This is a genomic window from Stenotrophomonas sp. SY1 (assembly GCF_021202945.1).
GTDB lineage: Bacteria > Pseudomonadota > Gammaproteobacteria > Xanthomonadales > Xanthomonadaceae > Stenotrophomonas.
Genome location: NZ_JAJOYR010000002.1, coordinates 291,777 through 349,447, shown reverse-complemented (window position 1 = coordinate 349,447; position 57,671 = coordinate 291,777). Strand labels below are relative to the sequence as shown.

Genomic DNA, 57,671 nt, shown 5'->3' with positions numbered 1-57,671 from the left:
ATCCGCAGGTCAGAGTTGCTCCGGGCAGCGCCGGTGGGTAGGGGGAGGTGACCGGGAGGTCGGCGAGGATTCCGTGCTGGGGCTTCCATCTTTCTGCTCTTCCTGAAGCGGCTCCCATTCCTACCCCTCTCACCTGCGGGAGAAGGGCGCCGATCAGAATGGTTGTCGCCCTTGGCGTTGCTGGTGGCTGATCTCTGGCTTCCGATCTCAGAACTTCCATTCCACGAAGGCCTTGCCACCATGGTCATCGATGCCGCCGCCGAGTTGGCCGGAGTAGGTCAGGCCCAGGCGCAGGTTGGTTCGCGGTGAGGCTTCCACGCCCAGTTCGGCTGCCAGCGCCTGGCGCGCCAGCGGCACGCCTTGGATGGTGAAGGCGCCGCCGCTGATGAAGCCCAGGTCCACGTTCGGGCTGCGGTCGCCAAACACATGCCGCCAACCGGCCATCGCGCGCAGCGTGATGTTGCCGCCGCCGCTGAGTTCGAACTGGCGCAGGCTGCGCATGCCCAGCGTGGCGAAGGTCAGGTCGTTGTCCTGGCTGCGCGCGGACAATGCGGCTTCACCGCCGTGTTCGCTGAAGCCATCGCTGTCCAACTGCACATAGGCCACGTTGAGGAACGGCTGCAGCACCATGTGCGCCATCTGCATGCGGTAGTTGGCTTCGGTGAACACCTGGCGGGTAGTGGCCTTGTAGTCGGCGCGCAGTTGGTCGCTGAAATGGGCGAAGTCCACCTGGCGCTTGATCTCGATGTCGTGCCAGGCGTAGGCCAGGCCGCCATGGAAGCCGAAGCCGTTGTCCCATTCACCGCCGGTGTACAGGGCCAGGTGCTTGTCGTCGCTGTCGGCCGAGGAGCGCCACCGGTTCACGTCGAAATCGGAGTTGCTGAAGCCGCCCAGCAGGCCGATGCGCCAGGCGTCGGACAGCGACCAGTCGGCACCGACGAACAGGCCGCTGATGTCGCGGCTCAACACCTGGGTGTCGCTGCCGTGGTCAAAGCGGCCCCACGACCCGAACGCATGCGCCCACACGCCGTCATCGACCGTTTCCTCATGCGGGCCAATGTTGGCGCCGCGCACGCGGTTACCGATGGCTTCGCGCACGAAGCGGCTGTCTTCCAGCTGGGCGCCCCGCAGCGAGGCGTAGATTTCGCCGGTCAGCTGGCCCAGCGCGTCGCAGACGGCGGCGTTGTCGAGCTGGTTGAGCAGGGCGGTATTCAGGTCGCCATCCTGTGCCAGTCCACCCGCACCGCCTGCAGCGGCGTTGGCGTTGGGCGTGCAGTCCACGTCGGTCAGTTGCCCGGTTTGCAGGACTTCCAGATAGGCGTGGTTGGCGTCGTAGGTGTCGGTCAGGGTCAGGAACGGCGATACCGCCAGCTCGCCCTGCGCAGTGAACTCGCCGCTGACGCCGCCGTCGGCGCTGAGCACGGTGTAGCGGGTGCCGGCCCGATACAGCGCGTCGTTGGTGCGTACCACCTGCAGCAATGCACCGTTGCCGAGCGTTGCCGCGCCGCTGGCGGCGATCAGGTCGGATGCGCTGGATGTCGGGTCTACTTCGACGATGTAGCGGGAGCCGGCTTCCTGTGTGTAGTCGCCGTTGATGGTGAGCGTGCCGATCGAGCTGCCCGGGCTGATGATGCCGCCACTGCGCACGACGGTGCTGCCCACGCTGCCGTTGCCGGCCAGGATGGCCGAGTAGTCCACGGTCACCGCCGAGTCGGCCAGGCTGCCGTCGACCTTCAGCATGCCGGAAGCCACCTGCGTGGCACCGGACAAGCTGCTGGTGCCGGTCAGGTGCAGGACGCCGCCACCGCCCTTGACCAACGCGCCGCTGCCGGTGAGTGCACCGGTCAGTGTCAGCGTGGTGGCGTCCGCGGTCAGGAAGGTGGCGCTGGTTTCCACGCTGACGGCACGTGCCGAGGTGATGTCGGCGGTACTGCGAAGCGCACCGAAGTCGAACGCCAGTGCACCAGTGCTGGCACCCAGTGCCTGGTCGGAGGCGATCTGCACCAGGCCGTTGCGGATGTAGGTGCCACCGCTGTAGGTGTTGTTGCCGTTGAGGACCAGCGTGCCGGCATCACTTTTGACCAGGCGTGCATCGCCGGCCAGTACCGCGTTGATGGTGGCCTGGTGTTCCGGGCCGCGGGTCAGGAATTCCCTGCGGCCCAACGTACTGGCGCCAACGCGCACAATGGCCTCGGGGCCGAGCAGGGTGATGGCGTCACCACCCACCACGTAGCCGCCGCTGGCGAACTGCATGCCGACGACTTCGATCCCGCCCAGGCTGCCGTCCACGGTCACATCCCCGGGCGCGCCGGTGAACACTGCAAAGCTGCCATCGGCGAAGGCTGCGTTGATGGTTCCGTCGGTGTTGGTCCAGTTGTTGTTGCCGGTGCTGTTCTGCCAGATGCCGTTGCCGCCATTGATCTGGCCATCGTCCTTGGGCCCGGCTGCGCCGTCCCAGAAGCTGAGCGTGACCTGCGTGCCCGTGGGCACCAGGACCAGGTTGACCTGCTGGCCCACGCTGGTCTGTACGGTGACGGTTCCGGACGAGGGGGGCAGGCTGCCCAGGGTCAGGCCACGGTCATCCAGCGTGCCTGCGTAGTCGATCACGCGGTAGATGCCCGGGTCGAATGCGCCGCCTGGAGCCTCGGTGACATTCAAGGTGCCGTCCAGTACGAGGTTGCCACCAACACTGAGCAGGTCGTTCAACGCGCCGCCGGGGACGCCGGCCTGGCCGAACAGGAATCGCATGGTGGCATCCGGCGACAAGGTCAGGTCGCCACCGATACGCAGTTGTCCGGGTACCGATTCGATTGCGCCAGGCACCAGCACACCGTCGTTGACCAGCACCGAACCGCCGACCACGCCACCGCCGCCGAGCAGGCCGCCGTTGTCTACCGTGGTAAGCGTGCTGGCAAGGCCCAGGCTGCCGTTGACCCACAACTCGCCCTGCACGTGGGTGTTGCCGGCAAATGCGCTGCTGTCACCGCTCAGGGTCTGCACGCCGGCAAGCACGTTGAAGTCGCCAGTGCCGGCCAGATTGCCGGCGAACGTATCGGCCGCAGCAGTGAGCGACAGCGACTGGCTGCCGAAGTTGACCGTGCCACTGCCGGCCAGGCGCTGGATCGACACCGGGCTGGTAGCCGCGGAGATATCGAAGATGCCATCAGCAACCACGCGGCTGGACTGGGCGATGCTGCCGGCGCCGCTCAACGCCAGCGTGCCGCCGGCGATGGTCGTCTCACCGGTGTACGTGTTCGCGCTGGTGAGGGCCAAGGTGCCTACATCGGCCTTGAGCAGATTGCCGGTGCCGGAGATCGCGCCGGTCTGCGTGGCCGTGCCGCCATCGGCAACCGAGGTGGTCAGCGTGTTGGCTGCCTGCAGATCAATCGTGTTGTTGATGTCGATGCCGTTGGCATAGATCAGTTTGGCATTGCCCTTGACCTGCACCGCGCTGGTGCCCAGTGCCAGCGCGTAGCCCAGTCCCAACGTGCCGCCATACAACTCGGTGGTGCCGGTGAAACCGCTGTTGTCGGTCGGTTGCGGCGACGGTGGGGGCGTGGGCAGCGGCACCGGTGTATGCGGCTGCAGCCAGGTAGTGCCGGCGTGGTTGGCAAGTACCCCATTGCCGACCAGCGGTGTGCTGAAGACGTACGCGGTGTTTGTGTGGTTGAGCACCACGGTTCCGGCACCCGGGCCGAACTGGATCATTCCCGCACGCAGTTCACCGCTGGCGGCGGCAGCCTGGCCAGCAGCAGCGCCGATGTTGAGCGTGCCATTGCCGGTTGCGGTTTCGCCGAGGAACAAGGTGCCCTGGCCTTCGTCGAACTGGAGCAGCCCGTAATAGCTGTACTGGTCGGTTGGCGTTGTTTCATAGACATTGCCGAGATAGGCGGTGCCCAGCGCTACCACGCCGCCATCGGCAATGGTCAGGCTGCCCGTGCCGGAGACGCCGACATGCAGGTGACCAACAGTCTGGTCCAGCAGATCATCCTGTACAGGGTAGATGTACTCAGAGGAGTCATCCGGGTCCACACCGTCATTGTCTATGTGTCGATTGCTGTACTCCGATGTCGCGCCAGCGACATACCAGATGGAGCCCGAGCCGGAGACCGTCGCTTGACCTGTACCGCCATCGAGCCCGATCTGCGCGGTGGGGGCAGTGACAAAGCCACCCGTCACCGGGTCGTGGAGAGACTGTTCGCCGACATAGGTAAGCAGCTTGCCGCCACTCAGTACGTTGGCGGTGCCGACGGCATCAAGCCCATTGCCGATATCCAATCCGCCACTGAAGTTCGCATTGCTGGCATAGCCTTCAGCGTTGACGCCCGAGACGGTAAGGGCACCATTGCCACCATCGGCGCCGATGACATCGGAGGTGCGGTAGCCAGGGGAAGGATAGACGCCGGTGTGCAGCTTGCCGCCGGCAAGGATGTTGACGTTGCCTACGCTGCCGCTGCCAGTTCCCAGGGTTAATGTTGAACCTGTCGGATAGCCGGATACCGGGTCTGATGCTCCATGCTGGGTTATCCAGCTCGCATCCTGCACGGTGACCGTACCGGTGCCGCCATCACTGCCAATGATGTGGTTTGCCTCGTTCCAGACAACTTTTCCCGAGGACAGAGGGTTGGACATGCTCTGTGCGTAGAGACTGTTGCCAAGCCCCTGGATGCTGACCGTGCCGCTGCTGCCGGCCCCCTTGCCGACGACAAAGCCGGACTGCTCCCCGCGGCTTTCGATGTTCAGGACGGTGCCTTGCTGCGGAACGCCGTTGTGCAGGTTGAAGGTCAGTACGCCTGTACCACCGTCAGCACCTACCGTTATGGGGGTCGAAGTGCCTGAACTCTGCACGTAGAACTGCGCCTGACGGTAGCTGTCAGCGAGGAGCGTGTTGACGGTCAGCAGGCCGTTGCTTCCGCTGCCATCGCCGATGGTCAACGAGTTCACATACAGATAGGTCTCGCTGAAGTTGGGCGAGACGGAGGGTTTGCCAATCGTCCAGACCGGCAGATTCGGCGTATTGCCGTTGATGAGGGCATCACCGATTTCCCCGGTGCTTTGACCATCGGCCCAGTTGTCCAGATCCGTGATTTCGTTGCTGACTCCGCCCACCCATGCGTTCTGTGCCTGCACCGCTGCCGGAGTCAACAGGAACGCCTGGGAGGCAAGTACCACACTGATGCTGTTGGCCAATCCCCACCGGCGCGGGCGTTTGCAATGCTGCGTGCTGGGCTTCGTCGAACGCACCATGTCTGCTCCTTGGGCGGTGCCCTATGGGAATCGTGTGGTTACTCCGAGCCGGTAGTGGAGGGGGGGCTCCGTGAATGAAGTGTCTATACACATGGATGAATACGTTGCGTCGCGAGCCGCATGCGCGTGCTCGGATCAACGATTTGCCGATGCGCTATGTCTGCATCAACCACAGTGGCAAGCCGTGGATCAGCCCTCTTGGGCGCAGGTGCAGGCATCAGGGGCAGGAGAGTGCACGCTGTAGATGCGGGGTGTAGAGCAATCCAGCGGGACGCTCGCCCTTGTGGAAGGCAGCGAAGATCAGGACGTCGTGGCGTTGGCCATCCTGGTCCAGGCACTCATCGCGTAGCCGGGCTTCAAAGAAAAAGCGTCCGTTGTCGATGAAGTTGAACAGCATGGCGCGGTTGCGTGCGAGTACGTGCGCAGTGATCTTGTCGATGTTGCGATAGATGAAGAAGTGATCGATCAGCGCATCGATGGTCGCCCAGTAAACGCGCCGATGTTCGCAGCCGGTCTCGCCGATGCCAGCGGTCACGGTGGCAACGCGATGTTTTGCATTGACATCCAGCGTGTAGAAGCCGATCAGCAACCCCTGGTCGAAGATGCCGATCATGTGGTTTCGATGCCCATCGAAGCCGTTTATGTAACCGCGCAGCGTGGTGTCGTCGATGGCCTGCGGCGAAAGGTTCAGGCCGGTACGCATGGCCGGAGCATTGATCCATTCCACGAAGCGCGGTGTGACATCGGCCTGGCGAAGGGTGCGCAACTGAAAACCGTTGCTGGTGATCTGCACCGGTACCGGTGGTGGTAGCGGTGCGGCAGTTGGACCACTCGAATACGCGGTGGTCATGGCAGGGAACGTCCAGCGCACATCAGACATGGAGGCTCCGGCAACCGCTTGCTGTGAAGATGCAGCGAGCATGCAGGGGCAGGGGGCATTGGCGATGTGATGATGAAGTCGCTTCGGGCGACGCTGGCCTAGTCAGACCAGCATGGCGCCAAATGTAGCTCCCCCGGGCAGAAGCGTTGGTTGCGGCCCGTGACCGAAATCGGTCGCGGGCCGTGGGCGGCTGCGTCAGCGCACGCCGTGCATCATCCGCTTCAACCATGGCGAAGCGAGCAGGGCGAGCACTGCACAGCCAAGCCCCAGCCACATCAGCAGCCAGAACAGATGTTCGTAACGGGCAGCAGCCTCGGCGATGTTCATCACTTCGCCTTCGGGAACATCGATCGCAGCGAGCTTGCCGAACAGCGCCGCCAATGCTTCGGAGAACGCGGTCGCCAGGAACCAGGTGCCCATCATCAGGCTGACCACGCGCGGTGCCGCCAGCTGGGTCACGGCGGAAAGGCCGACCGGCGACAGACACATCTCGCCGATCTCCAGAATCAGGTAAGCCAACACCAGCCACCACACGCTGGCCATCTGCCCGGTCGCGCCCACCTGCTGCGCGGCCAGCGCCAACGGCACGAACGAGAGTGCGCCGAACACCAGCCCGAAAGAGGATTTGACCGGCTTGGAAGGATCGAGCCGGCGCTTGTCCAGCCACGCCCACAAGGCGGCAAACAACGGTGCCAGCAACACCAGGAACAACGCGCCGAGGTAGGTCAGCGAGCCGGCGGTCTGCGGCAGCACCAGGCAATCGCGGACCAGCATCACCAGCATTGCGATCACGATGATGGCGAACAAGGTGCGCGGTGCTTTCGAAGCGGGATCACGGTCGGACAGGCGCGCGGCCAGCACGAAGCCCAGCGGCGCCAGCACCAGCGAGATGATCGACCACGGCAGCGGCGTGCCTTCGCGGATCACCAGCGACGGCACCAGGTCCTTGGTCAGCAGGCGATCGGTGAAGGTGACCCACGAACCGTAGGTCTGCTCGTACAGGGTGAAGAACACCAGCGCCATGAAGATCAGCACCATCAGCGCGATCATCTGCTGGCGTTGCACCGGCGTGCAGTGGGTGCCGGTGAACCAGGCAAACCACAGCAGCACGCCGCCGAGTACGACGATCATCAGCATCAATGCCAGGCTGATTTCACCGCCGAGTGCGAACGCGCCGTTGGCTGCCGCCCACATCAAGGCCGCCACCGGCAGCACGCCGACCACGGCCACGGCATAGATCAGCCCTTCGCGCGGCAGGCCGAGCACGCGTTCGCGCAGTGCGGTCGGTTGTGGCGGTTCGGCATGGCCGTGCAGGTACTTCTGGCCCCACAGGAACATGCCCAGACCAACCAGCATGCCGATGCCGGCGGCACCGAAACCGTACTTCCAGCCGTAGGCTTCGCCGAGGAAGCCGCATACCAGTGAGGCGAACAACGCCCCGAGGTTGATGCCGGCGTAGAACAGCGAGAAGCCCGAGTCGCGGCGCGGATCGTTTTCCGGATACAGCTTGCCGACGATGGTGGAGATGTTGGGTTTGAGGAAGCCCACGCCCATGATGATCAGTGACAGCGACAGATAGGTCACCGCCAGCGCGGTCTCGTCGCGGACTACTTCACCGGCAACCCGTTGCGCCTCGTGCCCCTCGAAGGCCATGCCCAGGTGGCCGAGCACCAGCAGCACTCCGCCGAACACCACTGCCTTGCGCATGCCCAGCCAACGGTCGGCCAGCATGCCGCCGAACACCGGGATGCAGTACACCAGTCCGCCATAGGCACCGAGCAGGTCCAGCCCGGCCTTGTCGCCGAACAGGTGGTACTTGGTCAGGTACAGCAACAGCAGCGCCTTCATCCCATAGAAGGAGAAGCGCTCCCACATCTCGGTGAAGAAGCAGACGTAGACACCCTTCGGGTGCCCCAGGAAATCGTTGGAGGAGGGGGCGGGAAGGGTGCTGGTGGACATCGGTGGCCGCGATGAGGTTAGCCGGCAAGTATAGGGGCGCCCCCGATGGGGCGGATGCCGCATTGCCGCATCGCGCGCAAACGGTGCCGTGGCTGTGCCGGATGCGGTCTCTGGTTGTGCCCGGTGCCGGCAGATGCGGCACCGTGACTGGACTTGCCGTTAAGCCGGCGTTAGCGTGGAGCGGTTTTTTGCCATCCTAGGGCTTTCCATGAACAACGCCGCGCCCGCGCAGCTCACCTTCCGCGCGGTGGCCCTTGCCATCGTGCTGGCGGTGGTGCTGTCCGCCGCCAATGCTTACCTGGGTCTGTTCGCAGGCCTGACCATCGCCACCGCCATCCCGGCTGCCGTGATTTCCATGGGCGTGCTGCGCCTGCTGGGCGGCGGCTCGATCCTGGAAAACAACATCGTCCAGACCGGCGCCTCGGCCGGCTCGTCGATTGCCGCCGGCGTCATCTTCACCATCCCCGCGCTGGTGATCATGGGCTACTGGCCGGACTTCAAATACTGGTGGGTGCTGGGCATCGCCGGTCTGGGCGGCCTGCTGGGCGTGCTGTTCTCGGTGCCGCTGCGCCGCTCGATGATCGTCGAAGACCCGCTTCCGTTCCCGGAAGGCAAGGCCGCGGCCGAAGTGCTCAAGGCCGGTGAGAACCCCGGCCCGGGCCTGAAGATCCTGGCCCTGTCGGCAGTGATCGGTGCGGTGGTCAAGGTGGCCGCAGCCAGCGGCATGCGCCTGATTCCCGATGCCTGGGCCCAGTCGGCCTATATCGGCAGCTCCAAGGTCACCGCCTTCATCGGCACCAACCTGTCGCCGGCCCTGCTGGGCGTGGGCTACATCGTCGGCCTGAACGTCGGCATCGTGGTGGTGTCCGGCGCGATCCTGTCCTGGCACATCGCCATCCCGCTGTACCAGGCGTTCTTCATGAACTCCGACCCGGCACTGGCCGCGCAGATCGCCAGCGCGTCCTCGGCCGAAGCCGCGTTCGCCATCTGGGGCGCCAAGATCCGTTACCTCGGTGTCGGCGCAATGCTGATCGGCGGTATCTGGACGCTGTTCTCGCTGCGCAAGTCGCTGCTCAACGGGGTCAAGAGCGGCTTTGCTGCGGCCCGCAAGAGCAGTGGCCCGGCGCTGGCCGAGACCGAGCGCGACCTGCCGATGAAGTGGATGCTGATCGCGCTGATCGCCTTCACCCTGCCGCTGCTGGGCCTGTACCAGGCCATCGTCGGCCAGTGGCACGTGTCGATCCCGATGACCATCATCATGATCGTCGCCGGCTTCCTGTTCGTGTCGGTGTCGGCCTACCTGGCCGGCCTGATCGGTTCGTCCAACAACCCGGTTTCGGGCATCACCATCTCCACCATCCTGTTCGCCTCGGCGGTGCTGGTGGTGCTGCTGGGCGAAGACGGCCTGACCAAGGTCGGTGTCGGCGGCGCGCCGCTGGGCGCGGTGGCCGCGATCATGATCGGCGCGGTGGTGTGCTGCGCCGCCGCAGTGGGCGGTGACAACCTGCAGGACCTCAAGGCCGGTTACATCGTTGGTGCCACCCCGTGGAAGCAGCAGCTGATGCTGGGCATCGGCGCGTTCTCCTGCGCCCTGATCATGGCGCCGGTACTGAATCTGCTGGCCCAGGCCTACGGCATCGGTGCGCCGACCGCCGAGCATCCGAACTCGCTGGCAGCGCCGCAGGCCAACCTGATGGCCTCGGTTGCCCGTGGCCTGTTCGGCGGCGAGCTGCCGTGGCTGTTCATCGGCATGGGCGCCGCTGTCGGTGCGCTGATCATCGCCATCGACGAATGGCTGAAAAAGACCGGCAAGCGCTTCCGCGTGCCGGTGCTGGCCGCCGCCATCGGTATCTACCTGCCGCTGGAGCTGATGGTGCCGATCTTCGTGGGTGGCCTGATTGCCCACCTGGTCGAGCGCTTCCACAAGGTCCGCGCCGATGACGAAGAAGGCCGCGACCGCGTGCACAAGCCGGGCGTGCTGTTCGCCGCCGGCCTGATCACCGGTGAAGCGCTGATGGGCATCGCCATCGCGATTCCGATCGTGATCACCGAGCGCGCCGACGTGCTGGCAGTGCCGGTGCAGCTGCCGGCCTCGCAGTGGATCGGCCTGGCCGTGCTGGCCCTGGTGGGCTGGCTGATCTACCGCGTCGGCAAGAAGGCTGGCGGCAAGATGTAATTGCCCGGCCATCGCCATGTTTTGACGACCATCCCCGCTCCGGCGGGGATGGCCGTTTGTGGGGGAGGGGAGGCCCGCATTTCGGTTGCAGGGGCGGCGGTCGTGTGGGAGCGGCGTAAGCCGCGAAGCTGACGCAGCCGGCCGTGGCAGGAAACAGCAGCAATTGCAGATGTTTCGACAGGTGGCTGGATCACCAGTCTCGCGGCTTGCGCCGCTCCTACACGGCAGCCTCTGCGAAGGGGGCCTGCCCTCTCCCCACCCGCTCTCCCGCAAGGGGAGCGGGGCTGGAACAGAGCGTGCGGCATTCCTTTGGGCCGGGAAGACCGCTCAAGCCCTTCTCCCTTTACGGGAGAGGGGTTGGGGAGAGGCCACCCCGGCCTTTGCCATCTTTGGCCGCAGGGCATGACCGATGGCCTTTGCACCCCACGCACCTGCGGCCCTACCATCGGCGCTTTGCCGTTTTCGCCGGAGATGTAGATGAAGCTTCGCCATGCCCTGTTGCCGTTGTGTCTGCTTGCCGCATTGCCTTCGCTGGCCAATGCACGCGGTTTTGAAGTCCGCGACATGGTGAAGCTGGACCGCGTGTCCGCGCCGCTGCTCACCGCCAATGGTGCGCAGGTGGTGTTCGCCAAGCGTGTGGTCGATGCCGACCTGAAGGCCAGCAGCAGCCTGTGGATCCGCGACCTGCGCACCCGCGACATGGCGCCGCCCAAGCGCCTCACGCCGGAAGGCTGGAACGTCAATTCCGCTTCGATCTCGGCCGACGGCCAGAGCGTGTATTTCCTCAGCGCCAAGAACGGCAGCCAGCAGCTGTACCTGATGCCGCTGGCCGGCGGTGCGCCGCAGCAATTGACCGATTTCGCCACCGATGTGGACAGCTACCGCGTCTCGCCGCAGGGCGAGCGCGTGGTGTTCAGCGCCGGCGTGTTCCAGGACTGCGGCTCGGACCTGGCCTGCACCAGCAAGCGTCTGGAAGCCGAAAAGGCCAAGAAGACCAGCGGCCAGGTGTTCGACAGCATGTTCGTGCGCCATTGGGACACCTGGGCTGACGGCCGCCGCAACACGCTGTTCGTGGCGCCGCTGCCGGCTGCCGGCGCTGGCGCAGTGAAGGGCGCCTCGGCGATCAGCGCCAGCCTGGCCGGCGATGCGCCGTCCAAGCCGTTTGGCGGCAACGAGGATTTCGTGTGGTCGCCGGACGGCAAGTCCGTGGTCGCCAGCATCCGCGTGCAGGGCAGCCAGGAATCGTGGTCGACCAACTTCGACCTGTACAAGCTCGATGCCGCCGGCAAGTCCGCCCCGGTCAACCTGACTGCGGGCAACCCGGCGTGGGATGCCGGCCCGGTGTTCAGCGCCGACGGCAAGACCCTGTTCTACCGCGCGATGAAGCGCCCGGGCTTCGAAGCTGACCGCTTCGGCCTGATGGCGCTGGACCTGGCCAGCGGCAAGGCCAATGAGATCGCGCCGCAGTGGGACCGCTCGGCCGATGGCATCACCTTGTCGGCTGATGGCCAGACCATCTACACCACCGCGCAGGACATGGGCGAACACCCGCTGTTCGCGGTCAACATCGCCAACGGCGAGCCGACCAAGCTGGTGGGCGAGGGCAGCATTTCTTCCTTCGACATCGCCGGCGACACGCTGGCGTTGAGCCGCAATTCGCTCAAGAGCGGCGACCAGGTGCTGACCGGCACCACCGCTGCCGGCGCACCGCTGCGTGCGATCACCCAGAGTGCGGCCGAGATGCTGCCGGAAGTGGACTTCGGTGACTTCGAGCAGTTCTCGTTCAAGGGCTGGAACAACGAGACGGTGCACGGTTACGTGGTCAAGCCGCACAACTACCAGGAAGGCAAGAAGTACCCGGTGGCGTTCCTGATCCACGGCGGCCCGCAGGGCAGCTTCGGCAACGGCTGGAGCTACCGCTGGAACCCGCAGACCTACGCGGGCCAGGGCTACGCGGTGGTGATGATCGATTTCCACGGCTCCACCGGCTACGGCCAGGCCTTCACTGACGCGATCAGCCAGCACTGGGGCGACCGCCCGCTGGAAGACCTGCAGAAGGGCTGGGCCGCTGCGCAGCAGCAGTACGGCTTCCTCAATGGCGAGAAGGCCTGTGCGCTGGGCGCCAGCTACGGCGGCTTCATGGTCAACTGGATCGCCGGCAACTGGAACGAGCCGTGGAAGTGCCTGGTGAACCACGACGGTGTGTTCGACCAGCGTGCGATGGGTTACGCCACCGAAGAACTGTGGTTCACCGAGTGGGAGCAGGGCGGCACGCCATACGAGGTCCCGCAGAACTACGAGAAGTTCAACCCGGTCAACCACGTCGCCAACTGGAAGAAGCCGATGCTGGTGGTGCAGGGCCAGCTGGATTACCGCATCCCCGTCGAGCAGGGCCTGGCCACGTTCACCGCGCTGCAGCGCAAGGGCATCGAGTCCAAGTTCCTGTACTTCCCGGACGAGAACCACTGGGTGCTCAAGCCGCACAACAGCGTGCAGTGGCATGACACGGTCAACGACTGGCTGAAGCAGCACATCGGTCAGTAATGGAAGCGAGGGCATGCGTTGGCATGCCCTCTTTTTCTGTCTGTTGGCGGTGGTTGGATAGAGCGAAAGCTCCCCTCATCCGCCCTTCGGGCACCTCGCTCCGCGCCCCTGCCCAGCGCAGCGCGCTGGTCGTTCGGCCTTGTACGAACCAATGGCTCGTAAGCAACAAGCCCTCACCCCGCTCGCGGGAGAAGGGAGTGATCAAGATGGCCGTAATCTCAAAAGCCCTTCTCCTGCACGCCTGGGGATGAAGCAATCAAGATGACTGCAATCTCAAAAGCCCCTCTCCCGCCTGCGGGAGAGGGGTTGGGGTGAGGGCAGGCTTTTCAGCACTCAAGCATCAAGGGGATAGACGATGATGGCAGCCGCCACAGGCGCACTCATCAGCAATGACATCATCGTGTTCGGCCTGATCGCCGCCACGCTGGGCGTTATTTTCTGGACATCGGGCAGCAGCAATCCGCTGCTGAAGAAGTTCTACAGCTTCGTGCCGGCACTGCTGCTGTGCTACTTCATTCCCGGCGTCTACAACACTGTCGGCCTGATCGATGGTGAAACCACCAAGCTCTACAACCCGATCGCCCGCGACGTGTTCCTGCCCGCCGCGCTGGTGCTGCTGACGCTGTCCATCGACCTGAAAGGCATCATCGGCCTGGGCTGGAAGATGCTGGCCATGTACGTGGCGGCGGTGCTGAGCATCATGCTCGGCGCGCTGGTGGCGTTCCAGGTGATGTCCTGGTTCCATCCGGAAACGGTGGCCGGCAATACCTGGGGCGGCATGGCTGCCTTGGCCGGCAGTTGGATCGGCGGCGGCGCGAACATGCTGGCGATGAAGGAAATCTTCGAGGTCGATGCCACCACGTTCGGCCAGTTCGCGGTGGTCGATGTCGGCGTGGGCTACGTGTGGATGGCGGTGCTGATCTTCTTCGCTTCGCGCGCACCTGCGTTGGACAAGCACAGCGGTGCCGACACCACGGCGCTGGACGAACTGCGCGACCGCGTGGCCAGCTACCAGGCCCAGCATGCACGGATCCCTGCGCTGGGTGATCTGATGGTGATGGGCGGCGTGGCCTTCGGTACGGTTGCATTGGCACATGGTTTGGCCGGCCCGTTGTCGGCCTGGTTTGGTGCCAACTTCAGTTGGTCCTCGTCGGTCAGCCTGGACAAGCCGTTCGTGTGGGTGGTGTTGCTGGCCACCTTCATCGGCCTGGGCCTGAGCTTCACCCGCGCGCGCAGCTTGGAAGGTGTGGGCGCATCAAAGTGGGGCTCGATGTTCCTGTACTTCCTGATCGCCTGCATCGGCATGCAGATGGATCTACTGGCGTTGCTGGAGAAGCCCTGGTTGTTCGCGCTGGGCGTGATCTGGATTGGCGTGCATATCGTGCTGCTGTGGTTTGTCGGCAAGCTGCTGCGCGTGCCGTTCTTCTATTTCGCCATTGCCTCGCAGAGCAATATCGGTGGCCCGGCTTCGGCCCCGGTACTCGCCACGGCCTTCCATCCGGCCTTGGCGCCGGTGGGCGTGCTGCTGGGTACGCTGGGTTATGCGGTGGGAACCGGTGCGGCTTACGTCGTCGGTATCGCATTGCGGGCGATGGCTGGGGCGGGTTGAGGTTCCCGGGAGGGGAGCTTGGTGCCTGGTGCTTCTCCCAGCCCGCGGAGCCCCGTAAACGGAGAGGGGCGTTGAAGCTTGCAGTTGCGGATGATCTTCCAGCGCGCTGCTACCTAAGTCCCTCTCCCCTGGCGGGAGAGGGGTTGGGGAGAGGGGGAATGCGCACCGCGCATGCATCCTCCGCAGGCTCGATCAGGTAAACCCAATCCGCCAAAACGACCTGCCACCCGCACCGGCATGCTAGGCTTCGCCACTCGACGCCACGTCACCAACGTGGCGTTTTTTTTTCTTCGATCGACAGGAACTGGCTATGCCGACCGAAAGCAACACCGCTCTGATCACCAATGACATCGTCGGCCTTGGCCTGATCGCCGCGACACTGGCATTGATCTTCTGGTTGGCCAGCGGGCCAACCCCGTTCTGGAAAAAGGTTTTCACCTGGGTGCCAGCGCTGCTGCTGTGCTACTTCATTCCGGCCATCTACAACACCACCGGCCTGATCGACGGCCACGGCACCAAGCTCTACAACCCGATCGCCCGTGACGTGCTGCTGCCGGCCGCTTTGGTGCTGCTGACGCTATCCATTGATCTGAAGGGCATCGCCCGTCTCGGGCCGAAGCTGCTGATCATGTTCGTCACCGGCACGGTGGGCATCGTGCTCGGTGCGGCGGTGTCCTTCCAGGTGATGAAGCTGATCCACCCGGAAACCGTTGCCGGCGACACCTGGGCCGGCATGGCCGCATTGGCGGGCAGCTGGATCGGCGGCGGCGCCAACATGGCCGCCATGCGCGAAACCTTCAACGTCGATGCCACCACCTTCGGCCAGTTCGCGGTGGTCGATGTGGCCTGCGCCAGCCTGTGGATGGCGGTGCTGCTGTGGCTGGCCGGGCGTTCGCAGATCATCGATGCCCGCAGCGGCGCCGATACCTCGGCCATCGACGACATGAAGCGTCGCATCGCCGAGTACGAAGCCAAGAGTGCGCGCAATCCGAGCCTGACCGATCTGATGGTGATCGTCGGCGTCGGCCTGGGCGTGGTTGGGCTGGCGCACGCATTGGCAGTGCCCTTGGCAGCGTGGTTCGGTGACAACGTTAGCTGGGCTGCCAAGGCTTCGTTGAACTCTTCGTTCGTGTGGGTGGTGATGCTGTCCACGCTTGCCGGGTTGCTGTTGAGCTTTACCCGGGCGCGCAATCTGGAAGCGGCGGGCGCGTCGAAGATCGGCACGTTGTTCCTGTATTTCCTGATCGCCTGCATCGGCATGCAGATGGACCTGCTGGCGCTGCTGGAGCGGCCGTGGCTGTTCGCGTTGGGCGCGATCTGGATGGGCGTGCATATCGGGCTGCTGTACGTGGTAAGCCGCATGCTGCGCACGCCGCTGTTCTTCTTTGCCATTGGTTCGCAGGGCAACATCGGCGCGGCTGCATCGGCACCCGTGGTGGCCGCCGCGTTCCATCCGACGTTGGCACCGGTGGGCGTGCTGCTCGGCACGGTGGGTTACGCCACCGGCACCGTGATCGCCTACATGACCGGCCTGATGCTGAAGTGGATGGCCGGGGCCTGATCGGCTACAGGTCGGCATCTCTGTAGGAGCGGCCTCTGCCGCGAAGCCACTGATCGAGAAGTTGCGGGGCCTTCCTGCAAACCGATGGCCCATCGGTTTCGCGGCTTACGCAGCTCCTGCAAAAGCCGATCATGCAAACGAAAAAGGCGGGGCCACTGGCCCCGCCTTTTTCATTTTTCATTGCCTCAACGTATCCGGCTCAACAACAGCGGAAACCGCCCCGGTTGCCGAACCGAGCTTCCTGGCGTTCGCGGAAGAAGGTCTTGTAATCCATGACCTCACGATCCGGATGTTTCTCCTGCATGTGCCGGACGTAGTTGTCGTAATCCGGCACCCCGCAGCACAGGCGCGCGGTCTGCACCAGCCGCCGCCAGGTACGGCGGAAGGTCTGGTACTGACCGACGGGGACCAGTTCGGTACCCATTACACGTCCATCTCGTGCGGCTTGAGCGCGATGTACGGCGTCTCGTGGTCGGTGCGGACCGGCGAGCGACGCGCCGCGATGATGGTCTTGACCGAATACACCAGCACCGCGAACACCACGAACAGGAACAGCACGGTGAGGCCGGCATTGATGTAGTTGTTCACCATTACCTGCTGCATCTGGTCGAAGCTCTTGGACGGCGGCAGCAGGTTGCCGCCGGCGATGGCGTCGCGGTACTTGTGCGCCTGGGCCAGGAAGCCGACGCTCGGCTCGTCGGAGAAGATCTTGATGAAGCCAGCGGCGGTGGTGCAGATCAGCAGCCAGATCGCCGGGATCAACGGCACCCAGGCGTACTTGTCCTTCTTCAGCTTGAACAGCACCACGGTGCACAGCAGCAGGGCCACGCCGGCCAGCATCTGGTTGGCGATACCGAACAGCGGCCACAGCATGTTGATGCCGCCCAGCGGATCGGTCACGCCCTGGTACAGGAAGTAGCCCCACAGCGCGACGCAGCCACCGGTAGCGATGAAGCTGGCCACCCATGAATCGGTGCGGCGCAGTGCCGGCACGAAGTTGCCCAGCAGGTCCTGCAGCATGAAGCGGCCCGAACGGGTACCGGCATCGACGGCGGTGAGGATGAACAACGCTTCGAACAGGATCGCGAAGTGGTACCAGAACGCCATCATGCCTTCGCCCGGCAACACCGCGTGCAGGATCTGCGCGATGCCCACGGCCAACGTCGGCGCGCCACCGGCACGCGAGAGGATGGAATGCTCGCCGATTTCGGTGGCGGTAGCGGTGAGCTGTTCCGGAGTGATTGCAAAGCCCCAGTTGCTCACCACCTGCGCGGCGTGGACGACGTCGGTGCCGATCACCGCAGCCGGGCTGTTCATGGCGAAGTAGATGCCCGGCTCGATGATCGAGGCAGCCACCATGGCCATGATCGCCACGAACGACTCCATCAGCATGCCGCCGTAACCGATATAGGCGGCGTGGCCTTCATTGGCCAGCAGCTTGGGGGTGGTGCCCGAGCTGATCAGCGCGTGGAAGCCGGACACTGCACCGCAGGCGATGGTGATGAACAGGAACGGGAACATGCTGCCCTTCCACACCGGGCCGGTGCCGTCGGTGAACTGGGTCAGCGCCGGCATCTTCAGTTCCGGCATCACGATCAGGATGCCGATCGCCAGGCCGACGATGGTGCCGATCTTGAGGAAGGTGGACAGGTAGTCACGCGGGGCGAGCAGCAACCACACCGGCAACACGGCGGCGACGAAGCCGTAGCCGATCAGCATCCAGGTGATCTGCACGCCGGTGAAGGTGAACATCGGGCCCAGCACCGGATCGGCGGCGACCTTGCCGCCGTACCAGATGGCGCTGATCAGAAGCACCAGGCCAACCACGGAGATCTCGCCGATCTTGCCGGGGCGGATGTAGCGCATGTAGACGCCCATCAGGATGGCGATGGGCATCGTCGCGATGACGGTGAACATGCCCCACGGGCTGCCTTCCAATGCCTTCACCACGATCATCGCCAGCACCGCGAGGATGATGATCATGATCATGAAGACACCGAACAACGCGATGGTGCCGGGCACCGGGCCCATTTCCTCGCGCACCAGGTCGCCCAGCGAACGGCCGTTGCGACGGCTTGAAATGAACAGGATCATGAAATCCTGCACCGCGCCGGCCAGCACCACGCCGGCAATCAGCCACAACGTGCCGGGCAGGTAGCCCATCTGCGCAGCCAGCACCGGGCCAACCAGTGGGCCGGCACCGGCGATGGCGGCGAAGTGGTGGCCGAACAGGACGTGCTTGTTGGTGGGTACGTAGTCCAGGCCATCGTTGTTGATGATGGCCGGGGTGGCGCGGGTGGGATCAACGCCCAGCACCTTGTTGGCGACGAACAGGCCGTAGTAACGGAAGGCCACGAGATACAGCGAGACGGCCGCAACCACGATCCACAACGCATTGATGTGCTCGCCGCGGCGTAGTGCCACCACGCCCAGGCAGAATGCGCCGATCAGGGACAGCAACGCCCAGCCAGCTTTGGAAAAACCTTTCATCGAGTCGCCTCACGGGGAGATGGGCCAAGGTTCTACCCATGCACGGCAGGGGTCAACGTGTACGCCTTGTGAATCGCGTGCGACTTTGGTCTTAGGGCATGGAGGGAGACGTCTGACTGCCAGGCACGTCCGACGTTGTCGACACGCGCGTGGCGACAACTGGTTTCATTGGTAATTATTTGACCAGCAGCCAGGCGGGCCCTGCCCATGTCGATGTGCCGGGTTTATCGGTACTGCGCGCGAGCAGCTCCCTGTTGCCATCGGCCCCACCCAGCCGTTGGTCGTTGGCCGGCATGCAACTGGCCGGCTCTGGAGTTCAGCAGTGAATGCAGCGGCGCATGGTGGGAGCGAAGGCCGCTGCCGAGGTCGTGCCTGGACGCAGCGATGGAGCGTGCAGGGCAGTACGCCGGCTGCTGCCGCTCCTCAGGTCCTACGCTGCCGCACCCATTACTGCCTCAATGATCTCCACCAGCCAACGCTGACGGGTTGAGGTTCAAGGTCTGGGTCAGGTTCTGCAGGGTGCCCAGCTCGCCGACATCGCCTGCATCAATCCAGATCTGCGCGAAGCGGTTCTTGTCCAGCTTGACCGAGGTGATGCGTCGCGACTCGAGTCCCGGCAGTTCGCGCCCGCCCATGTCCAGCTTGTACCAATGCAACGACTCGCCAGCGAAAGCGCCTTTCTCCGCACGCAGTGCGCGGTTCAGCAGCAGGTCCGGGTCGCGCGAGGTCAGCATCAGGTTCAACACTGCGCGGCCATCGCCGGTGGTGGCCTTGCACACGATGAAATCGTTCTGGGCCTGTTGTTCCCAGTGCAGACCGCTGGCGGCCGGCAGCGACGGACATTGCTCGGCGGTCTGGGCCGACACTTGGGAGCAGGCCGCAAGCAACAACGCGGCAGAAACGGTACGGACAGTCTTCACTTCGCATTCCCCATAAAACACCGGCCGCAGGCGGCACGATGGAAGTGGCTCGGATGGTTCTGAAGGCTTTGCGTGGCCGGCAGGCGTTTCCCCTTGCCCTGTCTGCGCATCCCCATGCGCGTCCAGCCGGTACTGACGGTATTACAAAGTCCACATCACTTGCAAAGTACTTGGCCGCAGATCCGCCTGGCGGGCCGGCAGCTGTTGTCGATCAACCCCTCTCCCGGTGCCGGGAGAGGGGCTGAAGGTGCGGGTGCAAGCTTACTTGTCGTTGCCGATCCACTTGTAGGCGATGCCGCCGATCAGCGCGCCCAGGATCGGCGCAACCCAGAACAGCCACAGCTGGCCCAAGGCGCCGGAGCCGGCAAACACTGCCACGGCCGTGGAGCGGGCCGGGTTCACCGAGGTGTTGGTGACCGGGATGCTGATCAGGTGGATCAGGGTCAGCGCCAGGCCGATGGCGATCGGCGCGAAGCCGGCCGGTGCGCGGCCATGGGTGGCGCCCATGATCACCACCAGGAACATGGCGGTCAGCACCACTTCGCACAGGAACGCGGCGGCCACGGCATAGCCGCCGGGCGACAGTGCGCCGTAGCCATTGCTGGCGAAGGCACCGGCTTGGCTGCCATCAATCAGGAAGTTGGGGTTGCCCTGGGCGATCTGCAGCAGGATGAAGCCGGCAAGAATGCCGCCCAGCACCTGCGCCACGATGTACGGGACCAGGTCCTTGCCCGCGAAGCGGCCGCCGGCCCACAGGCCGATGCTCACCGCCGGATTGAAGTGCGCACCGGAGATATGGCCGAACGCATAGGCGCCGGTCAGCACGGTCAGGCCGAATGCCAGTGCCACACCGACAAAGCCGATGCCCAGCGGATTGCCATCACCCCCGAAGTTCGCTGCCAGCACTGCGCTGCCGCAGCCGCCCAGCACCAGCCAGAAGGTGCCGAGAAACTCGGCCGTCAGTCGCTTTCCCATGCTCATCGTGTTGTCCCTAGAAAAGGCCCGGAACGGGCGGAAGAAAAAATAGCGAAGCCCAATCTCGCTTGCGTTTTTAAAACGTTAACCGGGCAGCGGGATGAACTCCTTGTCATCGCCCGGGATGGTACCGAAGCGACCGTTCTGCCAGTCGTCCTTGGCCTGTTCGATGCGCTCCTTGGAGCTGGACACGAAGTTCCACCACAGATGGCGCGGGCCATCGAGCGGCTCGCCGCCCATCAGCATGGCCTTGACCGGCGTCTTGGCGCGCAGCCGGCCACGTGCGCCGGGTTCGGGAATGACCAGGTGCTGGGCAGGCACGTCGGTGCCGTCGAGCTGGGCCTCGCCCTCCAGGATGTAGAGCGCGCGCTGCACATGGCCGGTGTCCAGGTCGAGTTCGGCGCCGGGTTGCAGGTCGATGGCAACGTTCAAGGTGTCTGCGAACACCTTTACCGGCGACTCCTCGCCATACGCGCGGCCGGCGATCACCCGCAGCAGGGCGCCGTCGCGGCGCTGCTGTGGCAGCTGGTCAGCGGCGAAATGGAAGAACGCCGGTTCGGTTTCCTCGTGCTCCTTGGGCAATGCCACCCAGGTCTGCATGCCATGCAGCGCCTGCTCGTGTTCGCGCGAATCGGCCGGGGTGCGTTCGGAATGGGCGATGCCGCGCCCGGCGGTCATCCAGTTCACATCGCCGGGGCGGATGACCTGTTCCGAGCCCAGCGTGTCGCGATGGCCGATCTGGCCGGCCCACAGGAAGGTCACCGTGGCCAGGCCGATATGCGGATGCGGGCGTACATCGATGCCCTGGCCGGGACTGAAGATGGCCGGCCCCATGTGGTCCACGAACACGAACGGCCCGACGCTGCGCGCTTGCAGGGAAGGCACGGCACGCCGGACCTGGAATCCGCCAAGGTCGTGTACGCGCGGGCTGATGATGGTGGTCATGGTGACTCCTTGGCTGGTTGCTGCGCGGGAGGATGGCACGGTCGATGAGATTGGGTTGTGACTGTGCCGGCAACGGATTGTTCTCTTGGCGGAAGGCGGAAGGCGGAAGGCTTGGGCTGGGGTAACGCTGCTGCTTGCCAAAGCCTAGCGCTGCGACGCCAACCGATCCGCCAGCCGTGTCGGCTCCGGCAACCGGTAACCGGCCAGGCAATCCAGCACCAGCGGCAGGCAGGCCTGCACCGAGACACGATGCCCCGGTGAAACAAACAGCGGCTTGCAACGCGGCTTGCTGCGCAGTACCCAGCCCACCTGTCTGCCCTTGTGGAACAACGGCGTGTGGTCGCCACGTTGCGGGCCGGGCTCTTCGTAATCCCCGACCAGCCGGCTCTTGCCCACGCCGATGCTTGGCAGACCGGTCAGCACCCCCAGATGCGCGGCAATGCCCAGCCCGCGTGGATGGGCGATGCCGTGGCCGTCCACCATCACCAGCGCCGGTGCTTCCGGTAGCTGCGCTAGTGCATCCAGTGCCGCCGGCAGTTCGCGGAAGCTGAGCAGGCCGGGGATGTAGGGCAGGGCAGTGGGCTGCCGCGCCAGGGTGGAATGCAGCGGTTGCAGGCTGCGGCCGTCGACCAGCACCGCTGCCGAGCGCGTGACACGGCCGTCATCCTCGAAGCCGGTGTCGATGCCGGCGATGCGCTCGGGCAGGCCAACCAAGGCATCGTCCAGCTCCACCCGCGCGGCGAGTTCGAGCTGTTGACGCCGCAGCTGGGCGTAGTCCGGTGGGGGGCGGGTATCGGATGCGACGGCGGCCATGCCGCCAAGCCTGCCACTTCCGGCGTGCCTGCGGGGCTGCGGGTGACCGGCTACAATCGGCGACCTTCCTTCCCCCGAACCGGAGATATCCGCAGTGACCCGCAAACTCGTGCTGTTGCGCCATGGCCAGAGCCAGTGGAACCTCGACAACCGTTTCACCGGTTGGGTGGACGTGGACCTCACCGAGCAGGGCCGCCGCGAAGCCGCTGCTGCCGGCCGGCTGATGAAGGAAGAAGGGCTGCAGTTCGATGTCGCCCATACCTCGGTGCTCAAACGCGCCATCCACACGCTGCAGGGCGCCCTGGCCGAGCTGGACCAGGACTGGTTGCCGGTCAGCAAGTCGTGGCGCCTGAATGAGCGTCACTACGGTGGCCTGCAGGGCCTGGACAAGGCCGAGACCGCCGCCAAGCACGGCGAGGAACAGGTCAAGGTGTGGCGTCGTTCCTACGACATCCCGCCGCCGCCGATGGACCTGGAAGATCCGGGCCACCCGATTCACGACCGTCGTTACGCCGGCCTGGACCGCAACGCGCTGCCGGGCACCGAGTCGCTGGCGACCACGCTGGACCGCGTGCTGCCGTACTGGCACGACGCGATCGCTCCGCAGCTGAAGGACGGCAAGACCGTGCTGGTCACCGCCCACGGCAACTCGCTGCGCGCGCTGTACAAGTACCTCAACAACGTGAGCAAGGAGCAGATCCTGGAGCTCAACATTCCGACCGGCATCCCGCTGCTGTTCGAATTGAACGACGATCTGACCGTGCAGTCGTTCCGCTACCTGGGCGATCCGGAAGCGGCGAAGAAGGCCGCCGAGGCCGTCGCCAACCAGGGCAAGGCGAAGTAAGCCGGCACCCATGTTTCTCCTGGACACCCGGCCTTGCGCCGGGTGTTCTGTTTTGTGGCCGTGGTTGGCCCTGTGCCATGATCGGGCACGGATCAAAACACAGGAGTGAAGCGTGAGGCGAAAGGTGATCTTGGGATGTCTTGCCCTGCTGCTGGCAGGGAGTGCAATGGCGGCGACGGCACCGGCCGTCACATCGGTTCCGCCAACCCTGCAAGTTGAGCAGCGTGGTGGTGGCCAGCCCTACGAAGTCATCGGCAGTGAAGTGTGGGATGTGCCGGACCCGGTATCGGCCCGTGTCTACCAGGTGTTCGTCGCCCTACCGGCCGGCTACGCCGAGAACCCGGACCGGCGCTATCCAGTGCTTTACGTCACCGATGCGGATTACGCTTTTCCGCTGATCCGGCAGATGGCGCGTCGCATGAACGTGGAGGGGCCGCGCATCCAGGACTTCATCCTGGTGGGTTTGTCCTATGCAAAGGGTGACGGTGGCATGCCCAGCCGCCGTCGCGACTACACGCCCACTCCCAACGCCCCCAGCGGCACGCCCGCCGATAGCGTGCACGGTGGCGGTGCGTCCTACCTGAGCTATCTGGACAGCCAGGTACTGCCGTTCATCGCACAGCATTACCGCACCGACGAACAGCGCAGGTTGTTCCTCGGCCACTCCTATGGCGCCTTGCTGGGTACGCAGATTCTGTTCGAGCGCCCGCAGCTGTTCTCCGGCTACATCCTCGGCAGCCCGTCGTACTGGTACGACCAGCACGTGATGGAACGTCAGGAGAGCCGCTTCGCTGCAGCGCATCGTGACCTGCCGGCACGGATCTACATGTACGTCGGTGAGCGTGAGGCGCCGGCGCACGGTGGCGACGCGGACATGGTCGGGGACGCACGACGGATGCAGAAGGTGTTGGCATCGCGCCGGTATGCATCGCTGCAGCTGCAGCTGGATGTGCTCAACGACGAAGACCACCTGACCGTCGCGCCGCGCGGATTCATGCAGGGGCTGGAGTACCTGCTCGCGCAGCCAGCATCCCCCAGCAAGGCCGAGTAAGCCACGTCGTTGGGATCGGTCACGGGAACCCGGCGCAAGCCGGGTTTTTGTTTGCCCGGCTCAACCCTCACGGGCCATTTACGGTGCAGCTGAAAAATTGCGCACTCCATCCTGTTGTATTCGGTCCCATGGCGGAGCGCGTACCGGCAGCGAGGCTTCTTCCCAAGTGCAGGAAACAAGGTCATGAGCAAGCCGGCAGTCGTACTGGTACATGGTTTCTGGGGTGGCGCGGCGCATTGGGCCAAGGTCATCCTTGAACTGAAGAAGCTGGGCTACACCGACATCCGTGCGGTGGAGAATCCACTGACGTCATTGGCCGATGACGCCGAGCGCACCCGCAAGATGGTGGCGCAGGTGCAAGGCCCGGTGGTGCTGGTCGGTCATTCCTATGGTGGCGCGGTGATCAGCCAGGCGGGCAACCAGGGCAACGTGAAAGCGCTGGTGTTCATTGCCGCGTTCGCCCCCGATGCCGGGGAAAGCGCTGGCGGCATCACCCAGCAGCATCTGCCGGAGGCCGCATCGAACCTCGCCCCGGACAGCGACGGCTATCTGTGGTTGAACCCGGCCAAGTTCCACGAGAGTTTCTGCCAGGACCTGTCGCCCGAGGAAGGCTTCGTGATGGGCGTTACCCAGAAGGCGCCGCTGGCCAGCACCTTCGGCGACAACATCACCGACCCGGCGTGGAAGCACAAGCCAAGCTGGTATCAGCTCTCCACGCGTGACCGGATGATCGCCCCGGAAAACCAGAAGGCGATGTCCGAGCGGATCAAGCCGCGCCGCGTGCTCAGCCTGGATGCCAGCCACGCATCGCTGGCTTCGCATCCGGTGGAAGTGGCGGCGTTGATCGACGAAGCGGCAAAGCAGACCGTTTGAGTCGATCCATCGGTGACTGCCGGGGAGGAGATCAGCCCCGGCCAGGTCCTGCTGCGCGCTGGTAGAGGCGGGGCACGATGCGCTGCCGGAAAGTGCATCCTTCTCCTGATGACGGAAGAAAGAAGCGGCGGCCAGCGGATGAGAGGGCTGTCCGCGCTTCAGCGTCTGGCCCCTTCAACCGACCATCGGCTTCCCGCAGTACCACGACCAACGGCAGGTGCGCCGATGCCGACGAAGACTAGACTGCGATAGTCCCCTCTCGCAGTGGCCATCATGACAATGCCGGCCAGCGCCGCATCACGACAACCGACCGCAACCGCCGGCGCACGCAGCCGTACGTTGTTCGCGGGCGAGCGATTGTCGGCACGGGTGAGCTGGTATGCACCGGGCCTGCGCATGCAGCGGCACACGCACGATTGCCATCAGCTTTCCTTGTTGTTGCTGGGTACGCTGGGCGAGCAGACGCCACAGCAGGAAGTCCGGCTGGCGACATCGGCCGTCGGGCTCAAGCCTGCGGGGCTGGTGCACGCCAACGACTACGGTCCGTCAGGCGCCCTGATCCTCGGCATCAACCTGCCGACCACGTTTGATCTGAAAGATGGGCTGGGCATCGAGCAAGGCTGGCAATGGCGTGAGCAACCCGCATCGATGGTGCTGGCGCGCGGCGGCACCACGCTGGCGCAACTGCTGACAGGCGATCTGCCGGCGATGCAGGCCGAAGCCAGTCTGTGGGAGCTGTTGGCGACGATGGTGACGGCTGGCCAGCGGCCGCCAGGCGCGCCGCCGCGTTGGCTGGCATTGGCGTGCGAGCGGCTGCGTGAGGAGCCGGTATCGCTGGCGACGCTGGCCCGCGAGCAGGGCTTGCATCCGGTGTATTTCGCGCGGGCGTTCGCGCGCTGGATCGGCTGCACGCCATCGGCGTTCCGCATGCGTGCACAGCTGCAACGGGCCTTGCCACTGCTTGCCGCCGGCCACTCACTGGCGACAGCCGCATGCCAGGCCGGTTTCGCCGACCAGGCGCATCTGAGCCGGGTCACACGGCAGCACAGTGGACTGACGCCGGCACGGCTGGCCGCGCTGTTGCGTGAGTGAACGCGCGCGACAGGTTCAATCCGTTCAATACGCCGGGCGGCAGGCCACGGCAGCATCGTGGCAGGTCTTCCGGGAATCGCATCATGACTCTGCGCCTCATCCATCGCTGCCTGCTGCTCGTGCTGGCGCTTGTCTCATTCGTGGTGCCGGCCGCTGCGGCGACACCGGAACAGGCCGCCCGGCAATTGCAGGCTTTCCTTGACGGCATTCCCACGCTGGGGCCGGGCTATGCGGTGGTGGTGGTTGACCGCGAACGGCAGCTGCTGGGTTACGTGCGTGGTACGCGCAATGCCGCCAGCGGCGCGCCGCTGAAGATGGGCACGCCGATGTATATTGCCTCGCAGACCAAGTCCTACATGGGTTTGTTGGCACAGTTGCTGGATCAACGCGGTGTGCTGCGCTTGGACAGCACCCTGGCCGAGCACTGGCCGCAGCTGCAATTGCCCGGCGGAGTAGACCCTGCCGCATGGACGCTGGCGGACCTGCTCAACCACCGGGTGCCGTTGAGCGCCGATGCAATCACCACGCTAGAGGCTTACATCGGAGCGCCGGACCCGGCCTTGTACCCGCAGCTGTTGTCCACGTTGGCTAGCGCGCGCCCGGCCGGTTTCGATTACGACAACCTGGGCTACAACATCTACGCCGCCATCCTTTACCAGTGCACCGGGAGGCGATGGCAGGACTGGTTGCAGGATGAGCTGTTCGTGCCGTTGCAGCTGCATGAGACCGCAGCGCGTACCTCGGCATTCGATCCCACGCAGTTGGCGTTCAATCACCAGTGGCTGGGTCAGGAACGTGGCTGGCAGGTGGTGCCGCCCAAGCCTGACGCCATCATGCATTCGGCCGGCGGCATGATGACTTCACCACGTGATCTCGGTCGTTGGCTACGCGTGCAGCTGGGCGCGCCGGTACCGGCAGGATTCAATGCGCAGGCGATCGACGCGGCGCATGTCATCGGGGTGCATGTGGACCCCAAAGCGCGCAATGCGTACGAGCTTCCATGCAACGGTTATGCGTTTGGCTGGAACGTCTGTGATTTTGAAGGTCACACGCTTTACATCCATGGCGGTAGCTACACCGGTGCCCGCAGCATGATGGCGTTCTCACCGGACCTGGGCGTGGGCATCGGCGTGTTCTCCAACTCCGACAACGCTACCGGTTGGCTGACATCACGCACGGTGGTGCAGTTCTTCCAGTACCTGGTGGATCACCCGGAAGCCGCATCATGGGCGCAGACACGCCAGCAGGCGTACCCGAAGCGGGTTGCCGACCAGCTCGCCGGCCTGCGCACACGCCAGGAAAAGGAGCGCGCCGATCCACGTTGGCAGGGTTGGAACTGGCAGCCGACCGAAGAGGCACGTGCGATCCATGTCGGCCGTCTCCGGGCTGAGCGGCTGCCGGTCGACGCGCTTATCAGTGAAGACGGCGGTGTCCTGCGCCTGCGCATCGGTGTACTGGAACGTGAGCTGCAACCGGCGGTTGTTGATCTGTTCGGCGCGCAGGGCGGGCCGTTGGATGCGGTCGAGCCGGTGCGTTTCCTGCGTGATGCGCAGGGGCGGGTGAACGGCTTTGAATTCGATGGTGAGCGTTACTCGAGGTGATGTGCATTCAAGTTCTGGCAACGAAGCAAGCACCGAGCGTAGGAGCGGCCTCGGCCGCGAAGCCAGTGAAGCAAACGCGGAAGGTGTTCCTGCAGTTGCAGGAATCCTCATTGCCACTGCATCACCGGTTTCGCGGCCGAGGCCGCTCCTACAATTGCCTTTTGCACGGTCACGTCAACGAAAGAACTGGCTCGGTGTCAGGCCAAAGCGCCGCTTGAACATGGTGGTGAACGCACTCGGACTTTCATAGCCGAGCGCCAGTGCGACATCGATGACTTTCTCGCCGATGGCCAACCGTTCCAAGGCGCGCAACAGCCGCGCCTGCTGCCGCCACTGGCCGAAGGTCATGCCCAGTTCGCGTGCGCACAGGCGCTGGATGGTTTTCACATCAACCTCCAGCCGCGACGCCCAATCCTGCAATGTCGAATCGTCATCCGGATGCCGTTCGAGTTGCCTGCCGATCAGCCGCAAGCGCGCGTCTGTCGGTTCGGGCAGATGCAGCGGCAGCACCGGCAGGGTCTGCATTTCATCCAGGATCAAACGCATCAGGCGGCCATCACGCGAATCCTCGCGATAAGGCTGCTTCACCGTGACCGCCGCGCGGATCAGCGCGGCCAGCAGCGGCGTGATCGACACCGCTGACGCGCCGGCCGGTGGCTGCGGCATCGCGGCCGGGGTGACGTACAGGCTGCGCATCTGCACCTGGCCGATGCAGTGCACCTGGTGGCCGGTGCCGGCCGGCATCCAGATGGCACGGGTGCTGGGCACCACCCAGCGGCCCATGCCCGCACGCACCACCAAGACGCCCGACTCGGCGTACACCAACTGGTGACGGTCGGGATGGTGGTGCAGTGGAATGACCGTGTCGGCGCTGTAGTCGCGCGCCTTGCAGTACACCGCCGTCTCCGGCCCGGCGGGCAAGGGGCGGCGCTTGCCGATGCGCGGTTGGGTGTCCTTTTTGAGAGGGTGCATGACCATATCGCGCAAGAAGGGCGTTCGCGGCGACTCTACCATGCGTCCGACTTCCCCCCCCTTCCGTGGTTCTGCCATGTCATCTACCGCTCCACCCGTTGCTGCATCACCCGCCAGCCCGCGTCGCCCGGTTGCCGTGGGTGTGCTCGCAGCGATCAGCAGTTCGCATCTGGTCAACGACATGATGCAGTCGCTGATCCTGGCGCTGTATCCGATCTTCAAGCTGCAGTTCAACCTGAGCTTCACCCAGGTAGGCATGATCACCTTGACCTACCAGCTCACCGCGTCCCTGTTCCAGCCACTGATCGGCCTGCGTACCGACAAGCAGCCTGCGCCGTATTCGCTGCCGATGGGCATGACCTCGACGTTGTGCGGATTGCTGCTGCTGGCCTACGCGCCGAACTTCAGCATGGTGCTGGTGGCGGCGATGCTGGTGGGTATCGGCTCGGCCATTTTCCATCCGGAGTCCTCGCGCATTGCGCGCCTGGCATCAGGCGGTCGCCATGGCTTGTCACAATCGGTGTTTCAGTTGGGTGGCAACGCGGGCACGGCCATTGGTCCGCTGCTGGCGGCGGCGGTGATCGCACCCAATGGACAGCGCAGCGTGGCGTGGTTCAGCGGTGCGGCGCTGCTGGGCATTGGCTTGCTGATGTATGTGAGCCGCTGGTACCAGCAACATCTGGTGGTCAGTGCGGCCAAGCCGAAGGCTGTCGCGGCAAGTGCCGAACCACGGTTGCCGTCGCGCACCGTGGCCTGGGTGATCGCGATCCTGCTGGTGCTGATCTTCAGCAAGTATTTCTATATCGCCGGCCTGAGCAGCTTCTACACGTTCTACCTGATGCAGAAGTTCAGCGTCACCGTGCAGAGCGCGCAGCTGCATCTGTTCGGTTTCCTGGCCGCATCGGCCGCGGGCACCTTGCTTGGTGGCCCGCTGGGCGACCGCATCGGCCGCAAGCCGGTGATCTGGGCGTCGATCCTGGGTGTGGCACCGTTCGCGTTGATCCTGCCGTACGCCAACCTGGAATGGACGACGGTGCTGACCTTGATCATCGGCTTCGTGCTGTCCTCGGCGTTCTCGGCCATCCTGGTCTATGCGCAGGAGCTGATGCCACACCGTATCGGTGCGGTGTCGGGCATGTTCTTCGGGTTCGCGTTTGGCATGGGCGGCCTGGGTGCCGCGGTGCTCGGCGTGCTGGCCGATCACACCAGCATCCTGTGGGTCTACAAGGTGATTTCGTTCCTGCCGCTGCTGGGCATGGTGGCGGCGTTCCTGCCCAATCGCCGCAGTCACTGATCCGATGCAATTTTGTAGGAACGGCGTGAGCCGCGAGGCACGTGGCAGTTGAAGCGCAGTGCTGCCAGCAATCATGAGAATGCCGGCCGCGCTGTTGATCAGGCACCACAAGTTTCGCGGCCAAGGCCGCTCCTACGGAGGAGGTATTCCTTGTAGGAGCGGCTTCAGCCGCGAAGCACGTTGCGGTTGAAGCGTCATGCTGTCAGCGACCATGAGATTGCTGGCCGCGCTGTTGATCAGACATCACCCGCTTCGCGGCCAAGGCCGCTCCTACGGAGGAGGCATTCCTCGTAGGAGCAACTTCAGCCGCGAAGCACGCTACGGTCGGGGGACGATTCCTGCGTCATACCAGCGACGCGAGCGGTTGACGATGGCAACCACGGTCAGCATCACCGGTACTTCAATCAGCACGCCGACCACGGTCGCCAGCGCGGCGCCGGAATGCACGCCGAACAGGCTGACCGCAGCGGCAACGGCCAGCTCGAAGAAGTTGCTGGCGCCAATCAACGCCGACGGCCCGGCCACGCAGTGGGCAACACCGAGGCGCCGGTTGAGCAGGTAGGCGAGCCCGGCGTTGAAATAGACCTGCAGCAGGATGGGTACGGCAAGGATGGCGATGACCAGCGGTTGCTCGACGATCTGCCGGCCCTGGAAGCCGAACAGCAGCACCAGCGTGGCCAGCAAGGCCGTCAATGACAGCGGTGCGAGGCGTTGCAGCGCCTTCTGCAACCGCGCCTGCCCGCCGCGTGCCAGCAGCCAGCGACGCAGCACTACCGCCAGCGCGACCGGCAGCAGGATGTACAGCGTCACCGACAACACCAGCGTCGCCCACGGAACGGTGATCGACGACAGACCCAGCAGCAGCGCCACCAATGGCGCGAATGCCAACACCATGATCGCGTCGTTGAGGGCCACCTGGCTCAGGGTGAAATTGGCATCGCCCCGGCACAGGTTGCTCCATACGAACACCATCGCGGTGCACGGCGCTGCCGCCAGCAGGATCAGCCCGGCCATGTACGAGTCGATCTGCCCGGTGGGCAGCCACGCGGCAAACACGTGGCGCAGAAAAAACCAACCCAGCAAAGCCATCGAGAACGGCTTGACTGCCCAGTTGATGAAGAGGGTGACGCCGATGCCGCGCCAGCGCTGGCCCACCTGACGCATGGCACCGAAGTCCACCTTCAGCAGCATCGGGATGATCATCAGCCAGATCAGCACCGCCACCGGCAGGTTGACCCGGGCCACTTCCATGCTGCCAAGACGTGCGAACAGGGCAGGGAAGGCATGGCCGAGCGCGGTGCCGACGACGATGCACAAGGCGACCCACAATGTCAGGTAGCGCTCGAAGCCTCCCATGCGCGGTGCCGCATCAGACATGGTTGCTGGCCTCGCCCTGCGGCTGCATCAATCCGATCTGGTCCAACGCCGTCTTCAAGCGCGTGCGGTCCGTCCATATCTCTGCAGGCAGTGCCAGCAGTGCCCGCAGGCGCGCCTTGACGATGTCGTGAGCCTGCGCGAAAGCCTGTTGCTTGTCGGCGTCACTGCCCTCCACCGCAGCGGGGTCGGGCAGCCCCCAATGCGAACGCAGAAAGTCACCGAACACGACCGGGCAGCTCTCCGCCGCAGCGGAATCGCATACGGTGATGATCAGGTCCATGCGCGGTGCATCGGCAGCGGTGAACTCGTCCCAGGATTTGCTGCGCAGGCCGGTGCTGCTGATGCCGTCGGCCGAGAGCTGGGCCAGCGCGAACGGATTGACCATACCGGTGGGCTGGCTGCCGGCGCTGAATGCAGCGAAACGACTGCCGCCCCAGGCGCGCAATGTTGCTTCGGCCAGCACGCTGCGTGCGCTGTTGCCGGTGCACAGGAAAAGAACATTGATGGTCATGGTGGTTCCAGAGGTGATGGGAAAGCTTTACTGCGCGCATGCGGGACTCCTGCAGCCGTCAGCGCGGAGCTGCTGCGGATATGCCAGAAGCGCTCCGCGCCGGATCCAGTGGTTTGTGCATGCAGATCGCCGAAGCAGGGCAGAGGCTGCGGAATTCGGTGGTGGCGCGGATGGCATCGGTGACCTGCTCGCGGGACTGCTGCAGGTAACCCAGGCGGTTGAAGAACGATGCAGCGGTTTCGGTCAGCAGCGTCAGGTGCTCGATACCGTGATGTGCGGCATGGGCTTCCAGTGCCTGCACCAGTTGCCTGCCAAGACCGCTGCCACGCAGGGCCGGCGACACCGCCAGCGAGCGCAGCAATCCCTCCGGAGGCAGTGCTTCTACACCAATGACGCCAACCACCTGGGCATCGATCTCGGCGACGAGAAAGTGGATGCGTTGGCCGTCCAGGTCCGCAACGGGCAGGGATGCTGACGCCAGCAGCGCGGTCAGCGCAGCCAGATCAGCAGGGGTTGCGGCGCGGATGCATGCGGTCATGGGGTTGGCTCAGCAGCAGCTGTTGCTGGTGGGAACGTCGCAGTCGGCAGCGGGCGTACCGGCGCAGCAGTTGTGGGTGAGATAGCCGAGCAGCGCGTTCATGGCGTCGTAGTTGGCCCGGTAGCAGACATTGCGGCCGACGTTTTCGCTGTGGATGAGGCCGGCCTGCAGCAGCTCCTTCAGATGGAAGGAGAGCGTGGCGTTGGGCACCGACAGGGCCTGGGCGATTTCGCCCGCCATGCGCCCGTCCGGGCCGGCTTCCACCAGCAGCCGGTAGGCGGCCAGGCGGGTGGCTTGGCCGAGTGCGTTGAGCGCGCTTATTGCCTGATTCATTTCCATGTTTCTAGAATAGTCGAACTATTGAGGCGCAACAAGATATCCCCATGGATCTTCCCAACATCGTGTTTGAGCATCTTCCTGAGCCGGGGACCGAGTTGCTGGCCGGCAACGGTCCTGGCCACCGCCCGCGCATCCTGCTGTTGTACGGATCGCTGCGGCCGGAGTCCTACAGCCGCAAGCTGGCGCTGGAAGCCGAGCGAATCCTGCGCCAGCTCGGTGCCGAAACGCGGGTGTTCGACCCGCACGAGCTTCCCATGCTCGACAGCTGCGGCAAGGATCACCCCAAGGTGCAGCAACTGCGCGAATGGTCGCAGTGGTCCGAAGGGCAGGTATGGGTGTCACCCGAGCGGCATGGCACGCTGACCGGCGTGCTCAAGAACCAGATCGACTGGTTGCCGCTGGAGGAGGGCAGCGTGCGCCCCACGCAGGGCCGGACGCTGGCGGTGATGCAGGTCAGCGGCGGCTCGCAGTCGTTCAACGTGGTCAATGCACTGCGTGTAATGGGGCGCTGGATGCGCATGGTCACCATCCCCAATCAATCGTCGGTGCCGAAGGCGTGGCAGGAGTTTGATGCGAACGGCCGCATGCGCCCGTCGCCGTACTACGACCGGGTGGTGGACGTGATGGAAGAGCTGATCAAGTTCACGTTGATGGTGCGCGGCCGCAGCGACTACCTGGTTGACCGTTACAGCGAGCGCAAGGGCGCAGCCGAGGCGGCTGCATTGGCGCGCGCGGCGGGAGCGGTAGAGGTCGCGGAGTAACGCGTTAGTGGAGCCTCGGGGCGGGGGTGTTCGCCCAAACAGTGGCTGCGCACCGGGCCGCGTGGTGCACAACTGCGTCATTTCGATCATCTCCCATCACGCCCAGCCGGGCTGTGCAGAGCTGCAACTCGGCCTGGCCGTGCTGGGCGTGATACACGCGGCGTATCGCCGCAGCTGGTGATCGGTATTGGCATCGCGCGACCATCCCGCGGGATGCTGCGCGCATGGATACGAATACGGTTTCATTCGAGGGCCAGGTTGGCCTCGTCACCGGCGCGGCCACTGGCCTGGGCTTTGCCTACGCCAAGCTGCTGGCCGGCATGGGCGCCTGCGTGGTGTTGCATGACGTGGGCGCGGACAGTGATGGCAGTGGCCGGGATCCGCAGCGTGTTGCCGATGCGGTGGCGCGCCTGCGTGATCAGGGACGGATGGCTTACGGCGAGCACACGCCCATCGACAACCGCAATGATTGCCATGCATTGGTGGAGCGCGTGCTGCGGCAGCATGGTCGCCTGGATTTCCTGATCCACAACGCCGGTTGGGTCGAGTATCAGCCCGTCGAAACCTTGGATGCGCAGCGTCTGGAACGGATGCTCGACATCGCCGCGAAGGCGCCGTTGTGGCTGGCGCAGGCTGCATGGCCGACGATGCGTGCAGCAGGTGGCGGCCGCATCGTGGTGACCACGTCCGATCGCGCCTTGTATCCGCAGTATGTGCAGCAGGGCCTGGGGGCCTATGCGATGGCGAAGATGGCCGCAGTGGGCTTGGTCAACGTGCTTGCTGCCGAAGGCGCGGCATCCAACATCATCGTCAATGCACTCTCGCCGGTGGCCAAGACGCGCATGTGGGGCATCAGCGGTGAAGCGGACGAACTGCATCCGGATACGGTTGCACCGGGGGCTGCGTTCCTTGCGTCACGGCAGTGCAGCGAAGGCGGCTGGATACTGCGTGCAAGCAATGGGCAGTTCCGTGCGACGCGGCTGCAGGAAATCGCCGACGTGCAGTACCCGCGCGATCTATGCGCGGTGTCCGCTGACAGCGCGCAGGCGGTTTGTGATTTGTGGAATGACATCGCCGCACCGAGTACATCGCACAGCGCTGGCTGCTAGGCTGCCGGCCCTGCATCTTCTGGCCGGCTCGCATGATTGATCTTCGTCTGTTGCGGCAGTTCGTGGCTGTCGCTGAAGAACTGCATTTCCATCGCGCCGCCGCGCGCCTGCATATGTCGCAACCGCCACTGACCGCAGCGATCCGGCGGTTGGAGGCGAGCGTGGGGGCGGAGTTGATCGTGCGTGGCAACCGCACGCTGGGGCTGACGGCGGCGGGCGCGACCTTGCTGGCCGAGGCGCGGCAGACACTGCTGCAGGCCGAACAGGCGCTGCTCCGCACGCGTGACGTGGCCGCAGGACGCAGCGGCAGGTTGCGCATCGCCTATGTGGGCAGCGCGCTGTACGGGCGACTGCCCGCGTGTATCCGCGCATTCCGGCAGTCGCACCCGCAGGTGCGGCTGGAGCTGCGTGAGGCGACCTCGCGCCAGCAACAGATGATGCTGCGCGCGGATGCGATCGATCTGGGGATTCTGATTCCGCCGGTGCCCGATGCAGGGGAACTGGAACTCCGTGCTTTTGACCATGGCGGCTTGGCCATCGCCGTGCCGCGCGAGCATTCCCTGGTAGCTGCTGGCGAGATGAGTGTGGCCGCATTGCGCGACGAGGCGTTCGTGATGTGGCCGGCGGAGGAGGGCATCGGTTTCCACTCGCAGGTGATGGCGCTGTGCCGTGATGCGGGCTTTCTGCCCCGGGTCGTGCAGGAGGCGCATGGCATGCATGCCGTGCTGTCGCTGGTGGCGGTAGGCGCAGGTGTCGCGATCGTGCCAGCGAGCATGGCCGGCTTCCGTAGCGAGGACATCCGCTACCAGTGGATCAATGCCACCGGCGCCGGATTTGAACTGCAGTTCTGCCTGCGGCCGGCACACGGCAACCCGGCGTTGCGGGAATGGCTGCGAGGCTGCGACCAGCGCTGAGGGGTTGATGGGCTGGGCAGGTCGGATACGGTGGATCGCCGTGCCGATGCCGGTTCATGCGCGAACGTGAACAATTTAATGCGCGAAATTGCATGATTAAGTCAGTTTGTGCATGATTGATGGTGCGCATTCCCCGTAGTCATGCCCAAATCCGCCGATGAACGCCTCCGATCCCGATGTGCTCCCGCAGGAGCGCCAGCAGCGCATCCTTGAACAGCTGCGCCGCAACGGGCGAGTGATTGCCAGCGAACTGGCTGCCGCATTCGGCGTCTCCGAGGACTCCATCCGCCGCGATCTGCGCGAGATGGCCAGCCAAGGCCTGTGCCGGCGCGTGTACGGCGGGGCCTTGCTGCCGACCCCTCAGTTCGACGCCCTGCCAGCGCGGATCGACCGCAGCGACGACGGACGCGTCGCGCTGGCGGTACGCGCGGCATCGCTGATCCAGCCCGGGCAAGTGGTGTTGCTGGACGCCGGTTCGACCAATGTGGAAGTCGCCCGCGCGCTGCGCGGCAAGGCGGTGACGGTGGTGACCAACGCACCGGCCATCGCCGAGATACTCGGTGGCGAACATGCGACGGAAGTGGTGATGATCGGTGGCCGGATCGATCCGGTCAGTGGTGGGGCAATCGGCGCCATCGCCGTGCAGCAGCTCGACCAGCTGCAGGCCGACGTATGCCTCCCGGGCACCTGCGCGGTGGACCCTGAAACCGGCATCTGGGGCATCAACGCCGAGGAGTCGGCGTTCAAGCAGGCCATGATCCGCGCCAGCGGCGTGGTGGTCATCGTCGCGACCGACGCAAAGATCGGCGCACGCGCGAGCTTCCGAATTGCCGGCATCGATCAGGTCGATCACCTGGTTGTCGCCGACAGTGTTCCCGCCGCGATGCTGGAACGCTTCGCGCTGGACTCGCTGCACGTGCATCCGGTCAGCGTCGGCCCGGTCTGATCCGAGCTCCCCTTCCAATGACTGCCCGCACCTGCGGCGCCCATCTGTCAATTCAACGCATGCCCAATCCAACCGGTCTTCAACGCTGTCAGCAGATCGCCACGCGCGCTGCATTCTTCGTTCCCGGGTTCGCCATTGCCTGCTGGGCGCCGCTGGTCCCGTTCGCCAAGGAGCGTGCCGGACTGGATGAGGCAATGCTGGGCGTGGTGCTGCTGTGCCTGGGCCTGGGCTCGCTGCTGGCGATGCCCATTGCCGGCATGCTCGCAGCCCGGCACGGTTGTCGTGCGGTCATGCTGGTGACCGTGGTGCTGATGGTCCTCACCCTGCCGTTGCTGGCCAGCGCTCCCACGCCGTTGGCCATTGGACTGGTGTTGCTGGTGTTTGGCGCGGCGATCGGCGCGATGGACTGCGTGATGAACATCCAGGCTGTGGCGGTCGAGCGCGAATCGGGCAGGCCGATGATGTCCGGCTTCCACGCCTTCTACAGCATTGGTGCGCTCACTGGCGCGGCGTTGGTCGCGTTGTTGTTGTCCGTTGGCGCAGGAGTATTGCTGGCAACGCTGGTGGTGGCGGCAGGTGTTGCGGCGGTGACTGCCGTGTCGCTGCGCTGCTGGCGCAGCGAACGCGCCCCGCACGGCGAAGCCAGCTTCGCAATGCCCAAGGGCGTGGTGATCCTCATCGGCATCGTGTGCTTTGTGACCTTCCTGGCCGAAGGCTCGATGCTGGACTGGAGTGCGGTGTTCCTGCATGAAGTGCGCGGTGTCGAACTGGAACATGCTGGCTGGGGCTTTGTTGCGTTCAACGTGGCGATGACGGTGACGCGCCTGTTGGGAGACCGTCTGGTCAGCCGATTGGGTGCTTCCCGCGCCGTGCTGCTGGGCGGCTTGCTGGCCAGCGGCGGGTTCTTCCTGGCCACGCTGGTGCCGAGCTTTGCGATCGCGCTGTTCGGCTATGCACTGGTTGGCATTGGCTGCGCCAATATCGTGCCGGTGATGTTCACCCTTGCCGGCAAGCAGACGCGGATGCCGGAGAGCGTCGCCATTCCGGCGGTGACCACGCTGGGCTATGCGGGAGTTCTGCTGGGTCCGGCCTCGATCGGCTTCATCGCCCAGCATTGGTCGCTGCCGGTGGCGTTTGTGCTGGCGGCATCGGCGCTGGCAGGCGTCGCGGTGCTGGGGGCGTCGTTGCGGGTGCGGTGATTGCTGATGGCCGCAGTCTGCACCGGTGGAAAGGCCTTGCTTTACGCAAGACCTGTGATCCCGGCGCAAGCGTTGGTAGTGCTTACTTGAAATCCAGCGTCTGCTCGAAGGACTTCAATGCATGCCGGGCCATCGCCAGGTTGGCGCGGGCGCGATCCAGCACCACGTACAGGAACAGGTCCTGATTGCTGTCGAGCGGGCGGATCAGGTGGTACTGCTTGGACAGCGTCAGCAGGATGTCTTCGATGCTGTCGGTCAGGCCGAGCGACTTGGCTACCTGCCGCTTGGCACGGACAACGTCGGCATTGCCGGCGGCGGCGACTTCCAGATTGATCGCGCCACCGCCGAGTGTGCCCAGCGCCATGCCGCTGTCGCTGTCCACCAGCGCTGCGCCAATGAAGCCGGCTATCTCACTCAAGCCATCCAGTCTTACGTTTCCGGTCATTTCCAATCCAGTAATGAAGGGTTTCGGGCAAATACGCCGCCGCCCGGAGAGCGTCCGGGCGGGTCGCCGCGCACCATAGAGGAAAGCTCCGCCCCAGTTCCAGTGATGCAGGTATGGATTGACGCTGGCAGCGCGGCCCCCGCGTATGAACAACGTGGCCGGATGCAGGGTTCTGCGGGGCAGCGGTGAACCGGCCATCTTCGATGTGCCGTATCGGGCGAAAACCCTTCTTCTGGCCATCGTGACCTTCGGCCGATCCCTGTGCTGCCCCGAATCCACTACGCTCGGAGGCTGCGTCGCGCTTGCTTGCGTCGCCCTAATCCCTGTTTGGCCGGAGGTTTCCATGTCGTTTTCCAAGCTCGTCCCGTTGTCACTGACGGTTGCCATCGCCGCGTCGCTGGCTGCCTGCGGCAAGACCGAGGCGCCCGTTGCGCCGGTTGCCGATGCAAAGCCGGCATTCGACCAGTCGCAGATCAAGACCCAGCTGATCTCGCTCAACGCTGCCGACCTGGATCCGTCCATCCAGGCCTGTGCCGACCTCAATGGTTTCGTCAACAGCAAGTGGCTCAAGGCCAACCCGGTGCCGGGCGACCAGACCACCTGGGGCAGCTTCGAGATCCTGCGCGAGCGCTCGCTGGAAGTGCAGCACGCGCTGGTGCAGCAGGCTGCCGCCGCCAAGGCCGAGGCCGGCTCGGTGGAAGCCAAGATCGGCGACATCTGGAAGACCGGTTCGGACGAGGCCACCATCGAAGCGGCCGGCATCAAGCCGCTGCAGCCGGAACTGGACAAGATCGCCGCGCTGAACGACAGCGCCGCGCTGAGCGGCTACCTGCGTGACAGCTACGCGCAGGGCAACGGCTTCCTGTTCGCGCTGTACGCCAGCCCGGACTTCAAGGATTCGGCCAACGTCATCGCCTACGTCGGCCAGGGCGGCCTGGGCCTGCCGGAGAAGGGTTACTACTTCGACGAATCGCAGGCCAAGATCCGCGACGCCTACGTGGCTTACATCGAACAACTGCTGACCCTGTCTGGCGTGGACGCCGCGCAGGCAAAGACGCAGGCCAAGGCGGTGATGGATTTCGAAACCCGCCTGGCCAAGGCCTCGCTGTCGCGCATCGAGCTGCGTGATCCGTCCAAGCGCTACAACCCGGTCAGCGCCGCCGACGCCGACAAGCAGACCCCGAACTTCAGCTGGACCGCATTGTTCGACACGCTGCAGATCCCGGCCAAGGACAAGTTCTCGCTGGCCCAGCCGGGCTTCTTCGGCGAAGTGGACAAGATGCTGGCCGACGTGCCGGCCGCCACCTGGCAGGCTTACCTGCGCTTCCACACCGTGGACAACGCCGCGCCTTACCTGAGCAAGAACTTCGAGCAGGCCAACTTCGATTTCTTCAACAAGACCCTGCGCGGCCAGCAGGAAATGCAGCCGCGCTGGAAGCGCGTGCTGGAGTCGGTGAACGGCTCGATGGGTGAAGCACTGGGCCAGCTGTACGTGGACGCGGTGTTCCCGGCCGAATCCAAGGTGGCCATGCAGCACCTGGTGGAGAACCTGTCCGTTGCACTGAAGGCACGCCTGGAAACGCTGCCGTGGATGGGCGCGGACACCAAGAAGAAGGCGCTGGAAAAGTGGGCCAGCTTCACCCCGAAGATTGGCTACCCGGACAAGTGGCGTGACTGGTCGGGCCTGACCACCAATGGCGACAGCTACCTGGGCAACGTGCAGGCCGCGCGCGCGTTCAACTACCGCTACATGCTGGGCAAGATCGGCAAGCCGGTGGACAAGACCGAGTGGGGCATGACCCCGCAGACGGTGAACGCGTACTACAACGCCACCAAGAACGAGATCGTGTTCCCGGCCGCCATCCTGCAGCCGCCGTTCTTCGACGCCAAGGCTGATCCGGCGTTGAACTACGGTGGCATCGGCGCGGTGATCGGCCACGAAATGATGCATGGCTACGACGACTCGGGCAGCCAGTTCGCCGCCAACGGCAACTTCGACAACTGGTGGACCGATGCCGACCGCACCGCGTTCAACAGCCGCACCGACCAGCTGGTCGCGCAGTTCGACGGCTATGAGTCGCTGCCGGGCGTTAACGTGAAGGGCAAGCTGACCCTGGGCGAGAACATCGGTGATCTGGGTGGCCTGACCGTTGCCTACGACGCGCTGCAGATGGCGTTGAAGGAAGATGCCAAGGTCAATGTGCCGGTGGACGGCTACACGCAGGACCAGCGCTTCTTCATGAACTGGGCCACCGTGTGGCGCCGCAACTTCACCGACGGCGAGCTGCGCGTGCGTCTTAACACCGATCCGCACGCACCGGCGAACTTCCGTGCCAACGGCGCCCCGTCAAACATGCCCTCGTATGCGGCAGCGTTCCAGTGCAAGGCCGGCGATGCGATGGTGCGCGCCGACGACAAGCGCGTCGTGATCTGGTGATCACGGCGATTGCCTGAAGTTGTTGCATGAAACGAGGAAGGCCCGGCATTGCCGGGCCTTTTCTCTGGGATGAAGTGGCGATCGGCTGGTGCGCGATGCCTCAAGCCGTCACTCCCGCGCAGGCAGGAATGACGGCGCGAATTCATCGGGAGCTTCCCAGCAGCCGCTCCGCCAACGCGTGTTCCTCCGTGCGCAGGGTCAGCACCCGCACGCCCGTTTCAGTGACCTCGACAGTGTGCTCGCACTGCGCGGACAACTTGCCGTCACGGGTGGTCACCGTCCAGCCGTCATCGCTGCTGTCGATGGCCGCGCGGCCCTGGTTGATCATCGGTTCAATGGTGAAGGTCATGCCTGCCTGCAGCGCCAGGCCGGTGCCACGACGGCCGTAATGCAGCACTTGTGGTTCCTCGTGCATCTCGCGGCCGATGCCGTGCCCGCAGTATTCCTTGACCACCGAATAGCCGGCTTGCTTGGCATGGCGCTGGATGGCAAAGCCGATATCGCCCAGCGTCGCGCCAGGACGCACCGTGGCGATGCCTTTCCACATCGCCTCGCGCGTGCTGTTCACCAGCCGCCGCGCGGCATGGCTGACCTCGCCGATCAGGTACATCTTGCTGGAGTCGGCGATGTAGCCGTTCTTCTCCAGGGTGATGTCCAAATTGACGATGCTGCCATTGCGCAGGATGTCCGACGCCGATGGAATGCCGTGGCAGACCACGTTGTCGATGGAGCTGTTGAGTACGTAGGCGAAGCCGTACTGGCCCTTGCTGGCCGGGCGTGCCTTCAGTTCCTGCACGATGAAACGTTCGACCCAGTCATTGACCTGCAGCGTGCTCAGGCCTTCCAGCGGCAGTCGGTCCAGTGCTTCGAACACCGAGGCCAGCAGGCGGCCGGATTCGGCCATCAACGCCAGTTCGTGCGGTTGCTTGATCATGATTCGGCGGCCAGCAGTGTCACTGGCCGCACCCCGGCGGCGGTGAGTTCGCGGGCGACGATTTCCTGGTAGCTCAACTGCGGGTTGAGCTCGCAGAGCATGCCGATCTTGATCCAGAAGCCGGCCTGGGCATTGATGGAGCGCCCGGAAACCGTGCTTGCCCGGCGGATGTTGTCGTGCAGTTCGTCGTCGATGTTGACGATGCCCATGCTTCACCTGATATGTTGAATACGCGAATCATATATGAATCGTATATTCCAGCAAGTTCGGGGTAGGTGGGGATGTCGAGACCAATGCTCACCGCCTCCACGACGATGTGGCCATGCAGGCAGAAATGAAGCACCGCGCTATCCCGGTACAACAGTCCAGGGGAGCCGCGGCAGCCGCCAAGGCCTAGGCGACGCAGTCGCCGTCGCGCAGCATGCCGACGAACTCGCCATACAAGCGCTGATCAATCCGCTTGTTGCCGTCGGCGGCGAGAATTTCCAGTGCCCGGGTCGTTGGCAGCGCGTTGCGGTAAGGGCGTTGCGTGGTCATCGCATCAAAACCATCGACGATGGTAAGGATGCGTGCGCCCAGCGGAATTTCCTCGCGCTGCAGGCCATGCGGATAACCGCTGCCATCCCAGGCCTCGTGGTGGTGAAGTATCAATCTTGCCACCGCAGCGGCATCATCGCGGCCCGTGGTGGCGAACAGGCGTGCGCCGCGTTCGGGATGGGTGCGCATGACGTTCTTCTTGCTCTCATCCAGCTTGCCTGGGAACAGCAGCACGTCATCGCGAATACCGATCTTGCCGACATCGTGGAAGCGTGCGGCCAGCACAAGGTGGCCAAGTTCTTGTTCATCAAGACCGCAACGGATTCCCAATGCCTGTGCCAGCTGCGAAACACGATCGCAGTGATGGTCGGTGTAACTGTCGCGCTGATCCAGTGCGGCGGCCAACACCGCGATGGTGCAGGATTCGTCTTCCGGCGGAATGGAGATGCGCACGGGCATGGGAGTTGGCGACATGAGAAGGCCAGTACCCTGGCGACGGCGCGATCATAAGCGAGGGCGCGCATTCTCCGCGTGCCCTCGCTTTCACGCAAACATCACGCGCTGCTTCGTTCAGGAATTCGATGGACGCAGGGTGGTCAGCAACGCGCGTGCAGCGTTGAAACGATCAGCGCTTTCCGGCAACGGATGCTTGATGCGCAGCTTGTCCGGGCCGTCCATCTGATACAGCTTGGGTTGCTTCTGGATCAGCTGGATCACCGCCATCGGGTCGATGTCGGGCTTGGCTTCAAACACGATGCGGCCACCGTTCTCGCCCAGCTCCAGCTTGCGGATGCCCAGTGCGTTGGCTTGCAGCTTCAGCTCCGCAATGGCGAACAGATGCTTCACCGCATCCGGCAGCAGGCCGAAGCGGTCGATCATCTCCACCTGCAACTCGCGCAGGGCGATGCTGTCGCGCGCGCTGGAAATGCGCTTGTACAAGGTCAGGCGCGTATGCACGTCGGGCAGATAGTCTTCCGGAATCAACGCCGGCACATGCAGTTCGACTTCGGCACCGCGCGGTACCTCGCCGGCATCCAGGTCGGGCAGCTTGCCGGTCCGGATCGAGCGCACCGCGCGTTCCAACAGTTCGGTGTACAGGCTGAAGCCAACCTCGGCCATCTGTCCGCTCTGGTCTTCGCCGAGCAGTTCACCGGCACCGCGGATTTCCAGATCGTGCGTGGCCAGGGTGAAGCCGGCGCCCAGCTCGTCCATCGAGGCGATGGCTTCCAGACGTTTGTGCGCGTCGGCGCTGATCGAACGTTTGTCCGGCGGCACCACCAGGTAGGCATAGGCGCGGTGGTGCGAACGGCCGACGCGGCCACGCAGCTGATGCAGCTGGGCCAGGCCGAACTTGTCGGCGCGGTTGATGATGATGGTGTTGGCGTTGGGGATGTCGATGCCCGATTCGATGATGGTGCTGGCCAGCAGCACGTTGAAGCGCTGCTTCTGGAAATCCAGCATCACCTTTTCCAGCTCGCGTTCGGGCATCTGCCCGTGCGCCACGCCGATGCGTGCTTCAGGCACCAGCTCGGACAACTCGCGCTGCATCCGGCCCATGCTTTCCACATCGTTGTGCAGGAAGTACAGCTGGCCACCGCGCGAGAGCTCACGCTGAAACGCTTCGCGCAGCTGCGCGTTGTCCCAGGCGGTGATGAAGGTCTTGACCGCCAGCCGGTTCGGCGGCGGCGTGGCGATGATCGACAGGTCACGCAACCCGGCCATGGCCATGTTTAGCGTGCGTGGGATCGGCGTGGCGGTGAGCGTGAGCAGGTGCACGTTGGCGCGCATCGCCTTCAGCGCTTCCTTCTGGCGCACGCCGAAACGCTGCTCCTCATCGACGATGACCAGTCCCAGATCCTTGAACTTCACGTCCGGCTGCAACAGCCGGTGCGTGCCGATGATCACATCGATCGTGCCTTCGGCCACCTTTTCCAGTTCGGCCTTGATTTCCTTGGTGCTCTTGAAGCGCGACAGCACTTCCACCTTGAGCGGGTAGTCGGCGAAGCGGTCGCGGAAATTGCGGTAGTGCTGCTCGGCCAGCAGCGTGGTCGGCACCAGCACCGCCACCTGCTTGCCACCGCTGGCGGCAGCGAAGGCGGCGCGCACGGCCACTTCGGTCTTGCCGAAGCCCACGTCGCCGCAGACCACGCGGTCCATCGGCTGGCTCGATTGCAGGTCGCGCAGGGTGGCGTCGATCGCGGCCTGCTGGTCCGGGGTTTCCTCGAACGGGAAACCGGCAGCGAACGGCTCGTACATGGCGCGGTCGATGTCCAGCGCCAGGCCTGCACGGGCCTGGCGGCGCGCCTGGATTTCCAGCAGCTCGGCGGCGACGTCGCGCACCTTCTCGGCGGCCTTGCGCTTGGCCTTGGCCCATTGCTCGCCACCGAGTGAATGCAGCGGCGCGGTTTCCGGTGAAGCACCGGAGTAACGGCTGATCAGGTGCAGTTGCGCGACCGGCACATACAGCCGGTCGCCCTTGGCGTATTCGATTTCGAGGAACTCGCCGGGCATGCCGCCCACGTCCATCGCGATCAGCCCGCGATAGCGGCCCACGCCGTGGTCCTCATGGACGATGGGCGCGCCTTCGGTCAGCTCACCCAGGTCACGGATGATCGCTTCCGGCTCGCGCCCGGCACGACGCGTGCGACGCGCATGGCCGGCACGTTCCGGGAACAGCTGGCGCTCGGTGAGCACCGCCATCGGCGGCTCGCTGAGGGCGAAGCCATCGTCCAGCGGCGCAACGGTGATGGCGAACCTGACAAGCCCCTCGCCCTCCGGGAGAGGGGTTGGGGAGAGGCTGCGCTTGCTCTTGCCGTCGGCGCCCGTACCCCCATCCGGCCCTTCGGGCCCACTTCCCCCGAGGGGAGAAGGGAGGAACGCGTTGAAGTTGGCGATCACCGGTGGGCGCAGATCCGCTGCCTGCAACACCTCCAGCAAGGCCTCGCGTCGGCCCGGCGAATCGGCGGCGATCAGCACCCGGCCGGGATAGTTCTCGATGAAGGATTTCAGCGCCTGCCCGGCTGGCGCATCCTTGGCCGCGACCGGCAGCGGCGGCAAGGGCTGGTCGCCCAGCGCCTGCGCCTCGTTGATGCGCGGATGCTCGGCCGGCCAGACTTCCACGCGCGGCTGCTTGTTGAACTGCTCACGCAGGCTGTCCGGCGACTGGTAGATCTCCTCCGGCGGCAGCAGCGGGCGCTCGATGTCGTGGCGGCGCTGTTCGTAACGGCTGTTGGTCTGCAGCCAGAACGCTTCTGATGCATCGGCCACGCCGGTGCCAACCACTGTCAGGAAACCTTCGGGCAGATAGTCGAACAGCGTTGCGGTCTTGTTGAAGAACAGCGGCAGGAAGTACTCGATGCCCGACGGCAGCACACCCGCCTTCAGGTCCTGGTAGAGCGGGCTGCGGCGCGTATCCACGTCGAAGCGCTCGCGCAGCGTGGTCAGCACCTTGGCCAGGCTGACCTCGTCCACCGGTACTTCGCGGCCGGGCAGCATCTTCACCGCATCGACCTTGTCCAGCGAGCGCTGTGATTCCGGGTCGAATTCGCGAATCGAGTCGATGTCCTCGTCCAGCAGCTCGATGCGCAGCGGTGCCTGCCTGCCCATCGGATAGACATCGAGCAGGCCGCCACGCACGGCGAAATCGCCCGGGTCCATCACCTGCGCCACGTTGCGGTAGCCGGCGCCTTCCAGCCGGCGTTTTTCCGCGTCCATGTCCAATCGCTGGCCGACCTTCAGGTCAAAGCTGCTGCCGACGATGTAGCTCAGCGGCGCCAGCCGTTGCAGCAGCGTCTGCACCGGCACCACGACGATGCCACGGCTCAGCGTGGGCAGGCGGTGCAGTGCGGCCAGCCGTTGCGAAATGATGTCCGGATGCGGGCTGAACTGGTCGTAGGGCAGCGTTTCCCAATCCGGGAACGGCACCACCGGCAGCGCGTTGGCATCGCTGCCCAGCAGCGTCTCCAGGTCGGACACGGTCTGGTGCGCGGTCTGGTTGTCGCGCGTCACCAGCAGCAATGGCTTGCCGTGGGCCTGCGCGGCGCGGGCCACGTGCCAGGCCAAAGCGGTGGTGGACACCGGGGCGCGCCACCAGGCGCGCAGCTGGCCCGCACGCGGAAGCGGCGGAGAGGGGAATTGGATGGCAGACATGAGCCGCCGATTTTAACAGATGCGCTTTTGGAGCCCGCTGTGAGCAAAGGGGAGCGGGACGTGAGAAACAGCAAGAGCAGAAGCCGGGCGTCCTGCTTCTGCTCTTGTTGTCGGGCTCACGGGCAGCGCCGGAACGGGGGAGGGGCGGGAACAGTGCCGAGGCAGGCCCCGCCTTCCTTCACTGGGCTTTCCAGATCAGGAAGCCAGCTCCAGCACCATCCGCACCAGGCCCGGCGTGCCGCTGGGATGCGGCACCTGCTTGAAGCCCAGTGAGGCGGCCAACTGCTGCATCGGCTCGTTGTCCTGGGCAATGTCGCCGTACAGGCGGTCCAGGTACTTGCCGCGGGCCCATTTGACCAGCTTGCGCATCAGCTGCCGGCCCAGGCCCTGGCCGGCCAGGAAGCGGCTGACCAGGATGGCGTACTCGGCATCGCGGGTGCCGGGGATGATGGATGCGCGGGCAACCGCGCCAACCACCGCTTCCCCCGGTGGCAGCGGCTCGGCCGCTACCAGGGTGATTTCGGTCTTGGGGTTGGGATGGGTGAGCCGCTGGGCGGTTTCATCGGACAGCGCCTCCACCGACTGCAGGAACTTGTCACGTACTTCTTCCGGCCCGAACAGAGCAAACGCTCCTTGCAACGGGGCGCCGTCTTCCGGGCGGATGGGGCGGATCAGCAACTCGCGGCCACTGGGGGCCTTGAAGTTTTCATGCCAGGGCGGCATGCGATTGCGGGTAGCCATGACGACGGTTCCTCCAAAGTCCCCTGATTCTGTCACTCACCCTGCCACGTACTGTGAACACGGTCCAAAGGACGTGACGAAGGGCGTTGGGCCTCATTCAGCTGTCTTGAGCCACTCCAGCCGGGTCGAGGCGCCGGCCTCCCCAAGGTGCTGCTTCAAGGCGGGCAGGGCCGGGGCCAGGACCTTGTCGAACTGCCAGGGCGGATTGATCAGCAGCATGCCGCTGCCGTTCAGGCGCAGCGGGGAGTCGTCCGGGCGGATCAGCAGTTCGGCCAGCAGCACCGATTTGGCCGGCAGGTGGGTCGCTTTGCGGAAGAACTGCTGCAGGCTGCGGCGCTGCTTGATCGGGTACCAGACCGCAATCTGGGCCTGCGGCATGCGGGTGAGGATCTCGCGCACGGTGGCGATGATCTGCGGATACTCGGCGTCCTGGGCCTCATAAGGCGGGTCGATCAGCACCAGCGCCCGGCCGATCTTGGTCGCGCCGGCCTTAGGCGGCAGGAACGCGCGGATGGCCTCGTAGCCATTGCCCTGGTGGACCTGCACGCGGCGGTCGTGGGCGAACAGCTCCTTGAGTGCCGCGGCCTCTTCCTTCTGCAGCTCGCAGGCAGCCAGACGGTCCTGCTCGCGCAGGGCACGGGCGGCCAGCAGCGGCGAACCGGGGTAGGAGATCATCGCGCCGACCGGGTTGTCGGCCTGTACCGCGCGCAGATAGTGCTCCAGCACTTCCGGCAGCGACGGGGTAGCCATCAACTGCATGATGCCTTCGTTGGCCTCGGTGGTCTTGCGGCTTTCCTCGGCCGAAAGCAGGTAGCGGCCCCGGCCGGCATGGGTATCGAGCACGAAGAACGGGGATTCCTTGTGCTTGAGTGCATCGATCATGGCCAGCATGACGATGTGCTTGAGCACGTCGGCATGGTTGCCGGCGTGGAAGGCGTGGCGGTAATTCATCGGCAAAGTGTACGGGGGTGCAGGGGTGGCGGCTATGCTGGCGTCATGTCCGACCAGCCAGCCCGGGTTCTTGTCGTCGAAGACGAGGCCGCCATCGCCGATACCCTGCTTTACGCCCTGCGTAGTGAAGGCTACGCCGCCAGCCATTGCGCGCTCGGCCGCCAGGCACTGGAGCTGCTGCGTACCGAGGGCGCCGATGTGGTGGTGCTGGACGTGGGCCTGCCGGACCTGGGCGGCTTCGAGGTCTGCCGGCAGCTGCGCACGTTCAGCCAGGTGCCGGTGATCTTCCTGACCGCCCGCAACGACGAGTTCGACCGGGTACTGGGCCTGGAGCTGGGCGCCGACGATTACGTGACCAAACCGTTCTCGCCGCGCGAAATGGTGGCGCGGGTGCGCGCCAGGTTGCGCCGGGCACCGGCTGCGACCGCCGCACCGCCGGAAGGTGGCTGGCGCCAGTGCGGCAGCTTCGCCATTGATGAGGAGGGCCGACGCATTCGTTATGGCGAGGTGCTGCTGGACCTGACCCGTTACGAGTACGCGTTGCTGGCCGCGCTGCTGCGGCGGCCGGGGGCCATCCTCAGCCGCGCGCAGCTGATGGAGCGCGGCTGGGACCACAGCAGCGACAGTGCCGACCGCACCATCGATACCCACGTCAAAACCCTGCGCGCCAAACTGCGTACGGCCGGTGCGCAGGCCGATCCCATCCGCACCCACCGCGGCGTGGGCTACGCGCTGGAAACCTGAGATGCGGCTGGGCCTCAAACTTTTCCTGGGCTTCTTCCTGATCGTCGGCATCGCCGCGTTCTTCGTGATGCGGGTGTTCGTCAACGAAGTGAAGCCGGGCGTGCGCCAGGCGATGGAGTCCACGCTGGTTGATGCAGCCAACGTGCTGGCTGTGATCGCGGCCCCGGACCTGAAGGCCGGGCATATCGCCGATGGCAGCTTTGCCGCGCAGATCGCCACCGCGCAGCGCCGCGACCCGCGTGCGATGGTCTGGCGCTTTCCCAAGCGAAGCATCGATTACCGGGTGACGGTGACCAATGCGCAGGGCATCGTGGTCTACGACTCGCGCGGCCAGGACGTAGGCCGCGACAACTCGCGCTGGAATGACGTGTACCGCACCCTGCGCGGCGAGTACGGTGCGCGCTCCAGCCCGACCACGCCCGGCGATGAAACCAGCACCGTGATGCACGTGGCCGCGCCGGTCTACGACCCGGCCGATGGCCGCAGCCTGATCGGCGTGCTGACCCTGTCCCAGCCCAACGACACCATCGATCCGTTCATTGCCGCCAGCCAGCGCGCCATCGTCGCGCGGGGCGCGTGGTTGATCGGCTTGTCGGCGCTGATCGGGCTGCTGATGACCTGGTGGCTGTCGCGCGGCATCGGTGGCCTGAGCCGCTACGCCAAGGCGGTCAGCGCCGGTGAGCCGGTGCCGCCGCCACGGCACCGTCGCGACGAGATCGGCGACCTAGGCCAGGCGCTGGAGACCATGCGCCGCAAGCTGGAAGGCAAGGCCTATGTCGAGCAGTACGTGCAGTCGCTGACGCATGAGATGAAGAGCCCGCTGGCGGCGATACGCGGCGCCGCCGAACTGCTGCAGGAGCCGTTGCCCGATGCCGAGCGGCAGCGCTTTGCCGGCAACATCGTGCAGCAGGAAAAGCGCCTGACCGAAACCATCGACCAGCTGTTGCGGCTGGCCGAAGTGGAGCAGCACGGCTGGTTGCAGAAGCGCGCCGAGGTGGATCTGGTCGCACTGTGCCGTGCCCTGGTCGAGGATGCCGCGCCGCGCCTGGAGGCGGCGCAGCTGGTATTGGAGAGCCGATTGCCCGAACGCGCGCCGGTGCAGGGCGATGCGTTCCTGCTGCGCCAGGCGCTGTCCAACCTGCTGGACAACGCCATCGCGTTTTCGCCCGAAGGCGGGCATATCGGGCTGAGCGTGCAGTCCGTTGCCGACGGCTGGGCGGTGCGCCTGCACGATGCCGGGCCGGGCGTGCCGGACTATGCGCTGGAGCGCGTATTCGAACGCTTCTATTCACTGGCCCGGCCGCATAGCGGCCAGCGCAGCTCCGGGCTGGGCCTGCCGTTCGTGGCCGAGGTCGCGCGCTTGCATGGCGGCCAGGCGCAGCTGCACAACCATCCCGACGGTGGTGCCGAGGCCATTTTGCTACTGCCGGCCGGCTGACTTCACATTCGCTTCAAATTGGCCACAAACCCCGCTCACCGGTGGCGGCCAAGCTGGTCCCGTTTCCACACGAGAACGGGACATGACTTCCCTCAAACTGCTGTTGCGCTTCGCCATTGTTGGCGGGCTGGTGTTGTTGCTGTTGATTCCCCTGATGTTGATCCGCGGCACCATCAACGAGCGCGAGCGGTATCGCGATGAAGCGATCACGCGGGTTGCGCAGAGCCGCGCCGGCGAGCAGACCCTGATCGGCCCGGTGCGGGTGCTGCCATGGACCCAGCAGCGCGAAGTGGAAGTGGTGGTGGAAGGCAGCACCCAGCGCAAGACCGAGCTGCGCACCGAGCAGGGCTACGACCTGCAGATGCCGCGTCGCTTGAACGTGCAGGGCAAGATCCGCCCGGACGAGCGCCGCGTGGGCCTGTTCAAGGTGCCGGTGTACAGCTGGCAGGCGAAACTGCAGGCCGAGTTCGCGCCGGCCAGTTACCGCGCGGTTGAAGGGCGCACCTACGGGCGGCCCTATCTGGCGCTGGGCATTGCCGATGTGCGTGGCTTGGTCGGCACGCCCAATCTGCGCGTGGATGGCCGTGCGGTGCCGTTGCAGGCTGGTTCCGGCGTACTGGAAGAAACCTCCAAGGGCCTGCACGCGCCGTTGAACGTGCTGGCCGACAGTGCCCAGGGCATGTTGACTGAAGGCAACAAGGTAGAACTGGAATTTGTGCTCGACGGTACCCGCTCGTTGTCGGTGGTGCCGGTCGGCGACGACACCCGCGTGGCGCTGGATTCTCCGTGGCCGCATCCGCAGTTCGCCGGCAGCTTCCTGCCCAACGAGCGCACCGTAGACGACAGCGGCTTCAAGGCCGAATGGGCGGTGTCGTCGCTGGCATCGGCGGCGCAATCGCAGTTGCTCAAGAACATCCGTGGGGTGGGCGGCAGCGTGGAATCGCTGGACGTGGCCCTGGTCGATCCGGTGGATGTGTACACCCAGGCCGACCGGGCCACCAAGTACGGCATCCTGTTCGTGCTGCTGACCTTCGTCGGCTTTGCCCTGTTCGAGCTGATCAAGCAGCTGAAGATCCACCCGCTGCAGTACCTGCTGGTGGGCCTGGCATTGGCGATCTTCTTCCTGCTGCTGGTGAGTCTGTCCGAACAGATCGCGTTCTGGCAGGCGTACCTGATATCGGCCGCGGCGTGTATCGGGCTGCAGGGCTTCTACCTCAGTGGCGTGCTGCGCAGCTGGAAGTACGGGCTGATGTTCTCGACGATGCTGACCCTGTTGTACGGCGTGCTGTTCATGCTGCTGGGCTCGGAGAACAACGCGTTGCTGATGGGCTCGCTGCTGCTGTTCGGCATCCTGGCCGTGATCATGTGGATCACCCGCAAGGTGGACTGGTACGAGTTGAGCAACCGCTCGGCAGCCAAGCCGGCCACGCCGCCAACCTTGCCGTGATCGACGCGGGGTGGCGCAGACCACCCCGCTTCTTCTGGAGCGATCAGGATATGAACCGGGTATCGATCCACCGTCGCGCGCAGCAGCTGTTGCCTGCCGATATCGAAACCAGTGGGCTGTTGCAGTTCGGCATGTCGCCGGGAGAAGTCGAGGACATGCTGTTGGACAGTCTGTTCGGAAGCGACGCACACGGCGTGGTGGTACTGCGCCTTGCCGGTGCCACGGCGGTCGCGATCCAGCGGCAGGGATTGGCGTTTTTCGAGCAGGCGCATGTGGCACGCGCTGGCCTGCCCCATCAGTCGCCCACTCGATATGGACCATGGCAACAGGTTCAGCTGGAGAACACGCTGGACTGGAAGGGCGCGGCTTACTTTGCGGCCGCGCTGGGCGGCCAGGCCTGGTTGGCGGTGCTGCCGATTGAACGGCTGGTGGTTTATGGGTGGTTGGATTGAGTGACGGGCCGGGTGCGCCGCGACCTGAAACGTTGCGTGCGACTGCTTCATTGAGGCCCCTCTCCCCTTGCAGGAGAGGGGTTGGGGAGAGGGGGAGGGCCGCACGGACTAGAATCAGCCCCATGCATCCAACCCTCACCCTCACCACGCTGTACGGCCAGCAGTTGCTGCCGGTCCTGGACGACGTGGCACGCCTGCGCATCACCGTTTTCAACGACTGGCCCTATCTGTACCAGGGCAGCCTTCAGTACGAACGCGATTACCTGGCCGCCTACGCCGAAACGGCGGATGCGGTCTGCGTGGTGGCTCGTGCCGGAGAGCAGGTCGTCGGTGCGTCCACCGGCTTGCCACTGATCGATGATGGCCCGGCCTTCCGTGCGCCGTTCGAGGAGGCCGGTTTCGATCCGGCGCAGGTGTTCTACTTCGGTGAATCGGTGTTGCTGCCGGACTGGCGCGGGCAGGGCATTGGCCATGCTTTTTTCGACGCGCGTGAAGCACATGCCCGCGCACTGGGGCGCTTCGCCACAACCGCGTTCTGCGCGGTGGACCGCGCCCATGACGACCCACGCAGGCCTGCCGCGCATCGCGACAACGAGGTGTTCTGGCGCAAGCGTGGTTACCAGCGACAGGTGGGCATGACCATGCAGCTGCGCTGGGCCGAGCACGGACGCGGCGACGTGCTGCATCCGCTGACCTTCTGGACCCGTGCACTGGAGAGCGCCGCATGAAGATTGCCGTAGCCCGTTACCCGGTGGGTTCACCGGCCGATTTTGATGCCTTTGCGGCGCGACAGGCCCAGGTGCTGGGCGAAGCCGCAGCGGCTGGTGCGCGCATCGCGGTGTTGCCCGAATATCTGTCGCTGGAGCTTGCGGCCACCTTCAGGAAGCACATCTTCAGCGACCTGCCGGCGTCACTGGCGGCGATCCAGCAGTACCGCCAGCAGTGGCTGGCGCTGTTTTCGCGGCTGGCGCGCGAGTTGGACATGCATGTGGTCGCCGGCAGCTTCCTGCTGGATACCGGCAATGCGCGTTACCGCAACCGCTGCGACTGGTTCACTCCCGGCGGCCAGCAGTTGTGGCAGGACAAGCTGCAACTGACCGGCTTCGAGAAATCCACCGGCCTGATCGATGCCGGTGATGAACTGAAAGTGTTTGATATCGACGGCGTCCGCGTGGGCGTGGCGATCTGCTACGACAGCGAGTTCCCACTGCCGGTGCGGCGCCAGTACGAAGCCGGCGCGCGCCTGCTGATCGTGCCCAGCTGCACCGATACCGCTGCCGGGGCCACGCGCGTTCGTGTCGGGTGCCTGGCCAGGGCGCTGGAGAACCGCATGTTCGTGGCCCAGTCGGTCACGGCGGGGCTGGCCGAATGGAGCCCGGCGCTGGATGTGAACACCGGCGAGGCGGCGATCTTTGCGCCGATGGATGCCGGTTTTCCCGCCGATGGCGTGCTGGCGCAAACCCGCGAAGGCCAGATGTGGGCGGTTGCGGAGCTGGATTTCGCAGCATTCGAGGCCAGCCGCACGCATGCGCAGGTGGCCAATGACCGCGATTGGGCAGGGCAATTGCAGCCGGGGTTGGCGCATGCGGTGGTGACAAACGCACACTGAAGTGTCACGACCATGACCATTGGCCGGCTCGGACGCCGGTGGTCGCTGGCTAGACTCGCCCCTTTGTCGTGATTGGCCGAGTGCCGGGGGAATGCTGGTGATCAAGCGTGGTTTGTTGGCGTTGTGCATGGGATTGGCAGTGGGCGCTCCGGCGTACGCCGCCGAGCAGGTCGATCTGGACATGGTGGGCAAGATCCGCCAGGAAGCCTTCCACCGTTCGCAGGTGATGGACACGTTCAGCCACCTCACCGAAAGCATCGGGCCGCGCCTGAGCAACTCCCCGGCGATGGCCGAAGCCAACCGCTGGAGCCGCGAGCGCTTCAACGCCTGGGGCCTGACCAATGTGCATGACGAAGCGTTCGAGGACTTCGGCCGCGGTTGGGAGTTCACCTCGGCCAGTGTCGAGATGCTGTCCGAGCGTGTGCAGCCGCTGCACGCGCTGCCCAAGGCGTGGACGCCGGGCACCAATGGTCCGGTAGAAGGCGAGCTGATCCAGGTCGAGATCAAGAAGCTGGCCGACCTGGAGCAGTACAAGGGCAAGCTGCGCGGCAAGATCCTGCTGCTGGGCGACGCGCGCGAGTACAAGCGCGGCACCGAGGCCGATTCGCACCGTCACGACGCCACCTCGCTGGAAGGCCTGCAGGAATTCACCATTCCCAAGACCGCCGAAGAGGACCGCGCCAAGCGGGTCAAGGAATTCAACGAGCGCCAGGAACTGGCCCGCGCCACCAATGCCTTCTTAATCGAGGAAGGTGCCTTGGCCGCGATCAGCATCAGCGGTTGGGACAACGGCATCATCCGCGTGGCCGGCGGTGGCTCGCGCAAGGCCGGTGAATCGGTGGGCATCCCGGAGCTGGCGATGATCGCCGAGCACTTCAACCCGCTGGTGCGCGCGCTGAAGGACAAGCAGACCGTGCGCCTGCGCGTGAACGTGGATGCGCGTTTCACCGACGCCACCGACCAGCCCGGCTACAACACGCTGGCCGAGATCCGTGGCAGCAGCAAGGCCGACGAGATCGTGATGCTGGGCGCGCACATGGACTCCTGGCACACCGGCACCGGTGCGGCCGACAACGCCGCCGGCGTGGCGGTGATGATGGAAGCCATGCGCATCCTCAAGGCGGTGGGTGCCAAGCCCAAGCGCACCATCCGCGTGGCGCTGTGGAGCGGTGAGGAGCAGGGCCTGATCGGCTCGCAGGCCTACGTTGCCAAGCATTTCGCGCATTACCCGGAACCCACCGACGCGGCGCAGAAGGCGCTGCCGGCCTCGCTGCGCGAGCCGACCGGTGCGCTGCAGAAGCTGCGTGATTACGACAAGTTCCAGGTGTACTTCAACATGGACAACGGCTCGGGCCGCTTCCGTGGCATCTACGCGCAGGAAAACATGGCGGCGATGCCGATCTTCGACGCATGGCTGAAGCCGTTCAACGATGTGGGCGCGACCACGGTGGCCACCCGCAACACCGGCAGCACCGACCACATCAGCTATGACCGGGTGGGCTTGCCGGGCTTCCAGTTCATCCAGGACCGCCTGGATTACTTCAGCAATGTGCACCACAGCCATCTGGATACGTGGGATCACGCTGAGGCCGAGGATCTGAAGCAGGCGGCGGCGATCGTGGCCTCGTTCGTCTACAACGCAGCGATGCGCGAGGGGAATTTCCCGCGCAAGCCGTTGTTGGAGAAGTGAGCGCGGTTGGCATGTGTGGGTGAATGAAGAAGGGCCGCGATGCGGCCCTTCTTCGTTTTCGGGGCAGGGCGGGGAGGGCAGCGTGTTGTCTGGAGTAATAGAGGAGCCAAAGCCAAAGCTACCCCTCCCCAACCCTCTCCTGCGCGCAAGGGGGGGGTAACAGCAACTGCAGGAGCCAAGCCTTGCTTCTGCATCTGCTCCTGCCTTCTGCATTTGCTTCTGCTTTTGCCCCCTCCCTTGCGCGCAGCGCAGGGGAGGGTTGGGGAGGGGTAGTTCTTCGCCTTGAAGGCACAAGCGCCGATCTTCAACATGCCCACGGCCTTCCTTCAGCCGATTCCACCAATCCCCTGATGCTGCCGAGCCCCACCGACCGCCAGCCTCGTGCCCGAAGGCGCTCCTACGGCGGGCACAGCAGGCAGAGGGGGGACGGGGTAAAATGCCGCGATTCCCACTTCTGCGCCTGTCATGACCGTCCGCACTCGTTTTGCCCCCAGTCCCACCGGCTACCTGCACATTGGTGGCGCCCGCACTGCGCTGTACTGCTGGCTGGAGGCCCGCCACCGTGGCGGCGAGTTCGTGCTGCGCATCGAGGATACCGATCGTGAACGCAGCACCCAGGCGGCCATCGACGCCATCCTGGAAGCGATGGAATGGCTGGGCCTGAACTACGACGAAGGCCCGATCTACCAGACCGCCCGCGTCGCCCGTTACAAGGAAGTGGCCGAGCAGCTGATCGCCGACGGCAAGGCCTACTACGCCTACGAGACCAAGGAAGAGCTGGACGCCATGCGCGAGGCCGCCATGGCCAAGCAGGAGAAGCCGCGCTACAACGGCGCCGCCCGCGACCTGAACCTGCCGTTCAAGGACGACCCGAACCGCGTCATCCGCTTCAAGAACCCGCTCGATGGCACGGTGGTGTTCGACGACCTGATCAAGGGCCGCATCGAGATCGCCAACAGCGAGTTGGATGACATGGTCATCTTCCGTCCGGACGGTTACCCCACCTACAACTTCGCGGTGGTGGTGGACGACTGGGACATGAAGATCTCCGAGGTCATCCGTGGCGACGACCACATCAACAACACCCCGCGCCAGATCAATCTGTACGAGGGCATCGGTGCGCCGGTGCCCAAGTTCGGCCACATGCCGATGATCCTGGACGAGCAGGGCGCCAAGCTGTCCAAGCGCACCGGCGCGGCCGACGTGATGCAGTACAAGGACGCCGGCTACCTGCCCGACGCGCTGCTCAGCTACCTGGCCCGCCTGGGCTGGTCGCATGGCGACCAGGAGCTGTTCAGCCGCCAGGAGCTGATCGACCTGTTCGATGTGAAGAACTGCAACTCCAAGGCCTCGCGCCTGGACATGGCCAAGCTGGGCTGGGTCAACCAGCACTTCCTGAAGACCGAGGAGCCGGCTTCAATCGTGCCGCACCTGGTTTACCAGCTGGAAAAGCTGGGCCTGGATGTGAACGCCGGCCCGGCGCCGGTGGACGTGGTCATCGCCCTGCGTGAGCGCGTGCAGACGCTGAAGGAAATGGCCGAGAAGGCCGTGGTCTGGTACACCCCGCTGACCGAATACGACGAAGCGGCCGTGGCCAAGCACTTCAAGCCTGGCGCCGATGCACCGCTGGCCAAGGCCCGCGAGCTGCTGGCCGCGCTGCCGGAATGGAGCGCCGAGACCGTGTCTGCCGCCCTGCACGACGCGGCTGCACAGCTGGAAATGGGCATGGGCAAGGTGGCACAGCCGCTGCGCGTGGCCATCACCGGCACCCAGGTCAGTCCTGACATTTCCCATACCGTGTACCTGGCGGGCCGCGACGAGGCCTTGAAACGCATCGACGCCGCACTCATCAAGGTTCCCAAAGCCTGATTGTTTCGAGGTAGACATGACCGAATCGCACTCCTGTACCGCTCCGCACCACCACGTCGATGACGCGGCGGGTTTCGTTGCGGTGGTCGAACGGGTGTGCCGCGAGCGCGGACTGCGGCTGACGCCGATCCGCGCCAACGTGCTGCGCCTGATCGCCGAGGCGGGCAAGCCGGTCAAGGCCTACGAACTGCTGGAATGGGTGCGCGAAGGCAAGGGCGTCGGTGCCGACGCCCCGCCAACGGTATATCGCGCGCTGGATTTCCTGATGGCCAACGGCTTCGTGCACAAGTTGTCGTCGGTGAATTCGTTCGTTGCCTGCCACCACCCCAGCAGCAACCAGCATTCGGTACCTTTCCTGATCTGCGACCGCTGCCACAGCGCGGTGGAGCTGGAAGACCGCGACATCGTCCGCCAGCTTGAAACCCGCGCCAAGGAGCTGGGTTTCAAACCGCAGGCGCAGACGCTGGAAGTGCATGGACTGTGCGCGAACTGCGCCGGCTGACTGCGCTGGTTGAGTGTTTGAATCGCTGTACGAGGAAAAAGCCGCGCAAAGCGCGGCTTTTTTGTGCACGTAGTACCAGGGAAGCCCTGGTCCGTGTAGGAGCGGCGTGAGCCGCGAAGCCATTGCTGCTTCCGACGTGGTGCGGCCTGCCATCTGGCAATGTTTGATTGCGACGGTTCCTGCGGC

At 65.0% G+C, this 57,671-nt stretch carries 46 protein-coding genes; 25 read left to right on the top strand and 21 right to left on the bottom strand.

Annotation, left to right across the window (positions count from 1 at the left end; genetic code table 11):
* Positions 1-207: 207 nt before the first annotated feature.
* The 3 genes from LR961_RS13045 to LR961_RS13035 form a co-directional block, all read right to left on the bottom strand.
* Entirely contained in the window at positions 208-5,247 is a 5,040-nt protein-coding gene (locus tag LR961_RS13045; RefSeq protein WP_232149975.1) for an autotransporter domain-containing protein, read from the bottom strand.
* Positions 5,248-5,464: 217 nt separating this feature from the next.
* Entirely contained in the window at positions 5,465-6,127 is a 663-nt protein-coding gene (locus tag LR961_RS13040) for a hypothetical protein (RefSeq protein ID WP_232149965.1), read from the bottom strand.
* Between the two features lie 195 nt (positions 6,128-6,322).
* Positions 6,323-8,086 (bottom strand): oligopeptide:H+ symporter, encoded by a 1,764-nt coding sequence (locus tag LR961_RS13035; protein ID WP_232149962.1) that lies wholly within the window; start codon positions 8,084-8,086, stop codon positions 6,323-6,325.
* 208 nt (positions 8,087-8,294) lie between these two features.
* Here LR961_RS13035 and LR961_RS13030 point away from each other — a divergent pair, with 208 nt between their 5' ends.
* The 4 genes from LR961_RS13030 (at position 8,295) to LR961_RS13015 (ending at position 15,976) form a co-directional block, all read left to right on the top strand.
* The gene (locus LR961_RS13030) at positions 8,295-10,262 is read left to right on the top strand and encodes an oligopeptide transporter, OPT family (RefSeq protein WP_232149960.1); all 1,968 of its coding nucleotides are present in this window, start codon (positions 8,295-8,297) and stop codon (positions 10,260-10,262) included.
* Positions 10,263-10,739: 477 nt separating this feature from the next.
* Positions 10,740-12,806, top strand: coding sequence for a S9 family peptidase (locus LR961_RS13025; RefSeq protein WP_232149958.1), 2,067 nt, complete (start codon positions 10,740-10,742; stop codon positions 12,804-12,806).
* Positions 12,807-13,164: 358 nt separating this feature from the next.
* Entirely contained in the window at positions 13,165-14,415 is a 1,251-nt protein-coding gene (locus LR961_RS13020; protein WP_232149956.1) for a DUF819 family protein, read from the top strand.
* Between the two features lie 310 nt (positions 14,416-14,725).
* The gene (locus LR961_RS13015; RefSeq protein WP_232149953.1) at positions 14,726-15,976 is read left to right on the top strand and encodes a DUF819 family protein; all 1,251 of its coding nucleotides are present in this window, start codon (positions 14,726-14,728) and stop codon (positions 15,974-15,976) included.
* A gap of 199 nt (positions 15,977-16,175) precedes the next feature.
* Here the strand turns inward: LR961_RS13015 and LR961_RS13010 are convergent, their stop codons facing one another.
* From LR961_RS13010 to nfi, 6 genes are all read right to left on the bottom strand, one after another.
* Entirely contained in the window at positions 16,176-16,400 is a 225-nt protein-coding gene (locus LR961_RS13010; RefSeq protein WP_232149943.1) for a CstA-like transporter-associated (seleno)protein, read from the bottom strand.
* Complete coding sequence (locus LR961_RS13005) at positions 16,400-18,466, bottom strand: carbon starvation CstA family protein (protein ID WP_232149941.1); 2,067 nt, start codon at positions 18,464-18,466, stop codon at positions 16,400-16,402. Before LR961_RS13005 ends, LR961_RS13010 begins: the two co-directional genes overlap by 1 nt.
* A gap of 455 nt (positions 18,467-18,921) precedes the next feature.
* Positions 18,922-19,386 (bottom strand): hypothetical protein, encoded by a 465-nt coding sequence (locus LR961_RS13000; RefSeq protein ID WP_232149939.1) that lies wholly within the window; start codon positions 19,384-19,386, stop codon positions 18,922-18,924.
* A gap of 261 nt (positions 19,387-19,647) precedes the next feature.
* Positions 19,648-20,367 carry an aquaporin Z gene (gene aqpZ, locus LR961_RS12995; RefSeq protein WP_269670725.1) on the bottom strand — a complete coding sequence of 240 codons (720 nt, stop codon included), beginning with the start codon at positions 20,365-20,367 and terminating at the stop codon, positions 19,648-19,650.
* A gap of 78 nt (positions 20,368-20,445) precedes the next feature.
* Positions 20,446-21,306: a pirin family protein gene (locus LR961_RS12990; protein WP_232149937.1), complete on the bottom strand. Its 861-nt coding sequence runs from the start codon at positions 21,304-21,306 to the stop codon at positions 20,446-20,448.
* 144 nt (positions 21,307-21,450) lie between these two features.
* The gene (gene nfi / locus LR961_RS12985) at positions 21,451-22,119 is read right to left on the bottom strand and encodes a deoxyribonuclease V (protein WP_232149935.1); all 669 of its coding nucleotides are present in this window, start codon (positions 22,117-22,119) and stop codon (positions 21,451-21,453) included.
* 94 nt (positions 22,120-22,213) lie between these two features.
* Here nfi and gpmA point away from each other — a divergent pair, with 94 nt between their 5' ends.
* From gpmA to LR961_RS12960, 5 genes are all read left to right on the top strand, one after another.
* The gene (gpmA, locus tag LR961_RS12980) at positions 22,214-22,963 is read left to right on the top strand and encodes a 2,3-diphosphoglycerate-dependent phosphoglycerate mutase (protein ID WP_057635144.1); all 750 of its coding nucleotides are present in this window, start codon (positions 22,214-22,216) and stop codon (positions 22,961-22,963) included.
* A gap of 166 nt (positions 22,964-23,129) precedes the next feature.
* Positions 23,130-24,014 (top strand): alpha/beta hydrolase-fold protein, encoded by an 885-nt coding sequence (locus LR961_RS12975; protein WP_232151147.1) that lies wholly within the window; start codon positions 23,130-23,132, stop codon positions 24,012-24,014.
* Positions 24,015-24,197: 183 nt separating this feature from the next.
* A complete protein-coding gene (locus LR961_RS12970) occupies positions 24,198-24,887 on the top strand; it encodes an alpha/beta hydrolase (protein WP_232149933.1) in 690 nt (229 codons plus the stop codon).
* 273 nt (positions 24,888-25,160) lie between these two features.
* Positions 25,161-25,979 carry an AraC family transcriptional regulator gene (locus LR961_RS12965; protein ID WP_232149931.1) on the top strand — a complete coding sequence of 273 codons (819 nt, stop codon included), beginning with the start codon at positions 25,161-25,163 and terminating at the stop codon, positions 25,977-25,979.
* A gap of 83 nt (positions 25,980-26,062) precedes the next feature.
* Positions 26,063-27,580 (top strand): serine hydrolase domain-containing protein, encoded by a 1,518-nt coding sequence (locus LR961_RS12960; protein ID WP_232149929.1) that lies wholly within the window; start codon positions 26,063-26,065, stop codon positions 27,578-27,580.
* A 174-nt stretch (positions 27,581-27,754) separates the two neighbouring features.
* On the opposite strand, the gene LR961_RS12955 is transcribed toward LR961_RS12960, so the two are convergent.
* Positions 27,755-28,552, bottom strand: coding sequence for a helix-turn-helix transcriptional regulator (locus LR961_RS12955; protein WP_232149927.1), 798 nt, complete (start codon positions 28,550-28,552; stop codon positions 27,755-27,757).
* Positions 28,553-28,628: 76 nt separating this feature from the next.
* On the opposite strand from LR961_RS12955, the gene LR961_RS12950 reads away from it, so the two are divergent.
* A complete protein-coding gene (locus LR961_RS12950) occupies positions 28,629-29,846 on the top strand; it encodes an MFS transporter (protein ID WP_232149918.1) in 1,218 nt (405 codons plus the stop codon).
* A 318-nt stretch (positions 29,847-30,164) separates the two neighbouring features.
* Here the strand turns inward: LR961_RS12950 and arsB are convergent, their stop codons facing one another.
* The 4 genes from arsB to LR961_RS12930 are packed head-to-tail and all read right to left on the bottom strand — an operon-like array spanning position 30,165 to position 32,611.
* A complete protein-coding gene (arsB, locus tag LR961_RS12945) occupies positions 30,165-31,202 on the bottom strand; it encodes an ACR3 family arsenite efflux transporter (protein WP_232151146.1) in 1,038 nt (345 codons plus the stop codon).
* A gap of 13 nt (positions 31,203-31,215) precedes the next feature.
* Positions 31,216-31,734 (bottom strand): arsenate reductase ArsC, encoded by a 519-nt coding sequence (locus LR961_RS12940; RefSeq protein WP_232149916.1) that lies wholly within the window; start codon positions 31,732-31,734, stop codon positions 31,216-31,218.
* A 58-nt stretch (positions 31,735-31,792) separates the two neighbouring features.
* Positions 31,793-32,272: an arsenic resistance N-acetyltransferase ArsN2 gene (arsN2, locus tag LR961_RS12935; protein ID WP_232149914.1), complete on the bottom strand. Its 480-nt coding sequence runs from the start codon at positions 32,270-32,272 to the stop codon at positions 31,793-31,795.
* 9 nt (positions 32,273-32,281) lie between these two features.
* Positions 32,282-32,611, bottom strand: a complete 330-nt coding sequence (locus tag LR961_RS12930; protein WP_232149912.1) for a metalloregulator ArsR/SmtB family transcription factor — start codon at positions 32,609-32,611, stop codon at positions 32,282-32,284.
* Positions 32,612-32,655: 44 nt separating this feature from the next.
* Here LR961_RS12930 and arsH point away from each other — a divergent pair, with 44 nt between their 5' ends.
* The 5 genes from arsH to LR961_RS12905 all read left to right on the top strand — a co-directional run bounded on the left by arsH (position 32,656) and on the right by LR961_RS12905 (position 37,540).
* Complete coding sequence (gene arsH, locus LR961_RS12925; protein WP_232149910.1) at positions 32,656-33,372, top strand: arsenical resistance protein ArsH; 717 nt, start codon at positions 32,656-32,658, stop codon at positions 33,370-33,372.
* A 224-nt stretch (positions 33,373-33,596) separates the two neighbouring features.
* Complete coding sequence (locus tag LR961_RS12920; protein WP_232149908.1) at positions 33,597-34,481, top strand: SDR family NAD(P)-dependent oxidoreductase; 885 nt, start codon at positions 33,597-33,599, stop codon at positions 34,479-34,481.
* Positions 34,482-34,513: 32 nt separating this feature from the next.
* Positions 34,514-35,395 (top strand): LysR substrate-binding domain-containing protein, encoded by an 882-nt coding sequence (locus tag LR961_RS12915; protein ID WP_232149899.1) that lies wholly within the window; start codon positions 34,514-34,516, stop codon positions 35,393-35,395.
* Between the two features lie 157 nt (positions 35,396-35,552).
* Complete coding sequence (locus LR961_RS12910) at positions 35,553-36,341, top strand: DeoR/GlpR family DNA-binding transcription regulator (protein ID WP_232149898.1); 789 nt, start codon at positions 35,553-35,555, stop codon at positions 36,339-36,341.
* A gap of 59 nt (positions 36,342-36,400) precedes the next feature.
* Positions 36,401-37,540 carry an MFS transporter gene (locus LR961_RS12905; protein ID WP_232149896.1) on the top strand — a complete coding sequence of 380 codons (1,140 nt, stop codon included), beginning with the start codon at positions 36,401-36,403 and terminating at the stop codon, positions 37,538-37,540.
* Between the two features lie 82 nt (positions 37,541-37,622).
* Here LR961_RS12905 and LR961_RS12900 read toward each other — a convergent pair whose 3' ends face one another.
* Complete coding sequence (locus LR961_RS12900) at positions 37,623-37,985, bottom strand: roadblock/LC7 domain-containing protein (RefSeq protein ID WP_232149894.1); 363 nt, start codon at positions 37,983-37,985, stop codon at positions 37,623-37,625.
* 343 nt (positions 37,986-38,328) lie between these two features.
* Between LR961_RS12900 and LR961_RS12895 the strand changes: the two genes are divergently transcribed.
* Positions 38,329-40,422, top strand: coding sequence for a M13-type metalloendopeptidase (locus tag LR961_RS12895; RefSeq protein WP_232149892.1), 2,094 nt, complete (start codon positions 38,329-38,331; stop codon positions 40,420-40,422).
* Positions 40,423-40,564: 142 nt separating this feature from the next.
* Here LR961_RS12895 and map read toward each other — a convergent pair whose 3' ends face one another.
* The 6 genes from map to rlmJ all read right to left on the bottom strand — a co-directional run bounded on the left by map (position 40,565) and on the right by rlmJ (position 47,734).
* Positions 40,565-41,356: a type I methionyl aminopeptidase gene (gene map, locus LR961_RS12890; protein WP_232149890.1), complete on the bottom strand. Its 792-nt coding sequence runs from the start codon at positions 41,354-41,356 to the stop codon at positions 40,565-40,567.
* Entirely contained in the window at positions 41,353-41,565 is a 213-nt protein-coding gene (locus LR961_RS12885) for a ParD-like family protein (protein WP_232149888.1), read from the bottom strand. The genes map and LR961_RS12885 overlap by 4 nt, the downstream gene beginning before the upstream one ends.
* Positions 41,566-41,749: 184 nt before the next feature.
* Positions 41,750-42,367, bottom strand: a complete 618-nt coding sequence (locus tag LR961_RS12880) for an HD domain-containing phosphohydrolase (RefSeq protein ID WP_232149886.1) — start codon at positions 42,365-42,367, stop codon at positions 41,750-41,752.
* 96 nt (positions 42,368-42,463) lie between these two features.
* Positions 42,464-46,042, bottom strand: coding sequence for a transcription-repair coupling factor (mfd, locus tag LR961_RS12875; RefSeq protein ID WP_232149884.1), 3,579 nt, complete (start codon positions 46,040-46,042; stop codon positions 42,464-42,466).
* Between the two features lie 195 nt (positions 46,043-46,237).
* Entirely contained in the window at positions 46,238-46,783 is a 546-nt protein-coding gene (locus LR961_RS12870; RefSeq protein ID WP_232149882.1) for a GNAT family N-acetyltransferase, read from the bottom strand.
* Between the two features lie 93 nt (positions 46,784-46,876).
* The gene (rlmJ, locus tag LR961_RS12865; RefSeq protein ID WP_232149880.1) at positions 46,877-47,734 is read right to left on the bottom strand and encodes a 23S rRNA (adenine(2030)-N(6))-methyltransferase RlmJ; all 858 of its coding nucleotides are present in this window, start codon (positions 47,732-47,734) and stop codon (positions 46,877-46,879) included.
* Between the two features lie 45 nt (positions 47,735-47,779).
* On the opposite strand from rlmJ, the gene creB reads away from it, so the two are divergent.
* The 9 genes from creB (at position 47,780) to LR961_RS12820 (ending at position 57,485) form a co-directional block, all read left to right on the top strand.
* Positions 47,780-48,478 (top strand): two-component system response regulator CreB, encoded by a 699-nt coding sequence (creB, locus tag LR961_RS12860; protein ID WP_232149869.1) that lies wholly within the window; start codon positions 47,780-47,782, stop codon positions 48,476-48,478.
* A gap of 1 nt (position 48,479) precedes the next feature.
* The gene (creC, locus tag LR961_RS12855) at positions 48,480-49,916 is read left to right on the top strand and encodes a two-component system sensor histidine kinase CreC (protein WP_232149867.1); all 1,437 of its coding nucleotides are present in this window, start codon (positions 48,480-48,482) and stop codon (positions 49,914-49,916) included.
* Between the two features lie 82 nt (positions 49,917-49,998).
* A complete protein-coding gene (creD, locus tag LR961_RS12850) occupies positions 49,999-51,363 on the top strand; it encodes a cell envelope integrity protein CreD (RefSeq protein WP_232149865.1) in 1,365 nt (454 codons plus the stop codon).
* A 50-nt stretch (positions 51,364-51,413) separates the two neighbouring features.
* Positions 51,414-51,815, top strand: coding sequence for a hypothetical protein (locus LR961_RS12845; RefSeq protein WP_232149864.1), 402 nt, complete (start codon positions 51,414-51,416; stop codon positions 51,813-51,815).
* Positions 51,816-51,937: 122 nt separating this feature from the next.
* Positions 51,938-52,543 (top strand): GNAT family N-acetyltransferase, encoded by a 606-nt coding sequence (locus LR961_RS12840; protein WP_232149863.1) that lies wholly within the window; start codon positions 51,938-51,940, stop codon positions 52,541-52,543.
* Positions 52,540-53,424, top strand: coding sequence for a carbon-nitrogen hydrolase family protein (locus tag LR961_RS12835; protein ID WP_232149861.1), 885 nt, complete (start codon positions 52,540-52,542; stop codon positions 53,422-53,424). Before LR961_RS12840 ends, LR961_RS12835 begins: the two co-directional genes overlap by 4 nt.
* A gap of 97 nt (positions 53,425-53,521) precedes the next feature.
* Positions 53,522-55,114: a M20/M25/M40 family metallo-hydrolase gene (locus LR961_RS12830; RefSeq protein WP_232149859.1), complete on the top strand. Its 1,593-nt coding sequence runs from the start codon at positions 53,522-53,524 to the stop codon at positions 55,112-55,114.
* A 465-nt stretch (positions 55,115-55,579) separates the two neighbouring features.
* Entirely contained in the window at positions 55,580-56,983 is a 1,404-nt protein-coding gene (gene gltX / locus LR961_RS12825; RefSeq protein ID WP_232149857.1) for a glutamate--tRNA ligase, read from the top strand.
* 16 nt (positions 56,984-56,999) lie between these two features.
* Positions 57,000-57,485 (top strand): Fur family transcriptional regulator, encoded by a 486-nt coding sequence (locus LR961_RS12820; RefSeq protein WP_232149855.1) that lies wholly within the window; start codon positions 57,000-57,002, stop codon positions 57,483-57,485.
* Positions 57,486-57,671: the final 186 nt, after the last annotated feature.

Coding starts and splice junctions, on each gene's coding strand:
- arsH (WP_232149910.1), top strand. CDS start 32,656: ATGGATCTTCCCAACATCGTGTTTGAGCATCTTCCTGAGCCGGGGACC.
- LR961_RS12840 (WP_232149863.1), top strand. CDS start 51,938: ATGCATCCAACCCTCACCCTCACCACGCTGTACGGCCAGCAGTTGCTG.
- nfi (WP_232149935.1), bottom strand. CDS start 22,119: ATGGCCGCCGTCGCATCCGATACCCGCCCCCCACCGGACTACGCCCAG.
- LR961_RS12905 (WP_232149896.1), top strand. CDS start 36,401: ATGCCCAATCCAACCGGTCTTCAACGCTGTCAGCAGATCGCCACGCGC.
- LR961_RS13005 (WP_232149941.1), bottom strand. CDS start 18,466: ATGAAAGGTTTTTCCAAAGCTGGCTGGGCGTTGCTGTCCCTGATCGGC.
- gltX (WP_232149857.1), top strand. CDS start 55,580: ATGACCGTCCGCACTCGTTTTGCCCCCAGTCCCACCGGCTACCTGCAC.
- LR961_RS12870 (WP_232149882.1), bottom strand. CDS start 46,783: ATGGCTACCCGCAATCGCATGCCGCCCTGGCATGAAAACTTCAAGGCC.
- LR961_RS12970 (WP_232149933.1), top strand. CDS start 24,198: ATGAGCAAGCCGGCAGTCGTACTGGTACATGGTTTCTGGGGTGGCGCG.
- LR961_RS12910 (WP_232149898.1), top strand. CDS start 35,553: ATGAACGCCTCCGATCCCGATGTGCTCCCGCAGGAGCGCCAGCAGCGC.
- LR961_RS12965 (WP_232149931.1), top strand. CDS start 25,161: ATGACAATGCCGGCCAGCGCCGCATCACGACAACCGACCGCAACCGCC.
- LR961_RS13015 (WP_232149953.1), top strand. CDS start 14,726: ATGCCGACCGAAAGCAACACCGCTCTGATCACCAATGACATCGTCGGC.
- LR961_RS12975 (WP_232151147.1), top strand. CDS start 23,130: ATGGCGGCGACGGCACCGGCCGTCACATCGGTTCCGCCAACCCTGCAA.
- arsN2 (WP_232149914.1), bottom strand. CDS start 32,272: ATGACCGCATGCATCCGCGCCGCAACCCCTGCTGATCTGGCTGCGCTG.
- aqpZ (WP_269670725.1), bottom strand. CDS start 20,367: ATGAGCATGGGAAAGCGACTGACGGCCGAGTTTCTCGGCACCTTCTGG.
- LR961_RS12895 (WP_232149892.1), top strand. CDS start 38,329: ATGTCGTTTTCCAAGCTCGTCCCGTTGTCACTGACGGTTGCCATCGCC.
- LR961_RS12880 (WP_232149886.1), bottom strand. CDS start 42,367: ATGTCGCCAACTCCCATGCCCGTGCGCATCTCCATTCCGCCGGAAGAC.
- LR961_RS12885 (WP_232149888.1), bottom strand. CDS start 41,565: ATGGGCATCGTCAACATCGACGACGAACTGCACGACAACATCCGCCGG.
- LR961_RS13020 (WP_232149956.1), top strand. CDS start 13,165: ATGGCAGCCGCCACAGGCGCACTCATCAGCAATGACATCATCGTGTTC.
- LR961_RS13025 (WP_232149958.1), top strand. CDS start 10,740: ATGAAGCTTCGCCATGCCCTGTTGCCGTTGTGTCTGCTTGCCGCATTG.
- LR961_RS13045 (WP_232149975.1), bottom strand. CDS start 5,247: ATGGTGCGTTCGACGAAGCCCAGCACGCAGCATTGCAAACGCCCGCGC.
- LR961_RS12990 (WP_232149937.1), bottom strand. CDS start 21,306: ATGACCACCATCATCAGCCCGCGCGTACACGACCTTGGCGGATTCCAG.
- mfd (WP_232149884.1), bottom strand. CDS start 46,042: ATGTCTGCCATCCAATTCCCCTCTCCGCCGCTTCCGCGTGCGGGCCAG.
- LR961_RS13035 (WP_232149962.1), bottom strand. CDS start 8,086: ATGTCCACCAGCACCCTTCCCGCCCCCTCCTCCAACGATTTCCTGGGG.
- creD (WP_232149865.1), top strand. CDS start 49,999: ATGACTTCCCTCAAACTGCTGTTGCGCTTCGCCATTGTTGGCGGGCTG.
- LR961_RS13040 (WP_232149965.1), bottom strand. CDS start 6,127: ATGTCTGATGTGCGCTGGACGTTCCCTGCCATGACCACCGCGTATTCG.
- LR961_RS13030 (WP_232149960.1), top strand. CDS start 8,295: ATGAACAACGCCGCGCCCGCGCAGCTCACCTTCCGCGCGGTGGCCCTT.
- LR961_RS12955 (WP_232149927.1), bottom strand. CDS start 28,552: ATGCACCCTCTCAAAAAGGACACCCAACCGCGCATCGGCAAGCGCCGC.
- rlmJ (WP_232149880.1), bottom strand. CDS start 47,734: ATGAATTACCGCCACGCCTTCCACGCCGGCAACCATGCCGACGTGCTC.
- LR961_RS12930 (WP_232149912.1), bottom strand. CDS start 32,611: ATGGAAATGAATCAGGCAATAAGCGCGCTCAACGCACTCGGCCAAGCC.
- creB (WP_232149869.1), top strand. CDS start 47,780: ATGTCCGACCAGCCAGCCCGGGTTCTTGTCGTCGAAGACGAGGCCGCC.
- LR961_RS12820 (WP_232149855.1), top strand. CDS start 57,000: ATGACCGAATCGCACTCCTGTACCGCTCCGCACCACCACGTCGATGAC.
- LR961_RS12960 (WP_232149929.1), top strand. CDS start 26,063: ATGACTCTGCGCCTCATCCATCGCTGCCTGCTGCTCGTGCTGGCGCTT.
- LR961_RS12920 (WP_232149908.1), top strand. CDS start 33,597: ATGGATACGAATACGGTTTCATTCGAGGGCCAGGTTGGCCTCGTCACC.
- LR961_RS13010 (WP_232149943.1), bottom strand. CDS start 16,400: ATGGGTACCGAACTGGTCCCCGTCGGTCAGTACCAGACCTTCCGCCGT.
- LR961_RS12835 (WP_232149861.1), top strand. CDS start 52,540: ATGAAGATTGCCGTAGCCCGTTACCCGGTGGGTTCACCGGCCGATTTT.
- map (WP_232149890.1), bottom strand. CDS start 41,356: ATGATCAAGCAACCGCACGAACTGGCGTTGATGGCCGAATCCGGCCGC.
- LR961_RS12950 (WP_232149918.1), top strand. CDS start 28,629: ATGTCATCTACCGCTCCACCCGTTGCTGCATCACCCGCCAGCCCGCGT.
- LR961_RS12915 (WP_232149899.1), top strand. CDS start 34,514: ATGATTGATCTTCGTCTGTTGCGGCAGTTCGTGGCTGTCGCTGAAGAA.
- arsB (WP_232151146.1), bottom strand. CDS start 31,202: ATGGGAGGCTTCGAGCGCTACCTGACATTGTGGGTCGCCTTGTGCATC.
- LR961_RS12900 (WP_232149894.1), bottom strand. CDS start 37,985: ATGACCGGAAACGTAAGACTGGATGGCTTGAGTGAGATAGCCGGCTTC.
- LR961_RS12940 (WP_232149916.1), bottom strand. CDS start 31,734: ATGACCATCAATGTTCTTTTCCTGTGCACCGGCAACAGCGCACGCAGC.
- LR961_RS12845 (WP_232149864.1), top strand. CDS start 51,414: ATGAACCGGGTATCGATCCACCGTCGCGCGCAGCAGCTGTTGCCTGCC.
- creC (WP_232149867.1), top strand. CDS start 48,480: ATGCGGCTGGGCCTCAAACTTTTCCTGGGCTTCTTCCTGATCGTCGGC.